Source organism: Sphingomonas sp. (assembly GCF_036677245.1).
Taxonomy (GTDB): domain Bacteria; phylum Pseudomonadota; class Alphaproteobacteria; order Sphingomonadales; family Sphingomonadaceae; genus Allosphingosinicella.
Genome location: NZ_JAKFCG010000035.1, coordinates 1 through 50710 on the forward strand (window position 1 = coordinate 1; position 50710 = coordinate 50710).

46 protein-coding genes, 1 tRNA gene and 1 pseudogene are annotated in these 50710 nt (G+C 66.0%); 25 read left to right on the forward strand and 23 right to left on the reverse strand.

Annotation, left to right across the window (positions count from 1 at the left end; all coding sequences use genetic code 11):
• From V6M48_RS03240 to V6M48_RS03250, 3 genes are all read right to left on the reverse strand, one after another.
• A partial coding sequence (locus V6M48_RS03240) for an aromatic-ring-hydroxylating dioxygenase subunit beta (RefSeq protein ID WP_332811088.1) occupies nt 1–366 on the reverse strand: 366 nt, incomplete at its 3' end.
• Between the two features lies 1 nt (nt 367).
• Nucleotides 368–700, reverse strand: a complete 333-nt coding sequence (locus V6M48_RS03245; RefSeq protein WP_332811089.1) for a non-heme iron oxygenase ferredoxin subunit — start codon at nt 698–700, stop codon at nt 368–370.
• Nucleotides 701–778: 78 nt separating this feature from the next.
• A complete protein-coding gene (locus V6M48_RS03250) occupies nt 779–1675 on the reverse strand; it encodes a VOC family protein (RefSeq protein WP_332811090.1) in 897 nt (298 codons plus the stop codon).
• Nucleotides 1676–1967: 292 nt separating this feature from the next.
• Here V6M48_RS03250 and V6M48_RS03255 point away from each other — a divergent pair, with 292 nt between their 5' ends.
• From V6M48_RS03255 to V6M48_RS03275, 5 genes are all read left to right on the forward strand, one after another.
• Complete coding sequence (locus V6M48_RS03255) at nt 1968–2618, forward strand: protein-L-isoaspartate O-methyltransferase family protein (RefSeq protein ID WP_332811091.1); 651 nt, start codon at nt 1968–1970, stop codon at nt 2616–2618.
• Between the two features lie 40 nt (nt 2619–2658).
• On the forward strand, nt 2659–4095 hold the full coding sequence (locus V6M48_RS03260; protein WP_332811092.1) for a TolC family outer membrane protein: 1437 nt from the start codon (nt 2659–2661) through the stop codon (nt 4093–4095).
• Nucleotides 4096–4143: 48 nt separating this feature from the next.
• Nucleotides 4144–4581, forward strand: a complete 438-nt coding sequence (locus V6M48_RS03265) for a DUF2497 domain-containing protein (RefSeq protein ID WP_332811093.1) — start codon at nt 4144–4146, stop codon at nt 4579–4581.
• 124 nt (nt 4582–4705) lie between these two features.
• Nucleotides 4706–7369, forward strand: a complete 2664-nt coding sequence (locus V6M48_RS03270) for a valine--tRNA ligase (RefSeq protein WP_332811094.1) — start codon at nt 4706–4708, stop codon at nt 7367–7369.
• A complete protein-coding gene (locus V6M48_RS03275; RefSeq protein ID WP_332811095.1) occupies nt 7369–8820 on the forward strand; it encodes an MATE family efflux transporter in 1452 nt (483 codons plus the stop codon). The genes V6M48_RS03270 and V6M48_RS03275 overlap by 1 nt, the downstream gene beginning before the upstream one ends.
• 3 nt (nt 8821–8823) lie before the next feature.
• On the opposite strand, the gene V6M48_RS03280 is transcribed toward V6M48_RS03275, so the two are convergent.
• Entirely contained in the window at nt 8824–9723 is a 900-nt protein-coding gene (locus V6M48_RS03280; RefSeq protein WP_332811096.1) for a diacylglycerol/lipid kinase family protein, read from the reverse strand.
• 144 nt (nt 9724–9867) lie between these two features.
• Here V6M48_RS03280 and hemB point away from each other — a divergent pair, with 144 nt between their 5' ends.
• From hemB to V6M48_RS03295, 3 genes are read left to right on the forward strand one after another with little or no spacing between them, the layout of a single operon-like run.
• Nucleotides 9868–10863 (forward strand): porphobilinogen synthase, encoded by a 996-nt coding sequence (gene hemB / locus V6M48_RS03285; RefSeq protein WP_332811097.1) that lies wholly within the window; start codon nt 9868–9870, stop codon nt 10861–10863.
• Entirely contained in the window at nt 10856–13117 is a 2262-nt protein-coding gene (locus V6M48_RS03290) for a spermidine synthase (protein ID WP_332811098.1), read from the forward strand. The genes hemB and V6M48_RS03290 overlap by 8 nt, the downstream gene beginning before the upstream one ends.
• A gap of 19 nt (nt 13118–13136) precedes the next feature.
• Complete coding sequence (locus tag V6M48_RS03295; RefSeq protein ID WP_332811099.1) at nt 13137–13691, forward strand: gamma carbonic anhydrase family protein; 555 nt, start codon at nt 13137–13139, stop codon at nt 13689–13691.
• Here the strand turns inward: V6M48_RS03295 and V6M48_RS03300 are convergent.
• The gene (locus V6M48_RS03300; RefSeq protein WP_332811100.1) at nt 13669–14193 is read right to left on the reverse strand and encodes a hypothetical protein; all 525 of its coding nucleotides are present in this window, start codon (nt 14191–14193) and stop codon (nt 13669–13671) included. The genes V6M48_RS03295 and V6M48_RS03300 overlap by 23 nt on opposite strands.
• Before the next feature lie 81 nt (nt 14194–14274).
• On the opposite strand from V6M48_RS03300, the gene V6M48_RS03305 reads away from it, so the two are divergent.
• The 3 genes from V6M48_RS03305 (at nt 14275) to V6M48_RS03315 (ending at nt 18306) form a co-directional block, all read left to right on the forward strand.
• Nucleotides 14275–14351, forward strand: a tRNA-Arg gene (locus V6M48_RS03305).
• A 194-nt stretch (nt 14352–14545) separates the two neighbouring features.
• The gene (locus tag V6M48_RS03310) at nt 14546–15733 is read left to right on the forward strand and encodes an aromatic ring-hydroxylating oxygenase subunit alpha (RefSeq protein ID WP_332811101.1); all 1188 of its coding nucleotides are present in this window, start codon (nt 14546–14548) and stop codon (nt 15731–15733) included.
• A 176-nt stretch (nt 15734–15909) separates the two neighbouring features.
• Complete coding sequence (locus tag V6M48_RS03315; RefSeq protein ID WP_332811102.1) at nt 15910–18306, forward strand: EAL domain-containing protein; 2397 nt, start codon at nt 15910–15912, stop codon at nt 18304–18306.
• A gap of 36 nt (nt 18307–18342) precedes the next feature.
• Here V6M48_RS03315 and V6M48_RS03320 read toward each other — a convergent pair whose 3' ends face one another.
• Nucleotides 18343–19233, reverse strand: a complete 891-nt coding sequence (locus V6M48_RS03320; RefSeq protein ID WP_332811103.1) for an aldose 1-epimerase — start codon at nt 19231–19233, stop codon at nt 18343–18345.
• Nucleotides 19234–19368: 135 nt separating this feature from the next.
• Between V6M48_RS03320 and V6M48_RS03325 the strand changes: the two genes are divergently transcribed.
• Nucleotides 19369–19659, forward strand: coding sequence for a hypothetical protein (locus V6M48_RS03325; protein ID WP_332811104.1), 291 nt, complete (start codon nt 19369–19371; stop codon nt 19657–19659).
• 86 nt (nt 19660–19745) lie between these two features.
• On the opposite strand, the gene dgoD is transcribed toward V6M48_RS03325, so the two are convergent.
• A complete protein-coding gene (gene dgoD, locus V6M48_RS03330; RefSeq protein WP_332811105.1) occupies nt 19746–20885 on the reverse strand; it encodes a galactonate dehydratase in 1140 nt (379 codons plus the stop codon).
• A gap of 57 nt (nt 20886–20942) precedes the next feature.
• Nucleotides 20943–22280 (reverse strand): family 1 glycosylhydrolase, encoded by a 1338-nt coding sequence (locus V6M48_RS03335; protein WP_332811106.1) that lies wholly within the window; start codon nt 22278–22280, stop codon nt 20943–20945.
• 236 nt (nt 22281–22516) lie between these two features.
• Between V6M48_RS03335 and V6M48_RS03340 the strand changes: the two genes are divergently transcribed.
• Genes V6M48_RS03340 through V6M48_RS03350 form a run of 3 tightly spaced genes read left to right on the forward strand, consistent with a single transcriptional unit; the run spans nt 22517 to nt 24979 of the window.
• A complete protein-coding gene (locus V6M48_RS03340) occupies nt 22517–23404 on the forward strand; it encodes a 2-dehydro-3-deoxygalactonokinase (protein WP_332811107.1) in 888 nt (295 codons plus the stop codon).
• Nucleotides 23401–24042, forward strand: a complete 642-nt coding sequence (locus V6M48_RS03345) for a 2-dehydro-3-deoxy-6-phosphogalactonate aldolase (protein WP_332811108.1) — start codon at nt 23401–23403, stop codon at nt 24040–24042. Before V6M48_RS03340 ends, V6M48_RS03345 begins: the two co-directional genes overlap by 4 nt.
• A gap of 4 nt (nt 24043–24046) precedes the next feature.
• Entirely contained in the window at nt 24047–24979 is a 933-nt protein-coding gene (locus V6M48_RS03350) for a Gfo/Idh/MocA family protein (protein ID WP_332811109.1), read from the forward strand.
• A gap of 22 nt (nt 24980–25001) precedes the next feature.
• Here the strand turns inward: V6M48_RS03350 and V6M48_RS03355 are convergent, their stop codons facing one another.
• The gene (locus tag V6M48_RS03355) at nt 25002–25334 is read right to left on the reverse strand and encodes a PilZ domain-containing protein (protein WP_332811110.1); all 333 of its coding nucleotides are present in this window, start codon (nt 25332–25334) and stop codon (nt 25002–25004) included.
• A 179-nt stretch (nt 25335–25513) separates the two neighbouring features.
• On the opposite strand from V6M48_RS03355, the gene V6M48_RS03360 reads away from it, so the two are divergent.
• Nucleotides 25514–26224 carry a 6-phosphogluconolactonase gene (locus V6M48_RS03360; protein WP_332811111.1) on the forward strand — a complete coding sequence of 237 codons (711 nt, stop codon included), beginning with the start codon at nt 25514–25516 and terminating at the stop codon, nt 26222–26224.
• A 36-nt stretch (nt 26225–26260) separates the two neighbouring features.
• On the opposite strand, the gene V6M48_RS03365 is transcribed toward V6M48_RS03360, so the two are convergent.
• From V6M48_RS03365 to V6M48_RS03380, 4 genes are read right to left on the reverse strand one after another with little or no spacing between them, the layout of a single operon-like run.
• Entirely contained in the window at nt 26261–27514 is a 1254-nt protein-coding gene (locus V6M48_RS03365) for an N-succinylarginine dihydrolase (RefSeq protein ID WP_332811132.1), read from the reverse strand.
• A complete protein-coding gene (locus V6M48_RS03370; RefSeq protein WP_332811112.1) occupies nt 27511–28530 on the reverse strand; it encodes an arginine N-succinyltransferase in 1020 nt (339 codons plus the stop codon). The genes V6M48_RS03365 and V6M48_RS03370 overlap by 4 nt, the downstream gene beginning before the upstream one ends.
• Nucleotides 28527–29738, reverse strand: a complete 1212-nt coding sequence (locus V6M48_RS03375) for a hydrolase (protein ID WP_332811113.1) — start codon at nt 29736–29738, stop codon at nt 28527–28529. The genes V6M48_RS03370 and V6M48_RS03375 overlap by 4 nt, the downstream gene beginning before the upstream one ends.
• A 27-nt stretch (nt 29739–29765) precedes the next feature.
• A complete protein-coding gene (locus tag V6M48_RS03380; RefSeq protein ID WP_332811114.1) occupies nt 29766–30242 on the reverse strand; it encodes an RNA pyrophosphohydrolase in 477 nt (158 codons plus the stop codon).
• 283 nt (nt 30243–30525) lie between these two features.
• On the opposite strand from V6M48_RS03380, the gene V6M48_RS03385 reads away from it, so the two are divergent.
• The 3 genes from V6M48_RS03385 to V6M48_RS03395 all read left to right on the forward strand — a co-directional run bounded on the left by V6M48_RS03385 (nt 30526) and on the right by V6M48_RS03395 (nt 34783).
• Nucleotides 30526–32406 (forward strand): 2-oxoacid:acceptor oxidoreductase subunit alpha, encoded by a 1881-nt coding sequence (locus V6M48_RS03385; RefSeq protein ID WP_332811115.1) that lies wholly within the window; start codon nt 30526–30528, stop codon nt 32404–32406.
• On the forward strand, nt 32403–33428 hold the full coding sequence (locus tag V6M48_RS03390) for a 2-oxoacid:ferredoxin oxidoreductase subunit beta (protein ID WP_332811116.1): 1026 nt from the start codon (nt 32403–32405) through the stop codon (nt 33426–33428). Before V6M48_RS03385 ends, V6M48_RS03390 begins: the two co-directional genes overlap by 4 nt.
• Before the next feature lie 80 nt (nt 33429–33508).
• Complete coding sequence (locus tag V6M48_RS03395) at nt 33509–34783, forward strand: cyclopropane-fatty-acyl-phospholipid synthase family protein (protein ID WP_332811117.1); 1275 nt, start codon at nt 33509–33511, stop codon at nt 34781–34783.
• Between the two features lie 12 nt (nt 34784–34795).
• On the opposite strand, the gene V6M48_RS03400 is transcribed toward V6M48_RS03395, so the two are convergent.
• Together V6M48_RS03400 and purF are read right to left on the reverse strand one after the other, a co-directional pair.
• Nucleotides 34796–35503, reverse strand: a complete 708-nt coding sequence (locus V6M48_RS03400; RefSeq protein WP_332811118.1) for an SDR family NAD(P)-dependent oxidoreductase — start codon at nt 35501–35503, stop codon at nt 34796–34798.
• On the reverse strand, nt 35503–36960 hold the full coding sequence (purF, locus tag V6M48_RS03405) for an amidophosphoribosyltransferase (RefSeq protein WP_332811119.1): 1458 nt from the start codon (nt 36958–36960) through the stop codon (nt 35503–35505). The genes V6M48_RS03400 and purF overlap by 1 nt, the downstream gene beginning before the upstream one ends.
• Nucleotides 36961–37110: 150 nt before the next feature.
• On the opposite strand from purF, the gene V6M48_RS03410 reads away from it, so the two are divergent.
• The 5 genes from V6M48_RS03410 to V6M48_RS03430 all read left to right on the forward strand — a co-directional run bounded on the left by V6M48_RS03410 (nt 37111) and on the right by V6M48_RS03430 (nt 41735).
• Nucleotides 37111–37653 (forward strand): hypothetical protein, encoded by a 543-nt coding sequence (locus V6M48_RS03410; protein WP_332811120.1) that lies wholly within the window; start codon nt 37111–37113, stop codon nt 37651–37653.
• A gap of 2 nt (nt 37654–37655) precedes the next feature.
• Nucleotides 37656–38021, forward strand: a complete 366-nt coding sequence (locus V6M48_RS03415) for a GFA family protein (protein WP_332811133.1) — start codon at nt 37656–37658, stop codon at nt 38019–38021.
• Between the two features lie 90 nt (nt 38022–38111).
• Nucleotides 38112–39710, forward strand: coding sequence for an MFS transporter (locus V6M48_RS03420; protein WP_332811121.1), 1599 nt, complete (start codon nt 38112–38114; stop codon nt 39708–39710).
• Nucleotides 39711–39738: 28 nt separating this feature from the next.
• Nucleotides 39739–40815: an alanine racemase gene (gene alr, locus V6M48_RS03425; protein WP_332811122.1), complete on the forward strand. Its 1077-nt coding sequence runs from the start codon at nt 39739–39741 to the stop codon at nt 40813–40815.
• An 86-nt stretch (nt 40816–40901) separates the two neighbouring features.
• The gene (locus V6M48_RS03430; protein WP_332811123.1) at nt 40902–41735 is read left to right on the forward strand and encodes a metallophosphoesterase family protein; all 834 of its coding nucleotides are present in this window, start codon (nt 40902–40904) and stop codon (nt 41733–41735) included.
• 49 nt (nt 41736–41784) lie between these two features.
• On the opposite strand, the gene V6M48_RS03435 is transcribed toward V6M48_RS03430, so the two are convergent.
• On the reverse strand, nt 41785–42960 hold the full coding sequence (locus tag V6M48_RS03435) for an acetyl-CoA C-acetyltransferase (RefSeq protein WP_332811124.1): 1176 nt from the start codon (nt 42958–42960) through the stop codon (nt 41785–41787).
• Between the two features lie 36 nt (nt 42961–42996).
• A complete protein-coding gene (locus tag V6M48_RS03440) occupies nt 42997–43953 on the reverse strand; it encodes an alpha/beta hydrolase (protein WP_332811125.1) in 957 nt (318 codons plus the stop codon).
• A gap of 127 nt (nt 43954–44080) precedes the next feature.
• Here V6M48_RS03440 and phaR point away from each other — a divergent pair, with 127 nt between their 5' ends.
• Nucleotides 44081–44626 carry a polyhydroxyalkanoate synthesis repressor PhaR gene (phaR, locus tag V6M48_RS03445; RefSeq protein ID WP_332811126.1) on the forward strand — a complete coding sequence of 182 codons (546 nt, stop codon included), beginning with the start codon at nt 44081–44083 and terminating at the stop codon, nt 44624–44626.
• Nucleotides 44627–44680: 54 nt separating this feature from the next.
• Here phaR and V6M48_RS03450 read toward each other — a convergent pair whose 3' ends face one another.
• From V6M48_RS03450 to V6M48_RS03475, 6 genes and pseudogenes are all read right to left on the reverse strand, one after another.
• Complete coding sequence (locus V6M48_RS03450) at nt 44681–45508, reverse strand: class I SAM-dependent methyltransferase (RefSeq protein ID WP_332811127.1); 828 nt, start codon at nt 45506–45508, stop codon at nt 44681–44683.
• A 179-nt stretch (nt 45509–45687) separates the two neighbouring features.
• On the reverse strand, nt 45688–47211 hold the full coding sequence (locus V6M48_RS03455; protein WP_332811128.1) for a CpaF family protein: 1524 nt from the start codon (nt 47209–47211) through the stop codon (nt 45688–45690).
• 179 nt (nt 47212–47390) lie between these two features.
• Nucleotides 47391–47657: an ATP synthase F1 subunit epsilon gene (locus V6M48_RS03460; protein WP_332811129.1), complete on the reverse strand. Its 267-nt coding sequence runs from the start codon at nt 47655–47657 to the stop codon at nt 47391–47393.
• A 108-nt stretch (nt 47658–47765) separates the two neighbouring features.
• The gene (atpD, locus tag V6M48_RS03465) at nt 47766–49229 is read right to left on the reverse strand and encodes a F0F1 ATP synthase subunit beta (RefSeq protein ID WP_332811130.1); all 1464 of its coding nucleotides are present in this window, start codon (nt 49227–49229) and stop codon (nt 47766–47768) included.
• Between the two features lie 26 nt (nt 49230–49255).
• Nucleotides 49256–50134, reverse strand: coding sequence for a F0F1 ATP synthase subunit gamma (locus V6M48_RS03470; protein WP_332811131.1), 879 nt, complete (start codon nt 50132–50134; stop codon nt 49256–49258).
• Between the two features lie 53 nt (nt 50135–50187).
• Nucleotides 50188–50710 (reverse strand): annotated as a pseudogene (locus V6M48_RS03475) (F0F1 ATP synthase subunit alpha); the annotation flags it as partial.

A 50710-nucleotide genomic window follows, 5' to 3' on the forward strand; every position in this document is an offset into this window, starting at 1 on the left:
ATAGTTGGTCCGCGCCTTGATCAGGCCAGGTTCCGCGCCGCCCTCAGGCGCGTCCAGCCGGGTGGTGCTCAAGATGTGGCGATAATGATGAGTGGGATAGATGTTGGCCTGGCGCAGCGACACGACCCGGTCGACCAGCATCTTGCGGCTGTCGCAGAAGATCGCCGAGATCGGCAGGCCGCGGTCGACATTCTCGCGCGCGATGATCTTGTAGACGCAGTCCTCGGTGAACAGCTCGGGCCATTCCTCGAGACGATCCTCGTCGATCAGCTCGGCATGACGCGCCACCAGATCCTCGACCTCACGGTGGAGATCGCCCGCTCCAGCTTCGCGCAAGCCCGGCCGTGCCAGCGTCTCGGTTGCCATCTCAGGCGGCCGCTTCGGGCGCGGTCAGCCGGATCGCGATCCAGCCGTCGTCGACCTCGACACTGTAGGTCTTGAGCGGGATCTGGCACGGGAACACCGTCGCGGCCCCGGTCGCAATGTCGAACGCACCGCCATGGAACGGGCACTCGATCGTGCCGCCGTCCTGATAGCCGTCGGTCAGCATCGCATTGCCGTGGGTGCAGATGTTGTCGGTGACATAATAAGTGCCCTCGACATCATAGACCGCAAACGGCGGCAGCCCCGCGACATGGGCAGCCACCGGCTCGCCCTCCTTCACCTCATCCACCCGGCACAGGCGAACCAGCTCGCTCATATCATCCTTCTCACAATATCCGCGGCAGGCGCCGGGGATCGACCCCGGCACCTGCCGTCCTCACACTTCAACGCTCGGTTAGAGCTCGATGTCCATCCCGTAGCCGGCAGCCTCGTTGCCGTGGCCGAAAATGTCACGGCTGTAATATTCCTGCTGCCCTTCCGCCTTCTTGGCGCCCCAGCCCAGCTCCCACAGCCAGCCCGACGGGTTGGCGCAGTAGAAGGTCAACGCCTCGTCGTTGGAATGCTTGCCCAGCTGCAGCGCAACGTCGATCTTGCGCTGGCGGATGATGTCGTGCGCGATCCCCAGGTCATCGAGGTTGGTATATTCGAGCATCAGATGGTTGATCCGCTTCTTCATCGGCCCAAGCCCGAACGCCACCGAATGCTGGCGACCGTTGACGTGCATGAAATAGGGCTTGGCGGTCATGCCGCCGGGAAGCGGAAGCTTGTACTCGACCGAGCCGGTGAGCCCGAGCAGCTCGTAAAAGCGCACCGCCGCCGGAATGTCGTCCTGGCGCAGGATGCAGTGGCCGATGCCTTCCGTGCCGGTCGTGAACTTGCCGAACATCGGCCGGCCCGGGTGGAACGCACGCCAGTTCTCGACCAGCGGGCCATAAAAGATCTCGGTCGGGTTGCCGCCCGGATCGACCGTCTTGGCCAGACCCAGCACCCGGCGCTCCTCGCACTCCTCCTCGGAGGCCACGCGAATGTCGAGGTTGTTGAGCCGCAGCTTCTCGACCAGCTCGTTGAACTCGCTCGGACCCGCAACCCGCCAGCCGATATAGGCCAGGTCATCGCCGCCATCGATGTGCAAGGTCAAACGATGATGCCACTTGTCCATCCGCAGATAAATGCGGTCGCCTTCGCCCTCGTCAACAATCTCCATGCCCACGATCGAGGCGGCATAATCCTTCCACGCATCAACGTTCGATATGGACAGACCCATATAACCCAGTTCGGTCACTTGCGACATTGCGCTCATCCTCTCTCAAGCTGCCCCGGCACCCCAGCCCGGCCATACCCCCGCGCCTTAATCCAACTCACCCCCAACCGCAACCGCCACAGGACAACGGATTGCACGTCGACAGCGGTGGCAGCTAACCGCGCCAAACCCTTGGAACAGCGCCAAAAGCCGTCAGCCGGCGGTCGCTGAAATGATGTCCGCGCACTTGGCGCTTGGCGTCCCGGAGCCTTGCCGATAAAAGCGGCGGGACGGCTTTGCTGTATTGTGTCCATAAGACAGTTGTGCGAATAGGCTCAAGAACATGTCCGAGCATAATTTTGAGCAGATGCGCCGCGCGATGGTCGCGAGCCAATTGCGGACCACCGGAGTCAATGATCCGCGCGTGCTGGCGGCGATGGGATCCGTGCCGCGCGAACGCTTCGTTCCGCCCGAGCGAGTTTCGATCGCTTACGCCGATGCGCTGGTGCCGCTCGGCGAGGGACGCCAACTCAATTCGCCGATGGCGCTCGGCAAATTGCTCACCGAAGCGGCGCCGCAGCCTGGGGAACGCACGATGGTGATCGGCGCGGCCACGGGCTATGCGGCGGCCGTGCTTGCACGGCTCGTCGGATCGGTCGTCGCGGTCGAGGAGGATGAAGCGCTTGCGGCGCGTGCCAAGGCGGCGCTTGCCGGCTCCGGAGTCACGGTGATCGAGGGGTCGCTCGTCGAAGGCTACAAGCAGGGTGCGCCTTATGATCTGATCCTGATCGATGGCGCCGTCGAGCATGTTCCCGGCACCCTAATCGATCAGCTGGCGGAGGGCGGGCGGCTTGCGTCCGGAGTGGTCGAGCAGGGGGTTCAGCGGCTCGCGATCGGGCGGCGAGCGGGCGAGGGCTTCGGCATGACCGCCTTTTCGGACGTCGCCGCCGCGGTCGTCCCCGGCTTCCTCAAACCGCGCGCCTTCAGTTTCTGAGCGGGGTCGAGTGCAGCCTTTGAGACAGCGGAGCAGGAAGATGAGGCGCCGCTGGCTTGCTGCGGCCGGATCGAGCGCATTCCTGATCGGCGGAGCGGCCGAGGCCGACACGCTGCGCGAAGCGCTGATCCAGACCTACAACACCAATCCGGTCATCACCGCGCAGCGTGCGCAGCTCCGTTCGGTGGACGAGAACGTTGCGCTCGCGCGCGCGGCCGCTCGCCCGCAATTTTTCGGAGTCGCCGGCTTCAACCAGGATCTGACCCGCACCGGCGGAGGCAATGGCAAGAATCTCAGCGCCGGCCTTGACATCAGCTACCCTTTGTTCACCGGCGGCGCGATACGCAACCAGATCGGCGCTGCGCAGGCGCGCGTCGCGGCGGGCCGCGCCGATTTGCGTGCGACCGAGGGGGATGTCTTCACCGAAGCGGTCGGCGCTTACATGGACGTGATCCGCGACCGCGCGATCGTCACCTTGAACAGCAACCAGGTGAAGGTGCTCGAGACCAATCTGCAGGCCAGCCGCGACCGCTTCGAGGTTGGGGACCTGACGCGCACCGACGTTGCCCAGTCCGAAGCGCGGCTTTCGCTCGCGCGCAGCAATCTCGCCATCGTCCAGGGGCAATTGACCGCGAGCGAGGAGAATTATCGCCGCGTCGTCGGCAAATTGCCCGGCGAGCTCGAACCGCCGCCGCCGCTTCCAGCGCTGCCCGCAACGCCCGAGCAGGCGGTGGACGTCGCGCTCGCCGGCAACCCCGATCTGACGGCGATCAGCCAGCAGACTCGCGCTGCCGCGCTCGAAGTCTCGGTCGCGCGCGCCGGGAGGCTGCCGACGGTGTCGGCGATCGCGAACGGCACCGTCGTCGATTATCTTGGCTCGGCCGACGAGCAATTCGGGGGCACGGGGGTCTCCAACACCCAGACCAGCACCGGTGTCGGCCTCCAGGCCCGCATCCCGCTCTACCAGGGCGGGTCGGTGAGTGCGCGCGTCCGTCAGTCGCAGGCGATCCAGAGCCAGTTCATCGAACAGGGCATTGCGGTGGAGCGCAGCGTCGTCGCTCAGACGCGCGCGGCTTTCTCAACCTACCAGGCGGCGCAGCTGGCGATTCGATCGAACCAGACCGCGGTCGATGCGAACCGCCTCGCGCTCGAGGGGACGCGCGCCGAGCAGGGGGTCGGCACGCGCAACGTGCTCGACGTGCTCAACGCCGAGCAGGAATTGCTCAACAGCCAGGTCGCGCTGGTGAGCGCTCGCCATGATGCCTATGTCGCGGGCTTCGCCCTGCTCAACGCGATGGGACAGGCCGAGATGGAAGATCTCAACCTCGACGGCGGCGCGCTGTACAACCCGATCGCCAATTACGAGCGGGTCTCGCGCCGCATGTCGGACTGGGGCGACGATCCGACCCCGCAACCGGTTGCGACCCGAACGGTTGAACCGGCAACGGCACCGATGCCGCCTGCGAAGAGACCGTGATACATTGGCCGTGACAGGCAGGTTCCAATAAGCGATAAGGCGCTCATTATGGGGGATATTAACCAGGACCCGTCGATGGAGGAGATATTGGCCTCCATCAAACGCGTGATCGCGGAGGATAATCGCTCCGCGTCGACGCGCCCCTCGCGGCGGCGGGGTGATCCGGAAATCGGCGCCGAAATCGACAGCGACGACGATTTGGACGACCAGGACGTCCTCGAGCTTGACGATCCGCTGACCGCGGACGGCGGCGACGAGCTGGTTTCGCCGAACGCGGCTGCCGCCAGCCGTCAGGCGCTCGCTGCGCTCGCCGCGGTGCACGAGCATGGCGATACGCTGCCGAACGTTGCCCACGGGCCGCTCGAGGCGGTGGTGCGCGACATGCTGCGGCCGATGCTCAAGGTGTGGCTCGACCAGCATCTTCCCGAACTGGTCGAGGAACTGGTGACCCGCGAGATCGCGCGCATCACCGGCAAGAACTTCTAAGCGGCTTCCAACCCGGTCTGCCCTGGCCTTGCGCGGGGGCTCGATACGCCGTCAGGCCGGTCTGCGTGCAGAACGCCGATTGCGCTTGGCCCGCCGCGCGCGCTTCGTCTAAGCGGCACACGCCATGACCGACTTGCCAAAGACCTTCGACCCCGCTGCGATCGAGACGCGCTGGTATGCGCATTGGGAGGAGGAGGGGCTGTTCCGCCCCGAGCGCCCGCAGGCCGAGCCGTTCACGATCGTGATCCCGCCGCCCAACGTCACCGGCAGCCTCCACATCGGCCATGCGCTCGACAATGTGCTGCAGGACATATTGATCCGCCACGCGCGTCTTCGGGGCAAGGACGCCTTGTGGGTGGTCGGCACCGACCATGCCGGTATCGCAACCCAGATGGTCGTCGAGCGCAACCTCGACGGGCAGGGCATCAAGCGCACCGACATGCCCCGCGAGGCGTTCGTCGATCATGTCTGGGAGTGGAAGGCGCAGTCCGGCGGCCAGATCACGCGCCAGCTGCGGCGCCTCGGCGCGTCCTGCGACTGGGCGCATGAGCGCTTCACGATGGACGAGGGCTTTTCGGCGGCGGTGATCAAGGTGTTCGTCACCCTCTATCGCGAGGGCCTGCTCTACCGCGACAAGAGGCTGGTCAACTGGGATCCCAAGCTCAAGACGGCGATCTCCGATCTCGAGGTCGAGACCCGCGAGGTCCAGGGAAAATTCTGGCACATCACTTATCCTCTCGCCGACGGCACCCGGTCGATCTCGGTGGCGACGACGCGGCCCGAGACGATGCTCGGCGACATGGCCGTCGCGGTTCATCCGGACGATCCGCGCTACAAGGATCTGATCGGCGCCAACGTGCGCCTGCCGGTGACGGGCCGGCTGGTGCCGATCGTCGCGGACGAGCATGCCGATCCGGAGCTTGGCTCGGGCGCGGTCAAGATCACGCCTGGCCACGATTTCAACGATTTCGAGGTCGGCAAGCGCGCCGGCTTCAGGCCCGCCGACATGCTCAACATGCTCGACGCGGAAGGCCGAGTCGTCCAGACCTCTGACGGGCTTGTCCCAGCCGACCTGCTTGGGCTCGACCGCTTCGAGGCGCGCAGGGCCGTCGAGGCGCTGCTCGAGGCGGAAGGGCTGATCGAGAAGGTCGAGGACAGAGTTATCCAGACTCCGTTCGGCGATCGCTCCGGCGTCGTCATCGAGCCGTGGCTGACCGACCAATGGTATGTCGATGCGGCGACGCTCGCCAAGCCGGCGATCGCGGCGGTGCGCGAGGGCGCGACCCGCTTCGTCCCCGAGACCTGGGCCAAAACCTATTTCAACTGGATGGAGAACATCCAGCCATGGTGCGTCTCGCGGCAATTGTGGTGGGGCCACCGCATCCCCGCCTGGTACGACGACAAGGGCAACGTGTTCGTCGCCGAGACCGAGGCCGAAGCGCAGGCGCAAGCGGGCGAAGGCGTGCCGTTGCGCCGCGACGACGACGTGCTCGACACCTGGTTCTCATCGGCCTTGTGGCCGTTCGGCACGCTCGGCTGGCCGGAGCGGACACCCGAGCTCGAGCGCCATTATCCGGGCTCGGTGCTGGTCACGGGCTTCGACATCATCTTCTTCTGGGTCGCCCGGATGATGATGCAGGGCATCCACTTCATGAACGATGTGCCGTTCCGCACCGTCTATTGCCACGGCCTCGTCCGCGACAAGGACGGGCAGAAGATGTCCAAGTCCAAGGGCAACACCGTCGATCCGATCGGCCTGATTGACCGTTACGGCGCCGATGCACTGCGCTTCACGCTCGCGGCGATGGAGAGCCAGGGCCGCGACATCAAGCTCGATGAGCGCCGGATCGAGGGCTATCGCAACTTCGCGACCAAGCTGTGGAATGCGGCGCGCTTCTGCCAATCGGGCGGGATCGGCGCGAGCAAGACGATCGAACCCCCCGCGGCGCAAGCGCCGGTCAATCGCTGGGTGATCGGCGAGACCGTCAGGACGGTCCAGGCGCTCGACCTCGCGATGGCCGATTTCAGGTTCGATGAAAGCGCCAACATCGTCTACCATTTCGTCTGGGACCGGTTCTGCGACTGGTATCTCGAGCTGATCAAGCCGGTGCTCACCCCCGCCGAGGGTGTGGAGACGGACGCCGCGCAGGCAAGCGAGACGCGTAATGTCGCCGGCTGGGTGTTCGACCAGATATTGGTGATGCTCCACCCGTTCATGCCCTTCATCACCGAGGAATTGTGGCATGCGATGGGCAAGCGGCCCTATGATCTGATCCTCGCGAAGTGGCCGATGCCCGACGCGCGTGCGCTCGATCCCGATGCGGTGGCCGAGATCGACTGGCTGATCCGGCTGGTCGGCGGCATCCGCACCGCCCGCTCAGAGCTCGGGGTTCCGCCCGGCACGCGGCTGGTCCTTCACGTCCGCGACGGCGGCGCCGAAACCGCGACCCGCCTCCAGCGCCACGAGGCGGCGGTGCAGCGGCTGGCGCGGATCGGCGCGATCAGCACCGAGCAGGCACCGGCCGGCGGCGCCGCGCAGGTCCTCGTCGACGAAGCCACCTTCATCCTGCCGCTGGACGGCGTGATCGACATCGCCGCCGAGCGCGGGCGGCTCGAAAAGGCGCTGCAGGCCGCGCAAAAGGAGCGCGACTCGCTCGCGCAGCGGCTCGGCAATCCGAGCTTCGTCGAGCGCGCTAAGCCGGAGGCGGTCGCCAAGGCCCGCGACGATCATCGCGACAAGAGTGCTGAAGCGGACCGGATCGAGGCCGCGCTGGCGCGGCTCGGCTGATGGCGGGCCGCTCCCGCCGGCAAGACCTGACCACTGGGCCGATCGCCCGCACCTTGCTGCTCTTCGCGCTGCCGACGCTCGGCTCGAGCGTGCTGCAGTCGCTCAACGGTTCGATCAACGCGATCTGGGTGGGCCGCTTCCTCGGCGAGGAGGCGCTTGCCGCGACCGCCAACGCCAACATCATCATGTTCATGCTGATGGCCTTCGTGTTCGGCTTCGGCATGGCCTCGACGATCCTGATCGGCCAGGCGTGCGGGCGCGGCGACGTCGAATCGGCGCGCCAGGTGATCGGCACCGCGACCGGATCGTTCGCGTTGATCGCGACACTGCTCGCCATCATCGGCTGGCTGCTGGCGCCTGAGATCCTGCGCCTGCTCGCCACTCCGGAGGGGGCAATGCCGCTCGCGCTGGCCTATATGCGCGTGATCTTCCTCTCGATGCCCGCTTCGTTGCTGATGGTGATGCTGATGATGGCGCTGCGGGGCGCGGGCGACGCGCTGACGCCATTGTGGTTCATGGCGTTGAGCGTGCTGCTCGATTCGACCCTCAACCCGGTCTTCATCCTCGGCCTCGGGCCGGCGCCGGAGCTCGGCATCGCGGGATCCGCGACCGCGACCGCGATCGCCAATTACGTCAGCCTCGTCGCGATGCTGGTCTATGTCTATGCGCGCAAGTTTCCGCTGCGGCTCCGCCGCGGTGACCTGCACCTGCTCAAGCCGGCATTGCCGCTGCTGCGGATGATCTTCGTCAAGGGCCTTCCGATGGGCCTGCAGATGATCGTCATCTCATCCTCGGCGCTGATGATGCTCGGTTTCGTCAACCAATATGGGGTGGTCACCACCGCCGCATATTCGGTGACGCAGCAGCTGTGGACCTATGTGCAGATGCCGGCGATGGCGGTCGGTGCCGCGGTGACGGCGATGGTCGCGCAGAATATCGGCGCCGGCAATTGGGACCGCGTCTCCCGGATCACGCGTTCGGGGGTGATCTTCAGCCTGCTGCTGACCGGGACCCTGGTTGTCCTGCTGACGATCGCGGATCGTCCGGCGCTCGAGCTGTTCCTCGGCGGCGACAGCCCGGCGCTGCCGATCGCGCGGCACATCCAGCTGATCGCGACCTGGGGCTTCGTCTGCTTCGGAGTGACGTTGGTGCTGTTCGGCACGGTGCGCGCGAACGGGCAGGTGCTCGGGCCGCTGATCATCCTGTTCATCTCCATGTATCCGGTGAGGCTCGGAGTCCTGTTCGCCACCGACCAATGGCTCGGCGCCGACGCATTGTGGCTGAGCTTCCCGATCGGCATGGTGGCGACGATGCTGATGGCGATCGGCCTCTATCTTCACGGCGGCTGGCGGCGCAGCCGGATGGCGCCGGCGCCGATCGACGAGCAGGAAGGGGTCGAGCTTGCGCAGGCGACCACCGAGCCAGGCGGCGCATTCAACCCACGCGGCTGACGCTTATAGGTCCGCCGGAACGACAACCTCGATCGCCCGCGCGGCGATCTCGACGGTCGCGGGCGTCTTGCCGCAGACTTCGCCGTCGATCGAGATCGCCAGCGGCGGATGGGTCGTGATGCGCAGCTTTCGCCCGCGAAAATCCCTGGTGTTCTCGCGGCGCGTGGGAAGCCTGGCGAGCATCGCGAGCCAGTTCCAGATCAGGATTCGGCGGGCGTGGCCGACGACCGCCTGGACGACGATGTCGCCGCTGTCGACGGTGGCGTCCTCAACGACTTCGACTCCGCCGACGAAGCGCCCGTTGGCGATGCGGACCTCGAGCGCGACGACCTCATGGGTGCTCCTGCCGTCATCGACGGTCAGGCGGAACGGCCTGAACCACAGCAGGCACCATGCTCCCCAGACGAGATAGGCGAAGCGGCCGAGATATTTCTTCAGCTTGTGCGGCACGCTGTCGCCGACCAGTGGCGACAATCCCATTGCGGCGGTGTTGGCGAAATAATCGCCGTCGATCACGCCGAGATCGATCCGCCGCCGCCGGCCGCTGACGATCGTCTCGATCGCGCCGTCGAGCTCGAGCGGTATGCCGAGCGTGCGCGCGAAGCTGTTGGCGGTGCCGAGCGGCAGCAAGGCGAACACGCAGTCACGATCCACCAGGAAATCGACGCTCGAGGAGAGTGAGCCGTCGCCGCCGCCGACGATCACCATCGGCGCTCCGCTGGCGACGGCATCCTGGACGATCTTGTGGAGCTGCGCAGGATCTTTCACCGCATGCGCGGCGATCAGCTTTACCCCGGCTGCCTCGATCTTGGCGCGCGCCTCGCGGAACAGCGCCTGGCCCTTGCGCGAATGTGCGTTGACGACGAGCACGGCTTCGCGCGGGACAGGTTTACTCGGATACACGCGCGCTCAACTCGCGAGCGGGCAGAGGTGTCCATGGTCCGTTTCCATAAGGCCTCAACCATATGAAGGGAGCCTGCTTCACGCCTTCGGCGGAAGCGCAAAGCGCTTCCACCTCAGAGGATCAAGCTCTAGAGCCGATCCGCTATGAGCCATGCTTCCTTTCCATCGCTCCGCATGCGCCGAGGCCGCGCCGCGGCCTGGTCGCGGGCGCTCGTCGCGGAGACGGCCCTGACGCCGTCCGATCTGATCTGGCCGTTGTTCGTCACCGAGGGAGAGCGGGTCGCGGAGCCGATCGCCTCGCTGCCTGGCGTTTCGCGCTGGTCGGTCGACCTGCTCGTCGAGCGGGCGCGCGAGGCGCATGCGCTCGCCATTCCGTGCATCGCCCTGTTTCCCAACACGCCGCCTGCGCTGCGCAGCGACGATGGCCGCGAGGCGCTCAATCCCGACAATCTGATGTGCCGCGCGATCAGGGCGGTGAAGGATGCGGTGCCGGAGATCGGCATCCTCACCGACGTCGCGCTCGATCCCTACACCAGCCACGGCCATGACGGCATCGTCGACGCCGCCGGCTACGTCCTCAACGACGCGACCAGCGCGTTGCTGGTCGAGCAGGCTTTGGTCCAGGCGCGCGCCGGAAGCGACGTCATCGCACCGTCCGACATGATGGACGGGCGGGTCGCCGCGATCCGTGATGCGCTCGAGCGCGAGGGCCATGTCAATGTGCGGATCATGGCCTATGCCGCCAAATATGCGAGCGCCTTCTACGGCCCGTTCCGCGATGCCGTCGGATCGCGCGGCCTGCTCAAGGGCGACAAGCGCAGCTATCAGATGGATCCCGCCAATTCCGACGAGGCGCTTCGCGAGGTCGCGCTCGACCTCGCCGAGGGCGCCGATTGGGTGATGGTCAAGCCGGGATTGCCCTATCTCGACATCGTGCGGCGCGTGAAGGAACGCTTCGAAGTGCCTGTGTTCGCGTACCAGGTCTCGGGCGAATATGCGATGATCGAGGCGGCGGCCGCGGCTGGCGCCGGCGAGCGCGACGCGCTGGTGCTCGAGACATTGCTGGCGTTCAAGCGGGCGGGATGTTCGGGCATATTGACCTATCATGCTCCGCTCGCCGCGCGGTTGCTGAGTGCCTGAAGCCGCGGCCGCCGCTGCCCGCGAACGATTTGCCAAGCCGCTGTTCGTCGGGACGATCGTCCTCGGCTCGTTCCTGCTGTTCCTGACCCAGCCGATGATCGCCCGGATGGCGCTGCCGCGGGTCGGCGGTGCGCCGGCGGTGTGGAACAGCGCCATGCTGGTCTATCAGGCGCTGCTGCTCGGCGGCTATGCCTATGCGCATTGGCTGGCGCGTCTCGAGCCGCGTCGCCAGGCGGGGCTGCACCTTGCCTTGTTCGCCATCACCGCGCTGTGGCTGCCGATCGGGCTTCGCCCGATGCTGCTCCCGCCCGAGGCGTCGCCGGCGCTGTGGGTGCCCTGGCTGCTGCTGAGCTCGATCGGTCCGTTGTTCCTGGTCGTTGCGGCCCAGGCGCCGCTGATGCAGCGCTGGTATGCGCTCGAAAGCGCACGAGGCGAGCCCTATCCGCTCTACGCGGCGTCGAACCTCGGCAGCTTCGCCGGGCTGATCTCCTATCCGGCGATCGTCGAGCCGCTGCTGACCTTGCACGGCCAGAGCCTGCTGTGGACAGGTGGCTATGCTTTGCTCATCCTGCTGGTGGCGGGCTGCGCGCTCGTCACCAAGGGGCGGCCGGCCGACACCAGGCCGACCGTCACGGCTGCCTCGCAGCGGAGCGCCCCGCCGAGCCGGCGCCGCATCGCCGCCTGGGTCGCGTTGGCGGCGGTCCCGTCCGGGCTGATGCTTTCCACCACCACCCATCTCACCACCGACATCGTCGCCGTGCCCTTGCTGTGGGTGCTTCCGCTCGGCCTCTATCTGCTGAGCTTCGTCGTCGCATTCGCGGAGCGGCGCGGGATCGCCCTGTTCATCACCCAGATCGCGCCGCTGATCATCCTGATCAGCGGCGGCCTCGCCTTCGCCAGCGGCTCGCAACATCCTTTGTTCTCGGCGACTTTGGGGCTCAGCCTGCTGTTCGTGGTCGCGGTCACCTTGCACGGCGAGATGTACCGGCTGCGTCCGGCTGCCGATCGGCTGACCTTCTTCTATCTGGCCATGGCGGTGGGCGGGATGCTCGGCGGCATCTTCTGCGCTTTGATCGCGCCCGCGATTTTCGACTGGGCGTACGAGCATCCGCTGCTGATCCTGGCTGCCGCCATGCTCATCCCGCAGGTGCCGCTGTTGCCCTGGTTCGAGCGCATCTGGGAGTCGCGGGCGGGACGCTGGCTCGGCTTCATCATTCCCGCCGTGGCGATTGCGCTGTCGGTTGCGATGAACGGGCCGCGCGCCTTCCTCTCGGACGACGCCGAACTCGCCGCGAGCATCGCGATCGGCCTGCTCGCGGTGTTCAGCATCGGCCGGCGCCTGGTCTACACCTTGTGCCTTGCGGCCTTGATGCTGGGTTATGGCGGCTGGTGGAAGCTGGAGGTGACGCTCGATTGGGACACGCGCACGCGCAGCTATTTTGGCATCTACGAGATCACCCGCAATCACGAAAAGACGGCGACGGTGCTGACCCACGGCACGACGATGCACGGGATGCAGCATCTCAGCCCGGCGTTGCGGCTGGAGCCGACCACTTATTATGCGCCGCGCTCGGGGGTCGGAGTGGTGATGCGCTCCGGGATGACCTTGTACGGCCCGGATGCGCGCATCGGCGTGGTCGGGCTCGGGACGGGCACCTTGGCTTGCTATGCGGTGCCGGGGCAGCAGTGGAGCTTCTTCGAGATCGATCCGAAAATGGTCCAGATCGCGACCAGGAGCGGTCACTTCAGTTTCGTGCCGAGCTGCGCGCCGCGCGCGCGCATCGTGCTTGGCGATGCGCGGCTCAGCCTCGCGCGCCAGCCGCCGGCGAAGCTCGACATCCTCGCGCTCGACGCTTTTTCCTCGGATGCCGTGCCGATGCATCTGCTGACGCGCGAAGCATTCGCGATCTACGCCCGGGCGCTGCAGCCGGGCGGGCTGCTGCTGGTCCACATCTCCAACCGCTACATCGATCTCGCGCCGGTCGTCGCCGCCGCCGCCCGAGCGGGCGGCTGGACGGCGCTGCAGCTCGACTACCAGCCGAGCGACGCCGAGGCGCAGCGGCTCGCGACTGCCTCGACGTGGATCGCGATGTCGCGCGACGGCGCGGCGATCGACCGAATGGTCTCCGCCGGCCCGCCCGGGACGTTTTGGTTTGAGCTCGCGCCGCGCCGGGGCTTCGCGGGCTGGAGCGACGATTATGCGACGATCCTGCCCCTGCTCAAGCGGGAGGGGCTGGCACCGTTTGGCCGCTGACCCTAATCGAGGAGGAATGATGCTGAGCTTTGGTGGAATCAGTCCGCGGGTCGACCCGAGCGCCTTCGTCGCGCCCAATGCGCAGGTGATCGGCAATGTCGAGATCGGGCCGCAGGCGAGCATCTGGTACGGCTGCGTGGTGCGCGGCGACCTCAATCTGATTAGCATCGGCGCCCGCAGCAACATCCAGGACGGCAGCGTCATCCATGTCGACAGCCCGAAGCCGGAGGGAAGGGCGGGACATCCGACCGTGATCGGCGACGATGTGCTGATCGGCCATATGGCGATGATCCACGGCTGCATCCTGCGCGACCGGGCGTTCGTCGGGCTTGGCGCGATCGTGATGGACGGCTGCGAGATGGAAAGCGATTCGATGCTCGCCGCCGGTGCGATGCTCACCCCCGGCAAGAAGATCCTCGCGCGCCAGCTCTGGGCCGGCCGCCCGGCGAAATATGTCCGCGACCTCAGCGACGAGGAGCTTGCCGGCCACCGCCAGGCGATCGCCATCTATGTCGATCTCGCCCAGCGACATCGCGGCGAGATTGATAAGGCTAGTCCTCAAGGCGCGCGCTGAGCCGCGCCAATTCCTCATTCTGCGCAGCGACCAACGCTCTGATCTGCTCGGCTGCCGCTGTGATTGCTGCCGCATCCGCCTCGGTCGGTGGCGCGCCGCTGCCGTTGCGCTCGCGCACCAGCGCGTCGAGGTCGCCTTGCGCCGTGACGCTGGGCGAGCGCGCCGCCTCGAGCCGAGACAGTGCCAGCTGCGCCTCGATCCAGCTCTCGGACCGTGGCGCTCCGGCGCGCGCGATGGCGCCTTCGGCCGAAACGAGCGCGGCACCGAACGCCTGCTGGCCCTGGCGCGCGTCGGCGACAAGCCGGCTGAGCCGCGCCGTAAGCGCTGCATCGGCGGCAGGCGGCGCGGGCTCGGCGGCGGCTTGATCGCCCTGCGCAGGGGTGGCTGCGGCCCGCTCTGCCGCGCGCGGCGCCAGCGAGGGGAAGGATCCCGATGGCGCGCAGCCGCCGAGCAGGGCAGGGGAGAGGAGCAGCGCCAGCATCGGCCGTTTGGGAATAAGCATCCTGATCTCCTATGCGCGCGCAACGGCCCTCGCAACGGGGTTGCGCCCCGCAGACCTACCGCTTATGTCGCAGCCTTCCGCGCGCCCGTAGCTCAGCTGGATAGAGCACCAGACTACGAATCTGGGGGCCGGAGGTTCGAATCCTTCCGGGCGCGCCAAAATTTTTCGCCAGGCTTCGATGAGCCGGACCGTCGAACGCGCGGACACACCAAAGTGGATGCGGTGCACGCGCGCATGATCGGAGCCGGAGCAAGGCAACCATCTGGCGTCTTCCTCATTCTGTCTCTAACAGGGCGCAGAGTTTAGTGCCTTCATCGTTCGAGGAACGAGAGGCAATTTAGGAGACCGGATCATGGCAACGAGCCCGCAAAGCCCGCAACTTCTTTGGCCGCACGCCGGCAACCAGGTGCCCAAGGAGGCCTTCACCCGCGAGGATATCTGGCAGGCCGAGCTCGAGCGCATCTTCCACGGCCCCGAATGGCACGCGATCGCGCATGAGAGCGAAGTCCCGAATCCGGGCGATTACAAGACCATCAACCACGCCGGCGTTCCGTTGCTGCTCGCGCGCGGTCAGGATGGCGTGGTGCGGGTGTTCTACAATAGCTGCTCGCACCGCGGGAACCAGGTCGAGACCGCGCCGATGGGCAACAAGAAGGAGTTCGAGTGCCCCTATCACCGCTGGCTGTTCAGCACCGAGGGCAAGCTGATCGGCTGCTCGAACGAGCGTGAGTTCTCGCCCGGCTTCGACCGCAAGGATTATCCGCTCGCCCAGCCGCGGATGGAAATGTACCTCGGCCTGATCTTCATCACGATGTCGCCCGACACCGAGTCGCTCGACGAATTCATCGGCGACCTCAAGCCGACGCTCGCGACCTTGATGGGCGGCGACGGACGCCTGAAGCTGCTCGGCTACCAGAAGGTGCGCTACGACACCAATTGGAAGGCCTATACCGACAACGACGGCTATCATGCGCCATTGCTCCACCAGGCGTTCAGCCTGCTCAATTGGCAGGGCGCGAGCGGTCGCCAATATACGGCGACCAAGCGCGGCCATATTGGCTTCGAGGCCGGCCTGTCGGTGGCGAGCCAGCAGACCGTGCTCAAGGACCCGTCGCTGATCGAATACAGGGGCAGCAGCCACGCTATCGGGTCGCGGCTGGTCAACATGTTCCCGACCTTTGTCGCGACCAAGCACCTCGATGTGATCAATCTCCGGTTCGCCACCGCGCTTGGGCTCGAGAAGGTCGAGGTCCATTATGCATATTTCGCGCATGCCGACGACGACGAGGAGATGGTGAACCACCGCCTGCGGCAGAGCTCGAACCTGCTCGGCCCGTGCGGGCTGATCAGCATGGAGGATGCCTCGATCTTCCATCGCATGCACATCGGCAACAAGACGCCGGGAGTCGCGACCTTCCAGAAGGGGGTCAAGGACGCGAACGAGATCCCGACCGAGATGACGCAGAACGACGAGACCGGTCAGCTCCCGCGCTGGGAATATTATCGCGAGATCATGGGCTTCGAGCGCGGGAACGCCTGATTTCTGCTCGCCCCTGATTTAGGGGTTCGTTTCCGCCGCCTGTCCGCGCTTGTCCCGGACGGGCGGCGGCGCAATTTCGCGCTCGATGATCGCTCGTTCGGCACGCGGGACACCGCAGATCATTTTTACGCCCTTTTTACCCTCGCCCCCTAACCGCAGTACGGGGGGAATGCCGAATGCTGCGTGTCTATTCTTGTATCGTCCATGAGCATGACCTCGGGCTGGTTGTCGTCGCCGGCTTCATCTGCCTTCTCGCCTCGCTGACCTCCTTCGCAATTCTCGAGCGCGTCCGCATGGGCGGCGCGCGCAAATTGACCTGGCTGCTGCTCGCCGGCTTCGTCGCCGGAACCGGTATCTGGTCGACCCATTTCGTCGCGATGCTGGCCTACCAGCCCAATCTGCCGATCGGATATGATCTCAACCGCACATTGCTGTCGGTCGCGATCGCGATCCTGATCACCGGCGCGGGCTGGTTTGTCGCGACGCGACCGGCGCGCTGGATGGCGCTGCCGGCCGGCACCATCATCGGTGCCGGCATCGCGACGATGCACTATATCGGCATGACGGCGATGAACGTCGGCGGCCGCCTGGTTTGGGACGAGACGATCGTTTGGATGTCGGTTGCCGTCGGCATCGCCTTCAGCACGGCCGCAGTCGCCATGGAGAGGCGCCTTTCGTTGCCATTCACGTGGCGACCGGCCTTGTTGTTCACGCTTGCGATCTGCGGCCTCCATTTCATCGCGATGGGCGCGGCATCGATCTATCCCGACCCGCGGATCGCGGTTCCCGACGAGGCGATCAGCAGCGCGACGCTTGCCGTGATCGTGGTGGCGGTGGCGCTTTTGATCATGACGATCAGCTTCGCGGTGGTCGTGCTCGATCGCCAGCTCGCGCGAAACGCCGCCGAGGAGGCGCATCGCCTGCGCACGTTCGCCAATGCGGCGGTCGAGGGGCTGGTCGTGATCGACGGCGAACGGATCATCGACGCCAATCTAAGCTTCCTTGGCCTTGTCGGCATGCCATCGGATGCGATGGCTGGGAAAGGGCTCGCCGAGCTTTTCCCCGAGTTCAAACCGCAAACTTCTTCGGCTGCCAACGATCCCGCCGCCATCGAGACGCGGCTGCTCAGGGCGGACGGATCGAGCTGCGACGTCGAAGTCCTGCTCCGCCACCTTGACTGGGGCGGCTCCGATCTGCGCGTGCTTGTGGTGCGCGACATCACCGATCGCAAGGAAGCGGCGGCGCGGATCGCGCACCTCGCCTTCCACGATGCGTTGACGGGACTTCCCAATCGTTCGGTCTTCGCCAGCAGTCTTGCTGCGATCGCCGACAAGGCCGCGAGCGACGCGGAGCCGGTCGCCGTGCTGTGCATCAATCTCGACCGCTTCAAGGCGGTCAACGACATTTACGGGCATGCGGCAGGCGACGGATTGCTCGTCGCGGTCGCGCAGCGCCTGCATGCGACGGCAGGCGATGCCGGGCTGGTAGCCCGCCTCGGCGGCGACGAATTTGCGGTGATCCAGATCGGCGGTACGCAGCCGGGCCACGCCGGCGCGCTCGCCGAACGGTTGCTGAATTCGCTCGACCGGGCGTTCGCGATCGACGGGCAGGATCTCCGCATCAGCGCGAGCATCGGCGTTGCGGTTTTCCCAGCCGACGCTCAGACTCCGACGGAGCTGATCAAATATGCCGATCTTGCGCTCCACCGCGCCAAGGCCGAGGGCCGCGGCACGGTATGTTTCTACGAGGCCGCGATGGATCAGGCGTTGCGCGAGCGGCGGCAGCTCGATTCCGATCTGCGCCGCGCGATCGCCGATGACGAACTCTCGATCCACTATCAGCCGATGGTCGATCTCGAACATGGCCGTGTGCTCGGTTTCGAGGCGTTACTGCGCTGGAGGCACCGGCAGCTCGGTGACATCGGGCCGGCGACCTTCATCCCGCTTGCCGAAGAGAGCGGTTACATCGTCGAGCTTGGCGCCTGGGTGCTGCGCAAGGCCTGCGCGGAGGCGGCGCAATGGAAGCCCCCCCTCAAGCTTTCGGTCAATCTGTCGCCGATCCAGTTCATGCAGGACGATCTGGCGCAGGAGATCGAGGCGGTTCTCGCCGAGACCGGGCTCGAGCCTTCGCGCCTCGACCTCGAGATCACCGAGGGACTGCTGATCAAGGAGCCGGAGCGCGCGATCGCGATCCTGCAGCGGCTGAAGAAGCTCGGCGTCCAGATCTCGATGGACGATTTCGGCACCGGCTATTCCTCGCTCAGCTACTTCCGCACCTTCCCGTTCGACAAGGTCAAGATCGACCAGAGCTTCATCCGCGACATGATCGACAACAAACAGGCACGCGCGATCGTTCGATCGGTGATCGGGCTTGGCCGCGGGCTCGGCATGCCGGTCGTCGCCGAAGGCGTCGAGACCGCCGAGCAGCTCGACGCGCTCCGCCTCGAAGGCTGCGATCAGGTGCAAGGCTATCTGATCAGCCGGCCCAGCCCGATCTCTTATTTCGAGCGGGTGGTGATCGACCGAGACGTCACCGCGCTGCTTCCAGCGCGGAGCATCAACGCACGCAAATAAGGGCCGGCGTTACGGCTGGCCGCTGCATTCGCTTCGTTACGAGCGGACCAGCGCGATACGGGCGTTCAGCACCATCTCCTCGCCCGGTGCGAGCACGCGCAGCCCGAGCGAAGGCCAGAGCTCTTCGGGCTCGTTGAGCGCGGCGTTGGCGTGGGTCACCGGCTCTGCGACAAACAACCCGCCTTCGGCCGGCGAATAGACCTGGAAATAGCTGGAGTCCGGCGAGGACAGGATGATGTCCGCTCGCTCGCCCGGCCTGCGGATGCGCGCTTCGCCGGACCAGCCGCCGAAGCCATTGTCGAGCTGCTGGCCGCAGATCGGCCGGTCGACAAGATCGTAGCGGCCCCTCGCCGGCAGCCGCTCGACCGGAAGCACCTGATCGTCGATCGTCCAGACTTCCATGACCCTGGTGTCGAGCCGCGTCGACGACGAGCATGGGAAATAGGGATGCTGGCCAAGACCGCACGGCATCACTTCGTCGGCAAGATTGCGGCAGCTGAGGCGCAGATCGAGGCACCGCTCATCAAGGCGGAAATGCTGGCGCGCCTCATAGGCCCACGGCCATTCGCCCGGCGCATGGCGGTAAAGCAGCTCCGCTTCGTCGCTGGACTGATGCGTTATCTCCCACGGCGCCTGCCAGCCATCGCCATGGAGCGGGCTGGGATCGCCCGCCATGTTCGGCCGGATGCGCACCTCGCGCCCACGAAAGGTGAAGCGGCCGTTCCGGATGCGGTTGCAATAGGGCACCAGCGGAAAGCTGCCGGCGTCTAGCGCATTCGCCGGGAGGCCATCGGCGCCGCGCAGGATCGGCGCCCATTCGCCAGCCGCGGTGCGACCTTCGAAGCGGGCGATGCTTCCGCCGATCGCCGGCGCCAGCCAGAGCGCCAATGAGTCCGTCGCCAGACGAACGAGCTGCTGATCAATCATACTGTTGCCTTCACGCCACGATTTTCGCCGTTTCATTCAGCCATCGGAAATTTCGCTGTGGGTAACTCACGTTAGGCCTTGCTTCACGATTCCGGCGCAAGGTAGTTAACGCCCGAGTGCGGGAGGGGTTGTTTGATGAGTAGGAAGGTAAAAGAGTTCGTCGAGATAAGGGACTATAGGTCGCTCGATGTACTGATTGAGAAATTGATCGAGGTCCGCGACAGCCTGCCGGCCGACGCGGGGGCCCAGGTCAGGATGAACGGCGACGACGTGTTCGGCCGCCAGCTTTCCATCGCTTACTTCCGTCCACAGACCGCCGAAGAGGCAGCATGCGACGCGCGCTACGCCGAAGCCTATCGGCAATCGCGCGCTCAGGAAGCCCCGGCCGAGAGCGATCGCAGCCTGCGCCGACTTCGCGCGGCCTGACTTTCCTTTCGCCTGAGCCTGGCCTTTCGCCTGAGCCTGGCCTTTCGCCTGAGCCCGGCGCGCCTCGCCGCGGGCCGGCAGCGATCTCACCATTCAGCGAAGCTGCCGTCCTGGTTGCGCCATATCGGGTTGCGCCAGCGGTGCCGATCCTTGTCGGCTTCGCGCACGGCAGCTTCGTCGACGATCACGCCGAGCCCCGGTCCCTCCGGGATCGGCAGGAAGCCGTCGATCGGGCTCAGCACCGCCTTGTCGGTAACGAAATTGAGCAAATCGTGGCCGACATTGTAATGGATGCCGAGCGACATTTCCTGGATCGCGACATTGGGCGCGCAGGCGGCGAGCTGCAGGCAGGCGGCGAGCGCGAGCGGGCCGAGCGGGCAGTGCGGCGCGACCGCGACGTCGTAAGCCTCCGCCATCGCGGCGATCTTGCGGCATTCGCTGAGGCCGCCGGCGTGGCTGAGATCGGGCTGGATGATGTCGACCGTTCCCGATGCCAGGAACGGCTTGAAGTCCCAGCGTGAATAAAGCCGCTCGCCGAGCGCGATCGGCGTGCTGACGAGCTGCGCGATCTGTGCGAGCCCCTCGTGGTTCTCCGACAGCAAAGGCTCCTCGATGAACAGCAAGCCCAAAGGCTCGAGGACCTTGGCGAGCTGCTTGGCCAGAGGGCGGTGGACTCGGCCGTGGAAGTCGAGCCCGACGTCCATCCCTTGCGCCTGCGCGGCCTGGACCCGCTCGGCGACCTCGTCGAACAATTTGGGCGTGCCGATCCAATCGAGCTCGGCCGTCGCGTTCATCTTGACCGCCGAGAAGCCTTGTTCCTTTCGCGCACGCGCCGCGTCGCCGATCTCGTTGGGGCGGTCGCCGCCGATCCAGGCATAAGCGCGGATCTTGTCGCGAACCTTACCGCCGAGCATCTGCCAGGCAGGAAGGCCGGCCGCCTTGCCCTTGAGGTCCCACAAAGCCTGGTCGAGCCCCGAAAGCGCGGACATGAGCACTGCCCCGCCGCGATAGAAGCCGCCGCGATAGGCGATCTGCCAGATATCCTCGATCCGCAGCGGATCGTGGCCGATGAAGCGGTCTCTCAGCGCCTCGAACGCACCGTCGACGGCTTCGGCATGGCCCTCGAGGCTCGCCTCGCCCCAGCCGACCGCGCCGTCGTCCGTCTCGACCCGCACGAACAGCCAGCGCGGCGGAACATAGAAGGTTTCGATCCGGTCGATTTTCATTGGCTCTCCTGCTCCTCGCCGGCATCCGGCCGGCCTCTCGCCTGCTTCACGCCTGCTTCACGGGCCAAGCTCGCCCGAGGAAGCCTGCGCCTCCTGGTGGCGGTGCAGCCTCGCGGCGTCTTCCTGCTGGTCGCGCTCCTGGGCGCCGCCGGCGCGGGACGGCGGGACGATCGGCACGACCAGGCAGACGCTCTGCGCCGGAAGCACGTCGCGCCAGTCGGCGATCAGTTTCTTATAGGCCTTGCCGACCGGCCTGATGTTGCGATCGAGATCGTAGAGGCCGAGCGGATTGACGTTGCCGTTCTGCTCGCGAAGCGCGGTGTCCCAATCGACCTGGTCGGTGAGCGAATACCAGGTGAAGCCCACCGTCGGGATGCCGATGTTGCGCAGGCGAAGCACGTTCGCCCATTCCTTCCACAGCCAGTGGACCGCTTCCTGCCCGGTGGGGCCCTCGCGCAAATTGGTCTCGGTGTGCATCACCGGCAGTCGGTAGCGATTATAATATTGGCGGGTGATCTCGCTGTAGCCGAACACCTCGCCCGACGCCTCGGTATGGCCGTCGGCGAACACGCGATGCTCGTTGGTCATGTAATAATCGTTGCCGAGGATGCAGTTCTGCTTGAGCCGGTGGTGGAGGAAGAAATGATATTCCTCCTTGGTCATGCCGTTATCGAAGAGATATTCGTACATCTCGGAATCGACGCGGCGGCCATAATTGAGATCGAGCGACAGGAAGCGCCTCGAGTTCATGATCTCGGCGGGCCCGATCGCCGCGGGGCTGTCGGCGTGGAAATATTCCGATGACTCGCTCTGGATGAAGATCGCGTCGGGACGCCGCTTCAATATCTCGACCATCGCCAGGACGTTGGCCTTGACGATGTTCTTGAGCGCGGTGACGAACGCGCGATCGGTCCGCATCTGCTCGTTCCACCAGCCGTATTTGGCCGAGAAGACCGCGCAGATGAACATCTCGTTGACCGGCGTGTAGAGTTGGACCCACGGATAGCGATCGGCGAACGCCGCCGCATAGGTCGCGAATTGCGGCGCGAAATCGAGGTTCTGGAAATTGCCGAGCCAGTCCGGCAGGCCAAAATGGCATAGATCGACGATCGGGGTGATATCGCGCCGCTTCAGATCGTTGAACGTGAGATCGGCGAATTCCCAATCATATTTGCCGGGGCCGAGAAAGGTGCGGTGGATCGGCGGCCCATAGCGCAGGAAATGGATGCCGAGCTCCTCGACGAGGTCGAAATCCTCCCGCCACCGCTCATAATGGCCGCAGACCTCCATCTGGTCGACCCGCGTGCGGCCGTTGTTGATCATCGGGATGCTGTTCTCGATCCCGGTGCAGAACATGAAGTTAGCGATAAAAGCCTCCCGCGAACGCTGCTTCACTCCGTGCCCCGCTCTCGGAGCGACCCCTCCCGGCCGATAGTGTCAGCCCCGTCATAAAGAGCCGATCGGGATAAGGTTGCATCGCCATGCGCCTTTTCCGCGAGTTTGTCCGTGCGATGCTGCGCGGACGGTACGCGCAAGCGGCGTGCAATTCGAAACGCCTGCGCCGATAAAGAGGCGGCCGATGCGACCGCGGCGCGCTTGGCGCGTTACGGCGCAGGACAAGAGAGAATGGGATGCGCTGGGCTGAAGGTTTCATTGCGGTCGACTGGGGGACAACCAACCGGCGCGGCTATCTGATCGGCAGCGATGGCAGCCTCGAGCAGGAAATGGAGGATGATCAAGGCATCCTCTCGGTCCCGCCCGAGGGATTTCCAAGCGCGGTGGCGGAGCTTCGCGCGCGTCTCGGCGATCGGCCGTTGTTGATGGCGGGGATGATCGGCTCGAACCGCGGTTGGGTCGAGGCGCGCTATGTGCCGACGCCGGCGGGCCTCGACGATCTTGCCCATCAGCTGACCTGGGCCGAGCCCGGCTTTGCCGCGATCATCCCCGGCGTGTCGCATTCGACGCCCGACCGCGCGGACGTGATGCGCGGCGAGGAGGTGCAGATCCTGGGCGCGGTCGCAACCGGGATGGTCAGCGATCATGCGATGGTCTGCCATCCCGGCACGCACAACAAATGGGCGAGCGTGATCGGCGGGCGGATCGCATCGTTCCGCACGGTGATGACGGGCGAGCTGTTCAACCTGCTCAAGGAGCACAGCATCCTTGCCGATCTGCTGTCGCACCCGGCTGTGGCGGACTCGTCGTTCGAGCTCGGGGTCGAGCACGGCCTCGCGCACGACGATCTGACCTCGGAGCTGTTCGCGATCAGGGCGCGGACCCTGCTCGGCCGGGCGCCGGCGGAGCAGGCCGCTTCCTATACGAGCGGCCTTTTGATCGGCAATGATCTGCGCATCGGCCTTCGCGCCGCCCCGGTCGGCGAGATCATCGTGATGGGCCGGCCGGAGCTGACCCGCCTGTTCGCGGTCGCGCTGAAGGTCGCCGGACGCGAGGCCCGCGAGATCGACGGCGAAGAGGCGTTCCTGGCCGGAGTGAGGAAATTGGCGGAGCTTATCCGATGACCGCGTTCGACCAGTTCAAATCCTATCTGTCGCACTGTCCGCTGATCGCGATCATCCGTGGAGTGACGCCCGACGAAGCCGAGATGATCGGCGAGGCGCTGTTCTCCGCCGGCATCCGGATCATCGAGGTGCCGCTCAATTCGCCCGAGCCGATCGAAAGCATTCGCCGGCTTTCCCGCGCGCTCGGCGAACGCGCGCTGATCGGTGCGGGCACCGTCCTGGAGCCGGCGCAGGTGGCCGAGGTCGCCGGCGCCGGCGGCCGGCTGATCGTCGCGCCCAACGTCCATACGCCGGTGATCGAGGCCACCGTCGCGGCTGGCCTGGTCTCGGCGCCGGGCTATTTCACCCCGTCTGAAGCGTTCGACGCGCTGCGGGCGGGGGCGCATTGCCTCAAGCTATTTCCCGCCGAGGCGGCCTCGCCTGCGGTCGTCAAGGCGCAACGCGCGGTGATCCCGAAGACCGTGCCGTTGCTGATCGTCGGCGGCGTTCGCCCCGCCAATATGAAGGCCTATCTGGATGCCGGCGCGGACGGGTTCGGCCTCGGCTCCGGCGTCTACCGCCCTGGCCAGTCGGCCGGCGAAGTCGGGACGCAGGCACGGACCTATGTCGACGGCCTGGCCGAGGGATCGGGCGCCTGAGCTGATGGTCCCGCTTCGCATCGCCATCATCGGCTTCGGCAAGATCGCGGCGGATCAGCACGTCCCGGCGATCGCCGCCAATCCGCGCTTCCAGCTGGTGGCCGCCGCGAGCCGCAATATCGTCCCGCAGCCGGGATTGGCGACCTACGCCGACTATCGCGACTTGCTCGCCGCCGAGCAGCTCGATGCGGTGGCGGTCTGCACGCCGCCGTCCGCCCGCTACGAGATCGCGCGCGACTGCATCGAGGCGGGGTTTCACACCTTGCTCGAAAAGCCCCCCGGAGTGACATTGGGCGAGGTCGAGATCCTTCGCCGCCTCGCCGCGGCGCGCGAGGTGACGTTGTTCACGACCTGGCACGCGCAATATAATCCGGCCGTGACTGCCGCGGCGCACGCGCTCGCCGGGCGGCGCATCGCCACGATGCGGATCGTCTGGAAGGAAGACGTGCGCAAATGGCATCCGGGCCAGGAGTGGATCTGGAGCCCCGGCGGATTCGGCGTGTTCGATCCGGGCATCAACGCCTTCTCGATCGCGACCAGCATTTTCCCGGGGCCGCTCGCAGTCAAAGCGGCTGAGCTCTTCTTCCCGGAGAACAGGCAGGCGCCGATCGCGGCCGAAATCAGCCTTGTCAGCCCCGCGGCGGACGGCGTGCTCAGCGCATCGTTCGACTGGCGGCACAGCGGCGGCGAAGCCTGGACGATCGAGATCGGCACCGCCGATGGCGAGGAGATCGCGCTGCTCGACGGCGGCTCGCGCCTGCTCGTCGGCGGCGAGGAGCAGGCAGGGCAGGGGCCGGGCGAATATCCGGCGATCTACGAACGGTTCGTCGACCTGATCGACGAGCGGCGCTCGCTGGTCGACGTCGATCCGTTGCGGCTCGCCGCCGACAGCTTTCTTGCCGGTAGCCGGACCGTGGTCGAGCCGTTCGAGGGATGATCGGAAGGACGAAAAGAGGCTTCTATGTTCCCGCGGCAGCCCGGCACGCCGCCACCACACGCTCGAACACGGCCGGGTGGAGCGGGCGCACGAATTCGCACCCGGCGTGATGCCGGCGCACCCAGGCGACTCGCGCCTGCCATGCCTCGAGGCCGGGCAGTTTGAGCCAGATCATGCTGTGGGGTTGAAGATAGAGGTGGCTGTCGATCTTGACGCCGGTTGGCGAGAGATCGATCACGTCGACATTGGCTCGGTCGGAACCGCCGCGGTAGCCGGCCGTCATTCGCACCATCTTGCGGTCGCTACCGCGGGGTTTCCTGTCGATGGCGCCGGTCAATTCGGCGGCGATCCTCATAGCCATGCTCCATTCGCGCAGACTGCGTCTAACCAATCGACGCTAAGCATCGGTAAACATGTGGGTTGCGGCAGCGTTTCCGAAGAAAGCGGCTACCGCCTCCGTGCAGCTCGTAGCGTGTGGCGCGTTGATGTGGCGGGGAATAGACGTCATAGGGCCGCAAGCTGGAAGGGTGCGCGATGACCGAGATTGAATGGTGGGAGTTCGATTCCGCGGAGAAATTGGCCGAGCAGGCGGCAGGCGACATCGGCTTCGTCGTCGAAAGCGCGCTCGAGGCCCATGGCGGGGCGCGGCTCGCGCTTCCCGGCAGCGCCGCGATCGATCTCATCGCCAAGCAGCTTCTCAGGAACAAGCTCGACTGGAGCAAGGTCACCGTGGTGCCGACCGACGATCGGCTGGTCATGCTCGACGACCCGCTCAGCCGGTTCGGGCATCTGGAGTCGCTTTTTGCCGGCTCGGGCGCAGAACTCGTCTCGCTGGTCGATGAAGCGGCGCTCGGCGACCATGGGGAAGCCGGGCGGCTCGCAGATGCTCGTCTGGCGAGGCTGGATGGGCCGCTCGATCTGGTCTGCCTGCTGATGGATGAAGAAGGCCACGTCGCGGGCCTGCTGCCCGGTCCGGACCTCGAGCGGGCGCTTTCCGGCCCGCGCGAACGGCGCGCGGTCGGCGTGCGCGCGGATGCCGCCTCAGGTGAGCCCGCGGCTGAACGGGTGACTTTGACCGCGGCCGCCTTGGCCTCGGCACGGGCAGTGATGGTCGTGCTCCACGGCGACGAGAATAAGCAAAGGCTCGAGCGCGCGATCGAGGATGGGCCCTTGTCCAAGAGCCCGGTCGGACGGCTGCTCGCCGACCTCGAGACTCCGGTCGACATCTTCTGGAGCGCTGAATGACCCTGTCTGTTCGGCGGCGGACGATCGCCGGAGCGCTCAGGCCAGTTCTTTAAGCTCGAGCCGTTCGAGCAACGCGAGGCGCGCGCGCTCCAGCCGCCCGGGGAGCTCCGGGTCACGCAGATCGTCCGGCGCAAGCTCGTCCGGCCAATGCGCATTGATCACGTCCGAGATGATGCTGAGCCGTGGCTCGTCGACCAGGAAGCGCGGATCGACCGTGGCTGGGTCCGCGACGACGCGCAGGCGCAGGCAAGCCGGTCCGCCGCCGTTGGCCATCGACTGGCGCAGGTCGACGACGAACAGGCTGCGGATCGGGCCATTGCCGGCCGCCAATCGTCCGAGCCAATGCCATACCCGTGGTATCTCGCGGACCTCGCCGGGGAGAATCAGGCCCATGCCTTCTTCGGGGAGCGTCACGAGCTGGGCGTTGAACAAATAGCTTGAGATCGCCTCCTCAAGGCTGACTTCGCTTGCCGGAACCTCGATGACCTGCACGTCGGGCACAAGCCGCTGCAGCGTGGCATAGAAATGGTCGCGTTCCGCGAACGCCTGCTCATGCGCAAGGAGGACATTCTCGTTCGAGACGGCCACGACATCGTTGTGGAAGGCGCCCGCCGCCACGGCTTCCTCCGATTGCGCGACTGTGAGGGTCCGCTCCGGATCGAGCCCGTGGAAGCGCGCCACCGCGCGGCTCGCCTCGACATGCTGGCGCACCGGAAATCCGCCGCCCCTCTGGCCATGGACGAAGATCTCGACGCCGGGCCGGCCATGGGCAGGCGCGATCCGCATATGGTTCGCGGCACCTTCGTCGGCGAAGGTGGCCGGCACCGGATCATGGACGACGAAATGGCGCTGGTCGCCGAATGCCAGCTTGAGCTGCTCTAATGTCGCCGGCCATTCGTGGCTGCGATGCGGCATCGTCCGCAGATTGGCGACCGTCAGATGGCAGCGGCCGTCGCGCGTGTCGGCGGCGGGCGAGACGGTCGCGGCATTGGCCGCCCACATCGCCGAGGCCGAGCAAGCGGCGGCGCGCAGCGACACCGACGCCCGCTCGATGTCCGTGCCGAGCTGCGTCAGCCAGCCGTGGTCGGGGCGAGGGTGGGGGAGGAGAATGCCCTGCGCGAGCCCCAGCGACAGATTGTGGCGCATCTTCGCTATGCCCTCGAGCGCCGCCGCTCTGGGATTGGACACGCTGCCCGCGTTGCTGGTCGAAGCGATGTTGCCGAGGCTCAGCCCAGCATAATTATGGCTGGGGCCGACGATACCGTCGAAGTTGATTTCGCGCAGCATCAGCGGCTCATCGCGAAGAAGGTCTCGCCGGCTTTGATGCGAAGCAATGCGGCGCTGGCACGGTCGAGCAAGGCGCTGTTGTCGGGCGCTACCCGGATGCGGCCGTAGCAGGCCGAGAATCCCGCAAGCACGCCCGAAGCGACGATATGGGGCATGCCCTCGAGATCGTCGGCGGCGCCGGCGAACACCAGCTCCCGCGCTTCGCGGATCGTGCGCACCTGGTCGGTCGCGACCGACATCGTCGGGCCGCCGTCGAAGATGTCGATATAGCAATCGTAAGCGAAGCCCTCATGCTCGAGCATCTTCATCGCCGCGCGCCCGCTCGGGTGCGGCACGCCCATCACGCTGCGTGCGCTTTCGGGCAGCATTGCAGTGTAGATCGGCGTCTTGGGCATCAGATCGGCGATGAACTGGTTGCCGTGCGCGGCGTTGAATTCGTCGGCTCCCTGGAAGCTCATGCCGAAGAAGCGGCCGGCGATCGCGTCCCAGAAGGGCGAGCCGCCGCCTTCGTCGATCACCCCGCGCAGCTCCGCGATGAGACGATCGCCGAAGCGCTTGCGGTGCGCCTTGATGAACAGATAGCGGCTGCGCGCGAGCAGCAGGCCGAGGCCGCCGGCACGCTCGCCGGGATGGAGGAACAAGCCGCCGACCTCGGAAGAGCCGTCGAAATCGCTGACCAATGTCAGCATCTCCGCGCGGAACACTCGTCCCAGCGCTTTCGAGGTCTGCGTGAGGGTGCTGATGCGATAAGAATAGAACGGCATTTCCGCGCCGATCAATCCGAAGATCTGGCACGTGCCGCGCACCTGCCCGGTGTCGTCATTCTCGACCACGAAGACGAACAGATCGTCGGCTTGGATGTCCTCTTCGCGCGCAAAGGCATTTTCGGATCGGACCAGTTTCTCGACCAGAGCGCCGCGATCGGGGGGAAGGTTGGTGAAACCGCCGCCGGTCAGCTTCGCCATCTCGTAGATCGACTGGAAATCGGCGCTGCCGGCAGGGCGGACGCGAAAGCTCACGATGCGGCGCCCGCGGCGAGCCGAAGCAGGCTCAGCGCCGACAATTGCGCGCGCTCGACCAGGCTTTCGACGATCAGATATTCTTCGGCGCTATGAATCGCGCCGCCGCGCACCCCCATCGTGTCGACGATTGGGACGCCGAGCGCGGCGATATTGTTGCCGTCGCAGACTCCGCCGGTATCCCTCCAGCCGATCTCCTGGCCGAGCAGGCGGCCACAATCGCGGACGAGGGCGAACAGCCTTTTCGCAGGCGCATCGAGCGGCTTGGGCGGGCGGTTGAAGCCGCCGTGGAGGGTGACCGCGACATCGTGCTCGCGGGCAATCTCCGCCACGAGGCTGGCGAGCGTCTCCTCAGCGCGGCGCTGGTCGTCCGGCGTTGCCGGCCGCAGGTTGAGGCGCAGGATCGCGCGGTCCGGGACGATGTTGTTCGGGCCGCCTCCGTCGATCCGAGCCGGATTGATTGTCAGCCCCGGCCGAGCGCAGCGCGCAAGGCGCAGCGCGAGGTCCGCCGCGGCGACGATCGCGTTGCGTCCGTCGCCGGGATTGCGCCCGGCATGGGCGGCGCGCCCTTCGACAAGGATCGAGAAATTGCCGCTTCCGGGCCGCGCCCCCGCCAAGGTGCCGTCGGGCAGCAGCGCGGGTTCGTAGGTGAAAGCGGCCTGCTTGCCGCGCGCGGCCTGGGCGATCAGCGCCGCCGAGCCGGGCGAGCCGACCTCCTCGTCGCTGTTGATCACCACTTCATAGCCGAGCTGCGCGGCCTGCGGCGCGCCCTCGATCGCCTGAAGCGCCGCAAGCATCACCGCGATGCCGCCCTTCATGTCGGCGACACCAGGCCCTCGCAACGCACCGTCGCTGCGCCAGTCGAGGCTCTGGAAGGGGTGGTCGGCCGCGAAGACGGTATCCATGTGACCGGTCAGCAGGAGCTGCACCGGCGCGTGCGGGCGCACGGCGAGGTGCAGATTTCGCCCATGCTCGACAGGCCGCGTTCGGCCCGTCTCGTCGAGCAGCTCGACCGGTGCCGGCTCGCGCAACGCAAGCTCGCCCGGCAGCGCCGCGAAGGCGTCGGCGAGCGCGGCCGCCATTTGCGCAAGCCCGCCGGAATTGGTGGAGCCGCTGTTGAGCGCGGCCCAGCTTTGCACCTGATCCAGCATCGGTCGTTCGGCGCAGCGCTCGATCGTTGCGGCCTCGGTGGCGGAAAGCCCACTCATCGGAACATGTTTAGTCCGGATCAGCTCCTAAAGCCACTCGCGGAATGCCTCGATCACCTCTTCGTACAGCGGCTGCTTGAATGGCACGATCATCGCGGGAAGCTCGGCTGGGTCGGCCCATTTCCAGGCGCGAAACTCCGGGTCCGCGGTGGCGATGTTGATGTCGGCGTCGGTGCCGAGGAAACGGGCGAGGAACCAGCTCTGGCGCTGGCCACGCCAGCGACCCTTCCACAATTTGCCGATCAGATCGTGGGGCAGGTCATAATGAAGCTCGACCGGGCAGCGCGCGACGATCTCGACCTTGGATCGGGCAATGCCGGTTTCCTCTTCCAGCTCGCGCAGCGCGCCCTCCACCGGATCCTCGCCCTCGTCGAGCCCGCCCTGCGGCATCTGCCATGCTTCCAAGGTGCTATCGAGCCGCTGCCCGACGAACACCTTGCCCTCCTTGTTGAGCAGCATGATGCCCGCGCCGGGCCGGTAGGGGAGGTCGTTCTTCGCGGTCATTCGCTCTGTCTCCTTGGCGCTCGCGCCTGTTCCGTTTTGGCTCCATCGCCGATGAACTGTTGTCGCATCAAGGCGCGATTGCCATATCGGGCTTCGTCTGCCTGGCGCCGCGCATCAAAGCCGGGAAATGTTCTGCCACATCGGCCGGCTTGCGTGGCGAATCACTATCGCGGTTGGCGGCCGAAAGAGGGGATGCTTCTTACTTCGCCGGCGCGCTAACGCTTTGATTGTCGTAGCGCTAATCGGACGGTAGAGATGGGCGCCAAACACTGAAGGAAGAATGATGGCGACAGCCACTCACTTGCTAACGCCGGAAGAGGCTCGCGCCGACAATCCGCTCGAAGCGGTCGTCGTGCGTTTCGCGGGCGACAGCGGCGACGGAATGCAGCTTACTGGCGGGCAATTCACGCTGTCGACGGCGCTGGCCGGCAATGACCTCGCGACCTTCCCCGATTTCCCGGCCGAGATCCGCGCGCCGCAGGGGACGACGTTCGGCGTTTCGGCATTCCAGATCAATTTCGGCTCGGCCGCGATCGAGACCGCCGGCGACGAGCCCGACGTGCTGGTGGCGATGAATCCGGCCGCCCTCAAGGTCAACGTCGATGCATTGAAGCCCGGCGGGCTGATCATCGTCGACGAGGGCGAGTTCGGCGCGCGCAACCTCGCCAAGGCCGGCTATGACCAAAATCCCCTCGAGACCGACGCACTGGCCAAATGGCAGGTGATCTCGCTCAACATCAGCCAGCTGACGCTCGACGCGGTCAAGCCATTCGGCCTCGGCAACAAGGAAGCGCTTCGGTCCAAGAACATGTGGACCCTGGGCCTCGCGCTGTGGATGTTCGATCGCGACCGCAAGCCGATCGAGGATTGGCTGAAGTCGAAGTTCGCCAAGGCACCCGAGCTTGCCGAAGCCAATATCGCGGCGCTCAACGCCGGCCACGCTTATGGCGAGACCGCCGAGATCGGCGGCCAGCTCCACCAGCATCATATCGCTCCGGCCCCGGCCGAGCCCGGCCTCTACCGTACCGTCACCGGCGCTGAGGCCGTGTCGATCGGCCTCGTCGCAGGCACCACGCTCGCCGGGCTGCCGATGTTCTTCGGCGGTTATCCGATCACGCCGGCATCGGCGATCCTGCACCATCTCTCGCGCCTCAAGGAATATGGCGTCACCACTTTCCAGGCCGAGGACGAGATCGCCGCGATCTCGAGCGCGATCGGCGCGAGCTTCGCGGGTTCGCTCGGCGTCACTTCCTCCTCGGGCCCCGGCATCGCGCTCAAGGGCGAGGCGATGGGCCTCGCGATCATCGCCGAGCTTCCGCTGGTGATCGTCAATTCGCAGCGCGGCGGCCCGTCGACCGGGCTTCCGACCAAGACCGAGCAATCCGATCTCTACCAGGCGGTCTATGGCCGCAACGGCGATGCGCCGCTGCCGGTGATCGCCGCGCGCTCGCCCGCCGATGCGTTCGAATGCGCGATCGAGGCATGCCGCATCGCAACCCAATATATGACCCCGGTGATCCTGCTGACCGACGGCTATATCGCCAATGCGGCCGAGCCGTGGAAGGTGCCGGACATGTCGGCTTACCAGCCGTTCCCGGTGACGTTCCACACCGATCCGCCGGCGGAAGGCGAGAGCGTCCGGCCCTATGCGCGCGACGAGAAGCTCGCCCGGGTTTGGATCAAGCCCGGCACGCCGGGCCTCACGCACCGCATCGGCGGCATCGAGAAGAACCAGGTGACCGGCCATATCGATTATTCGCCGGCCAACCACCAGGCGATGACCGACATTCGTGCACAGAAGGTGCAGGGCATCGCGGCGTCCATCCCCGAGCAGGACGTCACCTTGGGCGAGCCCGGCGGCCGGCTCGCCGTGGTCGGCTGGGGCTCGACCTTCGGGCCGATCCACCAGGCGGTGCGCCGCGCGCGCCGCAAGGGCCTCGACGTCAGCCACATCCATGTCCGTCATATCTGGCCGCTGCCGACCAACCTCGGCGATTTGCTGCACAGCTATGATCGGGTTATCGTCCCCGAGATGAACAACGGCCAGTTCAAGACCGTGCTTCGCGACCAGTATCTGGTCGATGCCAAGCCAATTCTCAAAGTCTCCGGCCAACCGTTCAAGATCGCCGAGATCGAAGCGGCGATAGAGGAAGCCCTGCAATGAACGAGATGACCAAGCTCACCGCGAAGGATTTCGCGACCGACCAGGAGGTGCGCTGGTGCCCGGGCTGCGGCGATTACGCCGTGCTCAAGGCGGTGCAGCGGACGATGCCCGAAATCGGCGCGCGGCCTGAAAATACGGTGTTCATCTCCGGCATCGGCTGCTCGTCGCGCTTCCCTTATTATATGGAGACCTATGGTTTCCACACGATCCACGGTCGCGCGCCGGCGATCGCGACCGGGCTCAAGCTCGCCAATCCCGATCTCGACGTCTGGATCATCACCGGCGACGGCGATGCGCTGTCGATCGGCGGCAACCACACGATGCACATCCTGCGCCGCAACCTCGACTGCCAGATCCTGCTGTTCAACAACGAGATCTACGGGCTGACCAAGGGCCAATATTCGCCGACCAGCCGGGTCGGGACGCGCTCGCCCTCGACGCCGTTCGGCTCGGTCGACCGGCCGGCGAGCCCGTGCGCATTCGCTTTGGGATCGGGCGCGCGTTTCGTCGCGCGCGGCATCGACGTCAGCAAATATCTGCCCGACGTGCTCAAGGCGGCGCATGCGCACCGCGGCGCGAGCTTCGTCGAGATCTTCCAGAATTGCATCGTCTACAACGACGACGTCTTCGCGCCGTTCACCGCCAAGGAATTCGCGGTCGACAAGCAGCTCTGGCTGAAAAAGGGCGAGCCGATGCTGTTCGCCGACGGCACCAAGGGTCTCGCGCTCGACCGTGAAGCGCTGGCGCTGAAGGTCGTCGACGTCGAGAATGGAGACTGGCAGGCCGCCAGCGTGCTCGTCCACGATCCGGTCAATCGCTCGGTCGCGCATATGCTCGTCGAGATGCAGTTCGGCGTCTTCCCGATGGCGCTCGGCGTCCTCTACGAAGACGAGCGGCCGACGTTCGACAGCGCGATCATCGAGCAGAATCAGGCGGCGAGCGCAGGCAAAGCGCCCGATCTGCAGGCGCTCGTCGCCAAGGGCCAGAGCTGGGAAGTGACCAAGGAGCCGCGCGCGATCTAAGCGCGGACCCGGTCCGCCCATGCGGACGATCTGGAAATTACCCTGCGAACGGGGTTATAACATCCGTTCGGAGGTGGGGCGTGAACCAGCAGTCGAGCCATCGCGGTGGACATCTGCTCGCGGCCGATCGCGGCTTTGCGACTGGGGGCGGGCTGTTCGCGCGGCTGACGGCGGGCGGTTTCCGCAAGCTGCTCGATCGCATCGACGCTGGTCTGCTCGAAGGCGGAATCGACGCAACCCTGCCCGACGGCGCGCGGCGGCTTCTCGGCGGCCGCAAGGCCGGCGCGATGCCGGTGGTGCGCCTTCATTCGTGGCGCGCGCTCGTGCGGCTCGTCACGTCGGGCTCGGTCGGCTGGTACAAGGCATGGAAGCTCGGCGAATGGTCGAGCCCGGATCCGGTCCCCTTGTTCGACCTGTTCGTGCGCAACGGCGTCAGCCTGGGCGAGCTAGGCCGGGCGAAAGGTTTCCCGCGGCTGGTCAACCGCATCGCCCACGCCTTTCGCGACAATGACAAAAGGGGATCGCGCCGCAACATCGAATTCCACTACGACCTCGGCAACGATTTCTACAGCGCCTGGCTCGATCCGAGCATGACCTATTCGAGCGCGATCTTCACCGCTCCGATCGCCTCGACCGAGCCGCTCGAAGCGGCGCAGGCGCGCAAGATCAGGACCTTGCTCGACCGGCTCGATCTCAAGCCCGGCGATCATCTGCTCGAGATCGGCTGCGGCTGGGGCTCGCTCGCCGAGATCGCCGCCCGCGACTATGGCGTTCGCGTCACCGGCCTGACCTTGTCGAGGGAGCAGAAGGCCTATGCCGATGCGCGGCTGAGCAAGCTCGGGCTCGCCGACCGCGTCTCGATCGAGATCCAGGATTATCGCGACGTGCAGGGCCGCTTCGATGCCGTCGCCAGCGTCGAGATGGTCGAGGCGGTCGGACAGGCATATTGGCCCTCCTATTTGCAGTCGATTGCACGCGTGCTCGAGCCGGGCGGCAAGGCCGCGCTACAGCTCATCTCGATCAGCGAAGCGCTGTTCGACGGCTATGCCGCCAATACCGATTTCATCCAGGCGTACATTTTTCCGGGCGGGATGCTGATCAGCGAGCAGAGGTTTCGCGCGATCGGCGAGGCCTGCCGGCTCGAATGGCACGACCGCAAGGGCTATGGCCTGCATTACGCCGAGACTCTGAAGCGCTGGCGCGAGCGTTACGAAGCAGCGGTGGGGGAAGGGCGCCTTCCCGCCGGCTTCGACCAGAGCTTCCACGAGCTCTGGCTCTATTATCTGATGTATTGTGAAGGCGGCTTCCGAGGCGGCGGGATCGACGTTGCGCAGGTCACGTTGGTCAAACGCTAGTTGGTCGTGCAGCTAGCTGACTTCGAGCCTGTACCCACTTTCGAAATCGCTCTTGAGCAATGCGACGATCGCGTCGCCGACGGCGCTCGCCGGCTTGAGCGTGGCCGGATCCTCTCCCGGAAAGGCGCGCGCGCGCATCGCCGTCGCGGTCGCGCCCGGATCGACGATCGCGGCCTTGAGCGAGCCAAGATCGCGGTTTTCGTCGGCGTAGCTCAGCACCAAGGTCTCGAGCGCGGCCTTGGAGGCGCCATAAGCGCCCCAGAAAGCGCGCGGATGGGCGCCGACGCTCGAGGTCACCGCGAGCAGGCGCCCGGCCGGGCTGTTGCGCAGCAGTGGGTCGAAGGTGGCGATCAGCGCCTGCTGGGCGAGCAGGTTCAAGGTCAGCAGCTGGTTGAATTCCTTGCCGTCGATGTGCGGCACCGGGCTCAGCGAGCCCAGCATGGCGGCGTTGAGCACCAGCAGGTCGAGCGTTTTCCAGCGCTCGGCCACCGCGACGCCGAGCCGCGCGATGCTGTCGCCGTCGGTAAGGTCGAGCGGAGCGATCGTCGCGGTCCCACCAGCATCGTGGATGCGGCCCTCGACCTCCTCGAGGGCGCCGGTCGTGCGGGCGGTGAGGACGACATGCGCGCCCTCGCGCGCGAACGCCTCAGCGGTGGCGGCGCCGATGCCGCGGCTCGCGCCGGTGACCAGCGCGACTTGACCCTCGAGCAGTCCCGGCATCAGGCGTAACGTTCGGCCAGCAATGCGAGCTGGTCGGCCGGCTCGCTTTCCTCATGATCGGTGAGCCGGGTAGGATAATCGCCGGTGAAGCAGGCGTCGCATTGCTGCGGCTGGCTCTCGTCGCGCTCGCCTTCGCCGAGCGCGCGGTAGAGACCGTCGATCGAGACGAACGCGAGGCTGTCGGCATTGATATAGTCGGCCATCTCGGCGACGCTCATCTGCGCGGCGAGCAGCTTGGCGCGCTCGGGCGTGTCGACCCCGTAGAAGCAGCTGTGCCGGGTCGGCGGCGAGGCGATGCGCATATGGACCTCGCGGGCGCCGGCATCGCGCAGCATCTGCACGATCTTCAGGCTCGTCGTCCCGCGCACGATCGAATCGTCGATCAGCACGAGCTTCTTGCCCTCGATCAGCGCGCTGTTGGCATTGTGCTTGAGCTTGACGCCGAGGTGGCGGACCTGGTCGCCGGGCTGGATGAAGGTGCGTCCGACATAATGCGAGCGGATGATGCCGAGCTCGAACGGAATGCCCGATTGCTGGGCGTAGCCGATCGCCGCCGGGACGCCGCTGTCGGGCACCGGCACGACATAATCGGCCTCGACCGGATTTTCGATCGCCAGCTCGGCGCCGATCTGCTTGCGCACCGAATAGACCGAGGAGCCGTCGACGATCGAGTCGGGGCGCGCGAAATAGACATGTTCGAAGACGCACGGGCGCGGCCGTACCGCTGCGAACGGGCGGTGCGATTTGACGCCGCGATCCGAGACGATGATCACCTCGCCCGGCTCGACCGAGCGCAGATAGGTCGCACCGACGACGTCGAGCGCCACCGTTTCGGAGGCGAAGATATAGGCATCGCCGAGCCGCCCCATCACGAGCGGACGGATGCCCAGCGGGTCGCGGCAGGCGATCATTCCCTCGCTGGTTAGGCAGATCAGCGAATAGGCGCCCTCGACCTGCTTCAAGGCGTCGATGAACTTGTCGAGCAATGTCCGATAGGTCGAGGTCGCGATCAGGTGGATGATCACCTCGGTGTCGGACGTCGACTGGAAGATCGAGCCGCGCCGGTTGAGCTCGCGCCTGATCTTGAGCGCGTTGGAGATATTGCCGTTGTGCGCGACCGCAAAGCCGCCCGAGCTCAGGTCGGCGAACAAAGGCTGGACGTTGCGCAGCGCGGTTTCGCCCGTGGTCGAATAGCGGACGTGACCGATCGCGGTGCCGCCGGCGAGACTGCGGATGATGTCGTCGCGGTCGAAATTGCCCGCGACATGGCCCATCGCCCGATGGGTGTGGAACGCACGGCCGTCATAGCTCGTGATGCCGGCGGCTTCCTGGCCGCGGTGCTGCAGCGCGTGCAGGCCGAGCGCGACGACGGCCGATGCCGTTTCGGCGCCCCAGATGCCGAATACGCCGCATTCCTCGCGCAATTTGTCGTCGTCAAATGGGTTGGTCGTCAGCATGGTTCGCGCGTTGCTCCCGATCGCCGCTCATATAGGAAGCCGCCCCGGCTTTGTCGCCTCTTGTTACAAATTGATGTCGATTTCCTATCCATCGGGCAATTTTCCGGCCAAGCTGCCCCGGATGCGGGAGGAGGCAGGGAAGGATAGAGGATGCGCAAGGCGCTGATCCTTCTTACGCTCCTCGCCGGCTGCTCGCGCGAGCCGGAACCTGGCAACGGCCAGGCCGTGCACCGCGAGCCAAGGCCGCAGCGCACGGTCGGCCAGCTGCGGAGCCTGACCGGCCTCTACGAAAGCGGCGATCGCCGGTCGCCAAGCCAATTGTGCATCATCCAGCGCCGGCGAAGCGCCGACTTCGGCCTCGTCATTCGCGGCCCCGGCACGGCAAGTTGCGCCGGCAGCGGCACGGTGCGGCGGATCGGGCGGCGGCTGCGCTTCACGATGGCCGGCGAATCGCGCTGCACGCTCAACGCGACGATCGACCATCTCAGCATCGTCATGCCCGCGAGCGCGCCGCGCGGCTGCGCTTATTATTGCGGCTCGCCCGCGCGGCCCACGAATGTGCGGTTGACCCGGAATGGCGGCACGAAGGATGCGGCGTTGCGGGCCAAGGATCCGGTCGGCGAACCGCTTTGCTCCGGCGAATCAGGGAGCGGCCACAAATCAACCTCGTTGCAACACAGGAGGCGCCATTGATCATGATTTCCGGCGGATGCCATTGCCGTGCGGTGCGCTTCGAGGCGGAGGTGCCGCGCGAGGTGGTGGTGCTCGATTGCAATTGCTCGATCTGCGCAATGACCGGCTTTCGTCACCTGATCGTCCGCCACGAGCATTTCCGCCTGCTGCAGGGGGCGGAGGACTTGTCGCGCTATCGCTTCGGCACTCTCGCCGCAGAGCATCTCTTCTGCCGCATCTGCGGGATCAAGAGCTTCTATCAGCCGCGCTCCCACCCGGAGGCCTGGAGCCTCAACCTCAACGCGGTCGATGACATCGGGGCGCTGAGCATCACGGCCGTGCCGTTCGACGGCCGCAACTGGGAAGAGGCGCGCGCCGGGATCGACTGACCGGCGTCCGACGGCTTGCCCAGCGCCGAATCGCCAGCCTACAAAGCGCCAGACCAGGAAATTGGGCCAGGAAATCGGGGGGAGTGCTGAATGGACGTTGCGCTATCGGACGAACAAAGCAGCGACCGCAAGCGCGACAGGCTGGTCATCGTCGCCTCGACCCTCGGCACCGTCTTCGAATGGTATGATTTCTTCGTCTACGGCACATTGGCGGTGCTGCTTGCGGACAAATTCTTCCCGACCGGCAATCCGGCCGTCAGCTTCCTCATTTTCCTCGCGAGCTTCGGCGTCGGGTTCGGCATGCGGCCGCTCGGCGCGATCCTGTTCGGCTTTCTTGGGGACAGGCTCGGGCGCAAATATACGTTCCTGGTCACGATCACCCTGATGGGCCTCGCGACCGCGGCGGTCGGCATCCTGCCGACCTATGCGCAGATCGGCCTCGCGGCGCCGATCATCCTGGTCGGCCTGCGCATCCTCCAGGGCCTGGCCCTCGGCGGCGAATATGGCGGAGCTGCGATCTACGTCGCCGAGCATGCGCCGGCAGCCAAGCGCGGTTTCTACACGAGCTTCATCCAGTCGGGCGTGATCGGCGGCTTCCTGCTCAGCCTGGTCGTCGTGCTGGTCTCCAACGCGTTCGTCGACCCGGCCGAATGGGAGGCGTGGGGCTGGCGCGTGCCGTTCCTCTTCTCGCTGCTCTTGCTCGCGCTCTCCTTGTGGGTGCGCTTGAAGCTCAAGGAGAGCCCGGTCTTCCAGACGATGAAGGAAGAAGGCAAGCTCGCCAGCAATCCGCTCGCCGAAAGCTTCGACAGCTGGACCAAGGTCAGGCTGATCCTGGTCGCGTTGTTCGGCATTGCCGCCGGGCTGACGGTGATCTGGTATACCGCGCAGTTCCAGTCGCTCTATTTCCTCCAGAACACGCTGCGGGTCGAGGACAATGCCGCGCGGCTGATCGTCGGCACGGGCGCGGTGTTCAGCCTGTTCTGGTTCATCCTGTTCGGCTGGCTTTCGGACAAGGTGGGACGCAAGAAGCCGATCGTGATCGGCTATGTGCTGGCGCTGCTCCTGCTGTTCCCGTTGTTCCACTGGATGGCGGCGGCCGCCAATCCCGAGCTGTCGCAGGCGATGGCGCGCAACCCGGTGGTCGTGACCGGCAGCGACTGCCGCTACGATCCGTTCGCCACCAAGGGGCAGGCCACGCCCTGCGGCCGCGTGCTCGACATATTGTCGAAGAAGGGCATCGCTTATTCGACCCGCACCGGCGATCCGGGCGCGCCGCCGAGAGTCGCGATCGGCGGAGCGGTCGTCGACGCCGCTGATCCGGCCGTGTTCGACGCCGCGCTCGACGCAGCCGGCTACAAGATCGCCAAGACGGTGCCGACCTTGCCTCAGGCGGTGCAGGTGGTGCTCGCGCTCGTCATGATCGGCCTGTTCTCGGGCATGACCTACGGCCCCGCCGCAGCCTTGCTGGTCGAATTGTTTCCGGCCAGGATTCGCTACACCTCGATGTCCGTGCCTTATCATATCGGCACCGGCTATTTCGGCGGCTTCCTGCCGTTCATCAGCCAATATATCGTGGCGCGGACGGGCGATCCGTTCGCGGGCCTCTGGTATACGATCGCGGTGGTGGCGATGGCGCTGGTCGTGACTTTGCTGTGGTTGCCCGAAACCGCGGGCAAGGAGTTGGACTAGCAGGCGGCGCGGCGGTATCCGCGCAGTCGTGACGCATTTTCCTCTTCGGCTCCGGATCGACGGCGCCGCGCTCGTCGCCAACTGGCGGTGGCTCGCGCAGCAAAGCGGCGACGCGGCGTGCGGCGCCGCGGTCAAGGCGGACGGCTACGGCCTGGGCGCACGCGAGACGGTGAACCGGCTCGCCGATGCCGGCTGCCGCGATTTCTTCGTTGCGACCTGGGCTGAGGCCGAGGCCTTGATGCCGTGGCCGGAGGAGCTCGCATTGTCGGTGCTCCACGGCGTCGGCAAGGATGATCTCCCCGACGCACTGGCATCGCCGGCGCGCCCGGTGCTCAACAGTGCGTTGCAGGTGGCGCGGTGGCGCGAGGCGGCGCCGGGCCGCAGCTGCGACGTGATGATCGACACCGGGATGAACCGGCTCGGCTTGAGCGACGAAGAGGCGCGCTTGGGCCTGCTCGACGGGCTCGTCATCGACACCTTGATGAGCCATCTCGCCTGCGCGGACGATCCCGAGCATCCGCTCAACCTGGCACAGCTGCTGCGTTTCCAGAGCCTCAGCGGCGCCGTCGCGGCCCGGCGCACCAGCCTTGCCAATTCGGCCGGCATCTGCCTCGGCCCGGCCTATGCGTTCGATCTCACCCGTCCCGGTCTCGCGCTTTACGGCGGCATTCCGGTCGCCGGTGACAGCCGGCAGGAGCGGGCGATCCAGCCGGTCGTCTCCGTCGAGGCGCAACTCGTCCAGCTTCGGCGCGTGCTCCCCGGCGAGACGGTCGGTTACGGCGCCACGTTCGTCGCCGGATCGCCGCTCCAGATCGGGATCCTCAACCTCGGCTATGCGGACGGCTATCTGCGCCAGCTCGGCCCCTACGGCACAGTCCGCGCCAACGGGCGTATGTTCGCGATCGCGGGCCGCGTGTCGATGGACCTCATCGCTGTCGACCTCAGCCATCCGATCGGCGGACAAAAGCTCGATCGTTGCGAGGTGGCGGAAGGGGATTGGCTGACGATCGACTATCGCCTTCCGGAGGTGGCGGAGGCTTCGGGACTCTCGCAATATGAGCTGCTGACGGGGCTCGGCTCACGCTTCGAGCGCATCTGGAGCTGAAATCCCGCTCTTCGGCAAGGAGCCACAGAACCGTTCCGCCGTCCGTTCGTTCACGGGTCCGATAGCTCACCACCAAGGACAGCGGCTTGGCGACCATCGCGCATCTCTCTGACGTCCATTTCGGCCATCACGACCCGCAGCTGGTCGCGTCGATCGAAGCCTTGCTCGCCGACAAGAAGCCCGACCTCATCGCGATTAGCGGCGATCTCACCCAGCGTGCCCGGGTCAGGCAATTCCGCCTCGCCTGCGAATTCCTCGACCGGTTGCGCCAGCAAGGGCATCAGCTGCTCGTCGTTCCGGGCAACCACGACGTTCCGCTCTACGACATCTTCCGCCGCTTCGCCCGGCCGCTCCATCGCTACCGGCGCTTCATCGGCGAGGATCTATGCCCTTATTGGGAAAATGGCGAGCTGGCGGTGCTCGGCATCAACACCGCGCGCTCGCTGACCCTGAAGCACGGCAGCGTTTCGCGCGAGCAGATGGAGCGCATCCGCGACGAGTTCGCGCGCGCGGGGGACCGGCTGCGGGTGCTGGTGACTCACCATCCATTGCTGGCAATGCCGCTCGACGATGATAATGGGCCGACGCGGGTCGCGAAGCGCAGCAATGATGCCCTGCTTGCCGCCGCCGAAGCCGGCGTCGACCTGCTGCTCGCCGGCCATTTCCATCGCACCTTCTCGAAATCGGCGCGCGACATGGTCGACAATGTCGGTCCGGCGCTGATCGTCCAGGCGGGGACTGCCACATCGACGCGGCTGCGAGGCGGGGAGCAACAGAGCTTCAACTGGATCGAAGCCCACAAGGATGGCATCGATCTGACGGTCTACGCTTGGCAAGGCGAGGCGTTCGCACCCGGACGGCCGGCGCGGTTCGTCTACGACGGGACGAATTGGCACGGCGCGACCGCGCGGGCCGCATGAAGCCTATCCCGCGGCCCTAGCGGGCATCAAAGGGGTCAGGGGCGCCTGGTCAGTCGCGCTCGACGCACAAGGCGATGCCCATCCCGCCGCCGATGCACAGGGTCGCGAGGCCCTTCTTGGCGTCGCGGCGCTCCATCTCGTAGAGCAGGGTGGTCAGCACGCGCGCGCCCGATGCGCCGATCGGATGGCCGATCGCGATCGCGCCGCCGTTGACGTTGACCTTTTCCGCATCCCAGCCGAGCTCCTTGCCGACCGCCAGCGCCTGCGCCGCGAACGCCTCATTGGCCTCGATCAGGTCGAGATCGGCGATCGTCCAGCCGGCCTTTTCGAGCGCGCGGCGGCTGGCCGGCACGGGGCCGATCCCCATGATCGAGGGATCGACGCCTGCCGATGCGAAGCTCTTGATGCGCGCCAGCACCTTGGCGCCGCGCTGCTCCGCGTCCTCGCGCGACATCAGCACCAGCGCCGCCGCGCCATCGTTGATTCCCGAGGCGTTGCCGGCGGTGACGCTGCCGTCCTTCTTGAACGCGGGGCGGAGGCCGGCGAGCGCGGCGATCTCGACGCCCTCGCGGATGAACTCGTCGCGGTCGACGATCGTCTCGCCCTTGCGGCTCTTGATCGTCACCGGGGCGATTTCGCCGGCGAAGCGGCCGTCGCGCCGTGCCGCCTCGGCCTTGTTCTGCGATCCCGTGGCAAAGCGGTCCTGCTCCTCGCGCGTGATCTGATATTGCTCGGCGAGATTCTCGGCGGTGATGCCCATGTGATAGGCGTTGAACACGTCGGTGAGGCCGTCTTTGATCATCGTGTCGACCAGCTCGACATTGCCCATCTTGGCGCCGGCGCGAAGGTGCTGCGCATGCGCCGACAGGCTCATGCTCTCCTGCCCGCCAGCGACGACGATGCGAGCATCGCCCGCCATGATCGATTGCGCGCCGACCGCGACAGCGCGAAGGCCCGATCCGCACACCTGGTTGAGGCCCCAGGCCGGAATTTCCTTCGCGATCCCGGCCGCCATCGCTGCCTGTCGCGCCGGGTTCTGGCCCTGCGCGGCGGTCAGCACCTGGCCGAGGATGACTTCGGACACTTCGTCGCGCGATACCGCGGCCTGTTCGAGCGCGGCCTCGATCGCAACTCGTCCAAGCTCGTGCGCCGGGGTCGCGGCAAAGGCTCCGAGAAATGCGCCAACCGGCGTGCGCTTGGCGGCAGTGATGACGACATCGACCACTTATATTCTCCTGAAAGGAAGCGTGGCTGCGCCCTATCAGCTGGCGGGCTGAAGCGAAAGCCAGGCCGAAAGCGGTTCCCACAGGGCGGTCCGCGCGCGGCTGCCGACGACCATGCCGACATGGCCCTGGGCAAGCGCAATCTGCTCGCCGCTGCGGATCGCAGTGCCGTGCGGCACGATCCGGTCGGTGGTCGAGGCGACGTGCAGTTGCGGGCAGGCGAGCGCTGCCGGATCGATCGCCCGTCCGCCGACCCTCCATTGGGTTTGCCCGGTCACGTCCTGCGCAAAGAAACCTTCGAACATCTCGCGCGCGGCGGCGGCGCTGATCGGCGGCCCATCATTGGCCCAATCCTCGAGCCTCACGAACGCCTGCGCTTCGGGACTGCCGGAGGGCATTTCGGCGAAGGCTTCGAACTTGCCGATCGTGCGCGCGGGATCGAGGTTCCAGAAGGCCGATTGCAGCGCCTCCATCGGTAGCACGCCGAGCGCGCCCACGCTCGGCTGCGCGGCGGCCCAGACGTCCGCCATCATCTTGAGCGCCTTCCGCGGATAAGCGGCGAAGTGCCAGGGTGCCGCGATCGTCGCGACGGCGCGGGCGGGGGCGAGCGCCGCCGCCGCGACCGCCATCGTGCCGCCGAGGCAATAGCCGAGCAGCAGCGGCGGTGCGCCGACTTCGCTCATCATCGGGACGATCACCTGCCGGACATGGTCGGCGACGGTCATGTCGCGCCGTCCAAGGCTGTCGTCGCCCCAGTCGAGCAGAAGCACGTGATGGCCGCGCCGCGCCAGCCAGCGCAGCAGCGATTGCTGCGCCTCCAGGTCGAGCACGTTCGGCGGATTGATCAGCGAGGGGATCACGAGCAGCGGCGCCCCGTCTCCGCCATAATCGCGAAGCCTGGCGCCGTGCAGCTCGGCCACCACCGGCATCGGCTCCGGGGGCGGGGCGCGCTCGGCCTCCTGATAGGCGCGCAGGCCCTTCAGCGCCTGCTGCATCCGCTCCGGCTTTGCTGCAGTTTCGCTGCGCAGCATTGCCAGGAAGAGGGTTAAGGGGCGGGGCTTGTGTTGCGGTGCAGTAAGCTTCGGTGCTAATGAGGATCCGAGAAGATTCAAAGGATTGCTCATGGCGGCTTCAGCGCCCAAGGATGACGTGGTCATCATCAAGAAATACGCCAATCGGCGGCTCTATAACACCGAAAGCTCGACTTACATCACGCTTGAACATCTCGCCGTGATGGTCCGCGAAAAGCGCGAGTTCAAGGTGCTCGACGCGAAGAGCGGCGAGGACATCACGCACAACGTGCTGACCCAGATCATCATGGAGGAAGAATCGCGCGGCACGACGATGCTGCCCGTCAACTTCCTGCGTCAGCTGATCGGCATGTACGGCGATTCGATGCAGTCGATGGTGCCGCAATATCTCGAAGCATCGCTCGAGGCGTTCCAGCGCAATCAGTCGCAATTCCGCGATGCGATGGCGGGCGCGTTTACCAGCGGACCCTTCGCCGAGTTGGCGCGTCGCAACATGGAGCTGTTCCAGGGCGCAGCCGCCACCGGTGCCAAGCCGAAAGATCCTTCGCCAGCCGAGGGCGACACGAAGAGCGAGCTCGCCGAACTCAAGGCGCAGCTTGCGGCGTTGCAGCAGAAACTGGACAAGCTGGGCGACTAGCCGAGCCGAGCCTCGCCCCGCTGCCCTGAAACAAGGCGGCGCGCACTGCGCCGCCTACAGTGGTTTGACGAACTTCAACGTCATCCGGTCGCTCTCGCCGATCGCGACATATTTCTCCCGGTCGACGGCGCCCTTGGTGAGCACCGGCGGCAAGGTCCACACGCCATCGGGCCAATCGGCGGTGTCCTTGGGATTAAAGTTGATCGGGGACTCGCCGGCGAGACGGAAGCCGGCTTTCTCGGCGAGGCGCCGGACGGTCGAAACCTTGACATAGCCGCTGGTCTTTTCGCGCGCCGCATCGCCATTTTCGGGCAGGCGGTGGTCGACGACGCCGAGCACGCCTCCCGGCTTCAGCATCGCGTAGATCTGGCGAAACGCATCGTCGGCGAACGGCTTGTCGCCCATCTGCCAATTGTGGACGTTGCGGAAGGTGAGCACGACGTCCGCCGTCCCCGCCGGCACCACGTCCTTGCTCGAGCCGATCGGGAAGGGTGCGGTGCGGATGTGGCCGTAAAGCGCGGGCTTGGCCGCGGCGAGCTCTCGCACTTTCGCCAGGTTCTTTTCCGGCGCGACCGCATAATAAGTGCCGCCGCCGTGCTTGACGTAAGGCGCGAGGATCTCGGTGTACCAGCCGCCGCCCGGCCACATCTCGACGACCGTGTCGTCGGGCTCCACGCCGAAGAAGGCGAGCGTTTCGACCGGATGGCGATATTTGTCTCGCGCGACATTGGCGGGCGTGCGGGTCGGGGAGGCGACGACCTGCTCGAGCGTCTTGCGCTCGGCCGAGCTCAACGCTTCACCCTTGTCCGCGAACGCGCCGGCGGCCGCGGCGCCGAGCGCGAGAACGGCGACGAGGGCGGATCCGGCGATTGCATGGCGCATCGTTCAACTCTCCTTGCATGAATTGCTCAATTCATGGCGGAGGCCCAGCGAAGGCGCAAGCGGATCGAGCGGAAAGCCTAGAGCATCGTGCGCAAAAGTGGGAACCGGTTTTGCGCAGCAAACGATGCGGTAACAAACGTTAGAGCGGGATGCGTGATCCAGATATCGCGCATTCCGCTCTAGAGGCAGGCCTCGAGATAGGGCTGGTCGAAGCCGAACATCTTGGCCTTTTCGAGCGTGTAGGGGCGTAGACCCATCGAACGATATTCGCCGATGATCTTGCCGTCGCTCGTCTCGTCGAGATATTCGAACTTGAACAATTCCTGGGTGACGATGACGTCGCCTTCCATCCCGATCACCTCAGTGATGTTGGTCGTGCGGCGGCTGCCGTCGCGCAGGCGCTTCACCTGGACGATGAGGTCGACCGAATCGGCGATCTGCCGGCTGATCGCTTCCTTGGGCACCTTGATGTCCGACATCATCACCATATTCTCCATACGAGCCAGGCATTCGCGCGGGCTGTTGGAGTGGAGCGTGCACATCGAGCCGTCGTGGCCGGTGTTCATCGCGGCGAGCATGTCGAAACATTCGGCGCCGCGGATCTCGCCGAGGATGATGCGGTCGGGGCGCATACGCAGCGCGTTGACGACGAGGTCGCGGATCGAGATCGCGCCCTGGCCCTCGAGGTTGGGCGGGCGGGTTTCGAGCGGAAGCCAGTGCGGTTGCTGCAGACGAAGCTCGGCCGCATCCTCGATCGTGATCACACGCTCGCCGGGGTCGATCATCTTCGACAAGGCGTTGAGCATCGTCGTCTTGCCCGAACCGGTGCCGCCCGAGATGATGACGTTGAAGCGGCTGGCGCCGGCGATCTTGAGGCAGGTGGCCATCTTCTCCGACATCGATCCGAAGCCGCGCATCATGTCGATCGTGATCGGCTTCTCGGAGAATTTACGAATCGAGATGGCGGTGCCGCGCAAGCTGAGCGGCGGGACGATGACGTTGACGCGGCTGCCGTCGGCGAGACGGGCGTCGGCGAGCGGCGTCGTCTGGTCGACGCGGCGGCCGACCTTGTTCACGATCCGCTGGGCGATCTGGAAAAGGTGCTCCTCGTCGCGGAACTGGATGCTGGCAAGCGTCAGCTTGCCCTTCTTTTCGACATAGGTCTGGTTGGGGCCGTTGACCATGATGTCGCTGATTTCGGGATCGTTGAGCAATTCCTCGAGCGGGCCCAGGCCGAGCAACTCGTCGACCAGCACCTTCTCCAGCGCGAACTGCTCGCGCCGGTTGAGGTTGATCTTGAGCTCGCCGAGCACCTCGCCGATGATCGGGCGGAATTCCTCGGCCAGTTCGTCCTTCGACAGGGTCGCCGCGGCCTCGGGATCGACTCTCTCGAGGAGCCGCGGCAGGACCTGCTCCTTGATGCGATGGATCGAGGCTTCGAAACCCTCGTTGCGCGAAACGCCGGCTTCGCCGGATGCCGCCTGGCGGTCGGCAAGCCGCGACATCGCATCGCTATGATCGGGACCGAGGCTCGAAGGCGAGACGTCCTCGCTCGGCAGCGGCACCGAATCGATCGGCGGAAACTGATCGCCACCCTCGGTGGGCAGCGCGACCGAGCCGCCCTTCATGGGGCGCGCAACGCCGAACGAGGGGCGCTGTCCTGCGGCCCCACCGGTGCCATTGCGTCGTCCGAATGCACTCATCGTGTACGAACCTCACCTATTCCGCGTCAAAAATCACTGGCGACGGATGGTGAATAGGCAGGAAACTTTGACAATTAGCTAACCGCGCGCCGCGGCCGGAAGCGCAGCGCAGGTTCGGCCGTGATCGGCCGGCATTTCTAATGGGAAATGAAAGGGGTGAGACGTCTCAGCGCGGCGCGTCAGGCGGGCTGCGTGGCCTTTTCCGCGAGCACGGTCAGCCCGCGCTCGTTGACTTCGGCAAAGCCGCCCTCGATCGCAATCCGCTCGGGCTCGCCGCCGTTGGTCCGGTAAATGGCGAGATCGCCATTGCGCACCGTCGACATATAGGGAGCATGGCCCGCGAGCACTCCGAAGTCTCCTTCGGTGCCGGGGACGACCACCATATAGACGTCGTCGGACCGGATCAGTCCTTCCGGGGTCACGAGCTCAAAATGCAGATCGGCCATTCGTTCGACTCCCCCCTCCCGCTGGCGGGAGGGGCAGGGGGTGGGCAATCTCGGGAGCGGGCCGGGCCCACCCCCAACCCCTCCCGCAAGCGGAAGGGGAGTTCCTCGCTAGGCCGCTTCGGCAGCCAGGCGCTGGGCCTTTTCGACCGCTTCTTCGATGCCGCCGACCATGTAGAAGGCCGCTTCGGGCAGATGGTCATATTCGCCGTTCACCACCGCCTTGAAGCTGCGGATCGTATCCTCGATCTGGACGAACTTGCCGGGGATGCCGGTGAACACTTCGGCGACGTGGAACGGCTGCGACAGGAAGCGCTGGATCTTGCGGGCGCGCGAGACGGTGAGCTTATCTTCCTCGCTGAGCTCGTCCATGCCGAGGATCGCGATGATGTCCTGGAGCGACTTGTAGCGCTGCAGGATCTCCTGGACGGCGCGGGCGGTCTCATAATGCTCCTGGCCGACGGTACGCGGCTCGAGCACGCGGCTCGTCGAATCGAGCGGATCGACCGCGGGATAGATACCGAGCTCCGAGATCGCGCGCGACAGCACGGTGGTCGCGTCGAGGTGGGCGAAGCTGGTCGCCGGGGCCGGATCGGTGAGATCGTCGGCGGGCACGTAGATCGCCTGCACCGAGGTGATCGAGCCCTTGTCGGTCGACGTGATCCGCTCCTGCAGTGCGCCCATGTCGGTCGACAGGGTCGGCTGATAGCCCACCGCCGACGGGATACGGCCGAGCAGCGCCGACACTTCCGAGCCGGCCTGGGTGAAGCGGAAGATGTTGTCGATGAAGAACAGCACGTCCTGGCCTTCCTGATCGCGGAAATATTCGGCGATCGCGAGGCCCGACAGCGCGACGCGGGCGCGGGCGCCCGGCGGCTCGTTCATCTGGCCGTAGACCAGGGCGACCTTGGAGCCTTCCGAGGTGGCATTGCCGTCCGCGTCCTTGGCGATGACGCCGGCGTCGAGAAATTCGTGATAAAGGTCGTTGCCCTCGCGGGTGCGCTCGCCGACGCCGGCGAACACCGAGGTGCCGCCGTGGCCCTTGGCGATGTTGTTGATCAGCTCCTGGATGAGCACGGTCTTGCCGACGCCGGCGCCGCCGAACAGGCCGATCTTGCCACCCCTCGCATAAGGCGCAAGCAGGTCGATGACCTTGATGCCGGTGACGAGGATCGCCGATTCGGTCGATTGCTCGACGAAGGTCGGCGCTTCCGCGTGGATCGGGGCCGAGACGTCGCTGCCGATCGGGCCGCGCTCGTCGATCGGCTCGCCGATCACGTTCATGATGCGGCCGAGCGTCTTCGGGCCGACCGGGACGCGGATCTGCGAGCCGGTGTCCATCACTTCATGGCCGCGGGTCAGGCCGTCGGTCGAATCCATCGCGATCGTGCGGACGGTGTTCTCGCCGAGATGCTGCGCGACCTCGAGCACGAGCCTGGTGCCATTGTTGTTGGTCTCGAGCGCCGAGAGGATGTTGGGCAGCTCGCCTTCGAAGGTGACGTCGACGACCGCGCCGATCACCTGGCTGATGCGGCCGACATTGTTGGTGGTAGGGGCGGTTGCGGCACTTGCCATGGTCTGCTTCCTTGCCTTCTAGACTGTTAGAGCGCTTCGGCGCCCGAGATGATTTCGACGAGCTCGGTCGTGATCGCGGCCTGGCGCGTGCGGTTGTACTGGATGGTGAGGCGGTTGATCATGTCGCCGGCGTTGCGCGTCGCATTGTCCATCGCGGTCATGCGGCTGCCCTGTTCGGACGCGGCATTCTCGAGCAACGCGCGATAGATTTGCACTGCGACGTTGCGCGGGAGGAGGTCTGCGAGAATCTCTTCCTCGTCCGGCTCATACTCGACGCCGGCGGAAACGCCGGTCGCGGCTGCCTTCGGCGGCACTACCACCGGAATGAGCTGCTGATCGACCGGCTCCTGGACAAGGGCGGAGCGGAAGTGCGCGTAGAAAAGATGCGCGATGTCAAACTCGCCGTTGTCGAAACGCTCGACGATCTCGGCGGCGATCGCCTGGGCGTCCGAGAAAGCGACCTGCTTGATCGCGCCAGTGTCATATTGATGGACGATCTGGCGCGGGTAGAGGCGGCCGATCACCGCGCGGCCCTTGCGGCCGACGAGGTAGAAAGTGACCGTCTTGCCCTGCGCGGTCAGCGCGTCGGCGGTGCGGCGCGCGGCGCGAACGATGTTCGAGTTGAACGCACCGGCGAGGCCGCGGTCGGAGGTGCAGACGACCAGCAGATGCCGGTCGTCCCTGCCGGTGCCGGCAAGCAGGCGCGGCGTCTGGTCGCTGACCGAGACGGTGCTGGCGATGCTTTGCACGACGCTCTCGAGCCGCTCGGCATACGGCCGCCCAGCGACGGCGGCGAGCTGCGCGCGGCGCAACTTCGCGGCCGCGACCATCTTCATCGCCTTGGTGATCTTCTGGGTCGACTTGACCGAGGCGATCCGCCCTTTGAGTGCCTTGAGACTGGCCATCTAGCTACCGTGTTCCTAGTTCGTCACCCTCGCGAAGCGGATGACGGATTGGGTTACGCAAACGTCTTCGCGAAATCGCCGAGGATCGCCTTCAGCTTGTCCGAGGTCGCGTCATCGAGCGCCTTGGTGTCGCGGATCGTCGCGAGCACTTCCGCGTGGTCGCTGCGGACATGGCTCAGCAGCGCGCTTTCGAAGCGGACCACCTGATTGACCGGCAAGGTGTCGAGGAAGCCGTTGACCCCGGCGAAGATCGAGACGACCTGCTCTTCCATCGGCATCGGGCTGAACTGCGGCTGCTTGAGCAGCTCGGTCAGCCGCGCACCGCGGTTGAGGAGGCGCTGAGTCGAGGCGTCGAGATCGGAGCCGAACTGCGCGAAGGCGGCCATTTCGCGATATTGCGCGAGCTCGAGCTTGATCGAGCCCGACACCTTCTTCATCGCCTTGGTCTGCGCCGCCGAGCCGACGCGGCTGACCGAGAGGCCGACGTTGATGGCCGGACGGATGCCCTGGTAGAAAAGCTCCGTCTCGAGGAAGATCTGGCCGTCGGTGATCGAGATCACGTTGGTCGGAATATAG

Coding starts and splice junctions, on each gene's coding strand:
- V6M48_RS03245 (WP_332811089.1), bottom strand. CDS start 700: ATGAGCGAGCTGGTTCGCCTGTGCCGGGTGGATGAGGTGAAGGAGGGC.
- V6M48_RS03250 (WP_332811090.1), bottom strand. CDS start 1,675: ATGTCGCAAGTGACCGAACTGGGTTATATGGGTCTGTCCATATCGAAC.
- V6M48_RS03255 (WP_332811091.1), top strand. CDS start 1,968: ATGTCCGAGCATAATTTTGAGCAGATGCGCCGCGCGATGGTCGCGAGC.
- V6M48_RS03260 (WP_332811092.1), top strand. CDS start 2,659: ATGAGGCGCCGCTGGCTTGCTGCGGCCGGATCGAGCGCATTCCTGATC.
- V6M48_RS03265 (WP_332811093.1), top strand. CDS start 4,144: ATGGGGGATATTAACCAGGACCCGTCGATGGAGGAGATATTGGCCTCC.
- V6M48_RS03270 (WP_332811094.1), top strand. CDS start 4,706: ATGACCGACTTGCCAAAGACCTTCGACCCCGCTGCGATCGAGACGCGC.
- V6M48_RS03275 (WP_332811095.1), top strand. CDS start 7,369: ATGGCGGGCCGCTCCCGCCGGCAAGACCTGACCACTGGGCCGATCGCC.
- hemB (WP_332811097.1), top strand. CDS start 9,868: ATGAGCCATGCTTCCTTTCCATCGCTCCGCATGCGCCGAGGCCGCGCC.
- V6M48_RS03295 (WP_332811099.1), top strand. CDS start 13,137: ATGCTGAGCTTTGGTGGAATCAGTCCGCGGGTCGACCCGAGCGCCTTC.
- V6M48_RS03300 (WP_332811100.1), bottom strand. CDS start 14,193: ATGCTTATTCCCAAACGGCCGATGCTGGCGCTGCTCCTCTCCCCTGCC.
- V6M48_RS03310 (WP_332811101.1), top strand. CDS start 14,546: ATGGCAACGAGCCCGCAAAGCCCGCAACTTCTTTGGCCGCACGCCGGC.
- V6M48_RS03315 (WP_332811102.1), top strand. CDS start 15,910: ATGCTGCGTGTCTATTCTTGTATCGTCCATGAGCATGACCTCGGGCTG.
- V6M48_RS03320 (WP_332811103.1), bottom strand. CDS start 19,233: ATGATTGATCAGCAGCTCGTTCGTCTGGCGACGGACTCATTGGCGCTC.
- V6M48_RS03325 (WP_332811104.1), top strand. CDS start 19,369: ATGAGTAGGAAGGTAAAAGAGTTCGTCGAGATAAGGGACTATAGGTCG.
- dgoD (WP_332811105.1), bottom strand. CDS start 20,885: ATGAAAATCGACCGGATCGAAACCTTCTATGTTCCGCCGCGCTGGCTG.
- V6M48_RS03340 (WP_332811107.1), top strand. CDS start 22,517: ATGCGCTGGGCTGAAGGTTTCATTGCGGTCGACTGGGGGACAACCAAC.
- V6M48_RS03345 (WP_332811108.1), top strand. CDS start 23,401: ATGACCGCGTTCGACCAGTTCAAATCCTATCTGTCGCACTGTCCGCTG.
- V6M48_RS03350 (WP_332811109.1), top strand. CDS start 24,047: ATGGTCCCGCTTCGCATCGCCATCATCGGCTTCGGCAAGATCGCGGCG.
- V6M48_RS03355 (WP_332811110.1), bottom strand. CDS start 25,334: ATGAGGATCGCCGCCGAATTGACCGGCGCCATCGACAGGAAACCCCGC.
- V6M48_RS03360 (WP_332811111.1), top strand. CDS start 25,514: ATGACCGAGATTGAATGGTGGGAGTTCGATTCCGCGGAGAAATTGGCC.
- V6M48_RS03375 (WP_332811113.1), bottom strand. CDS start 29,738: ATGAGTGGGCTTTCCGCCACCGAGGCCGCAACGATCGAGCGCTGCGCC.
- V6M48_RS03380 (WP_332811114.1), bottom strand. CDS start 30,242: ATGACCGCGAAGAACGACCTCCCCTACCGGCCCGGCGCGGGCATCATG.
- V6M48_RS03385 (WP_332811115.1), top strand. CDS start 30,526: ATGGCGACAGCCACTCACTTGCTAACGCCGGAAGAGGCTCGCGCCGAC.
- V6M48_RS03390 (WP_332811116.1), top strand. CDS start 32,403: ATGAACGAGATGACCAAGCTCACCGCGAAGGATTTCGCGACCGACCAG.
- V6M48_RS03400 (WP_332811118.1), bottom strand. CDS start 35,503: ATGCCGGGACTGCTCGAGGGTCAAGTCGCGCTGGTCACCGGCGCGAGC.
- purF (WP_332811119.1), bottom strand. CDS start 36,960: ATGCTGACGACCAACCCATTTGACGACGACAAATTGCGCGAGGAATGC.
- V6M48_RS03410 (WP_332811120.1), top strand. CDS start 37,111: ATGCGCAAGGCGCTGATCCTTCTTACGCTCCTCGCCGGCTGCTCGCGC.
- V6M48_RS03415 (WP_332811133.1), top strand. CDS start 37,656: ATGATTTCCGGCGGATGCCATTGCCGTGCGGTGCGCTTCGAGGCGGAG.
- V6M48_RS03420 (WP_332811121.1), top strand. CDS start 38,112: ATGGACGTTGCGCTATCGGACGAACAAAGCAGCGACCGCAAGCGCGAC.
- V6M48_RS03440 (WP_332811125.1), bottom strand. CDS start 43,953: ATGCAGCAGGCGCTGAAGGGCCTGCGCGCCTATCAGGAGGCCGAGCGC.
- phaR (WP_332811126.1), top strand. CDS start 44,081: ATGGCGGCTTCAGCGCCCAAGGATGACGTGGTCATCATCAAGAAATAC.
- V6M48_RS03450 (WP_332811127.1), bottom strand. CDS start 45,508: ATGCGCCATGCAATCGCCGGATCCGCCCTCGTCGCCGTTCTCGCGCTC.
- V6M48_RS03455 (WP_332811128.1), bottom strand. CDS start 47,211: ATGAGTGCATTCGGACGACGCAATGGCACCGGTGGGGCCGCAGGACAG.
- V6M48_RS03460 (WP_332811129.1), bottom strand. CDS start 47,657: ATGGCCGATCTGCATTTTGAGCTCGTGACCCCGGAAGGACTGATCCGG.
- atpD (WP_332811130.1), bottom strand. CDS start 49,229: ATGGCAAGTGCCGCAACCGCCCCTACCACCAACAATGTCGGCCGCATC.
- V6M48_RS03470 (WP_332811131.1), bottom strand. CDS start 50,134: ATGGCCAGTCTCAAGGCACTCAAAGGGCGGATCGCCTCGGTCAAGTCG.